This is a genomic window from Streptomyces sp. DH12, from assembly GCF_020873895.1.
In the GTDB taxonomy this organism is placed as follows: domain Bacteria; phylum Actinomycetota; class Actinomycetes; order Streptomycetales; family Streptomycetaceae; genus Streptomyces.
The window spans coordinates 114,641-170,875 of record NZ_JAHWGT010000007.1 but is presented as its reverse complement, the minus strand read 5'-3'; the positions used below and the strand labels follow the sequence as shown (position 1 = coordinate 170,875).

Sequence of the window (56,235 nt, the reverse complement as noted above, 5' to 3'; positions counted from 1 at the left end):
CCATCAGCACGGAACGGTTGGTGCTGCGCCCCTACGACGAGTCGGACGTGCCCGCGCACGTCGAGATGATGAACGACGAACTCGTCGTCGCCTGGACCGACGCCCCGCACCCCTACACCACCGCCCACGCCCGGCAGTGGGTGCGCAGGGCCGCCCCCGCCCAGCGCACGGCGGGCCGCGGACTCGTCCTCGCCGTCACCGAGTTCCTCACCCAGCGCCTCGTCGGGACCGTCCGCCTCGGCCGGACCGACTGGACCGTCCGCTCGGCGGAGATCGCCTACGTCACCGCGCCCTGGGCCCGCGGCGAGGGGTACGCCACCGAGTCGGTCCTCGCCGTCGCCCGGTGGCTCTTCAGCGAACAGCGCTTCGAGCGCCTGGAGATGCGCACCGCCGCCGGCAACAGCGCCGCCCAGCAGGTCGCCCAGAAGATCGGCTGCATCAGCGAGGGCGTCCTGCGCAACGCCTGGATAGCCCGCGCCCAGACGGAGGACGGCGGATGGACCGACATCAGGACCGACCTCATCGTCTGGAGCCTCCTCCCCGAGGACCTCGAAGGCGGCAACGGCCGCTACAGCGACGCGCGGTACCCCTCCTACACCGACTGGGACTGACCGCGCCGGCCCCCTGCCGCGCCCCGCGAACCGGTACGCTCGCCCCGGCCCCTGCCTGCATCGACACCCCAGGAGACAGACGAAGATGGCCGACCGGGTCACGGTGATCGGATGGGACGGCTCGCCCCTCACCGAGGCCGCGCGGGGCGCCCTCTCGGCCGCCACCCTCGTCGCCGGCGCCGCCCACCACCTCGCGCTCCCCGAGGTCCCCGCCCGGGCCGAGCGCATCCGCCTCGGCAGCGTCGACCTCGCCGCCCGCCGCATCGCCGGCCACCGCGGCACCGCCGTCGTCCTCGCCGACGGCGATCCCGGCTTCTTCGGCGTCGTACGCACCCTGCGCGCCCCCGAGCACGGCCTGGAGGTCGAGGTCGTGCCCGCCGTCTCCTCGGTCGCCGCCGCGTTCGCCCGCGCCGGCATGCCCTGGGACGACGCCCGCGTCGTCGTCGCCCACACCCGGACGCTGCGCCGCGCCGTCAACGTCTGCCGCGCCCACCCCAAGGTCGCCGTCCTGACCTCCCCGGGCGCCGGCCCCGCCGAACTCGCCCTGCTCCTCGAAGGGGTGCACCGGACCTTCGTCATCTGCGAGGCCCTCGGCACCGAACGCGAACAGGTCACCGTCCTCACCTCCGACAAGGCGGCCGACCACACCTGGCGCGACCCGAACGTCGTCATCTCCATCGGCGGCTCCGCCCCCACCGGCGGCGGCTGGCTCATGGGTCCCGACCCGGGCCCGGTCCGCGGCTGGGGCCTGCCCCCGCAGGAGTACGAGGACGACACCGCCCCCACCGCCGGCCGCACCCCCGAACTGCGCGCCGCCCAGCTCGCCCGGCTCGGCCCGCGCGTCGGCGACCTCGTGTGGGACATCGGCACCGGATCCGGCGCGTTCGCCGCCGAGGCCGCCAGGTTCGGCGCCGCCGTCATCGCCGTCGACGCCGACCCGGCCGCCTGTGCCCGGGCGGAGGCCGCCGCCCGCCGCTCCGGCGTCCAGCTCCAGGTCGTCGCCGGCCGCGCCCCCTATGTACTGGAGCGCCTGCCGGAGCCGGACGTCGTCCGCGTCGGCGGCGGGGGAGCGGACGTCGTCGCCGCCTGCGCCGACCGCCGCCCGGAGCGCATCGTCACGCACGCCGGCACCCGCGACGCCGCCGAGGCCGCCGCTGCGGCCCTGGCCGCCGGCGGGTACGCCGTCGAGTGCGTCCTGCTCCAGTCCGTCGACCTCGACCCCGCCACCTGGGCGGAACGCGCCAGGTCCACGGCCTTCCTCGTCGCCGGCCGCAGACCCGCCCCGTGATCTCCCCGCTACGGAAGGCCAGGTAGGCTGGCCGACCGTTCCACCGCAGCCGGACGTCCGGCGGCCCTCCGGTCACCGCCGGACGGCACCCGGACGACACCCGGGGACGCGGGCTCCCCGGCGGGGCCGCGGACGGTGGGACGTGGGAGGGGGACGCGCGACGTGGCGCAGTCCACAGCCGACCGTGGCGGAAGCCTCTGCCACGGGGCCCGAAGGCGGCGAGAATGCTGTGTGTCCGCACGCCGTTCGTGCCGCGCGGCGCGCACGCTCGTTCTTCACGGCGGGCGGAAGTCTGAAGGAGCAAAGCGATGGGCGAGGGGTACGCATGACTGACACCGGCCAGGTCCCGGGCGAGGGACTGCCGGAGAACGCAGGCATGGTGGAACAGCCGGGCATGCCCGCTCCGGGTGCGTACACCTTCCTCGACCCCTCCGAGCACACACCGGAAGACGACGACCTGCTGCTGATGCCGGGTGCCCAGGGCGCCTGGACCGAGCCGCAGCCCGGTGTCGTCCCCGCCCCTCCCGTGACCGTGCCGACGGCCGCCCCGGCGCCCGCGCCGGCCGAGCACCTCGGGTACCAGCCGCTCGCGCAGGAGGCCCCGGCCCCCGCGTACGAGCCGCACGAGACCGGCGCCCACGAGGCGGGCGGCCGGGACTCCGGCTCCGTCGACCTCGGCGCCGTACGGATCCCCGCGCCGGCCACCGCCCAGGGCCGGCAGCCCCAGCACCACAGCCCGCAGCCCCCGGGCCAGCAGCCCCGGCGCCCGCTCCACATGGGCCCGCCGACCCCGGACGGCACGGCCGGTGTCGTGCGCTCGCTCGCCGACCGGGGCCCCGCCCACGTGGCGCCCGCGCCGGTCCAGGCCCCGTCCGTCAGCGCGCCCGCCGGCGGCCTGGAGCACCCGGACGCGCCCCGGACGGCCCCGGCCGCCCCGGCGGCGCAGCCGGTCGACGTCCCGCAGCACGCCGACGCCCCGCCGCAGCACGCCGACGCCCCGCCGCAGGGCGCCGAGGCGTGGCCGCAGCAGCCGCAGGGGGCCGCTCCGGAGCCGCAGCAGGCACCCGAGCCACACGCGTCACAGCAGGCTCACGAGCCGCTTCCCGCCCCAGCAGAAACGGTCGTTCCCGAGCAGCCGGTGCTCCCGCACTCCGCCCCGACGGCCCCGGTCGACCCCGAGCCGGCCGTGCCGGGGGAGCCGGTCGTACTCGGAGAGCCGGCCGCCGAGCAGGCCGCGCCCGCCCCGCAGGCCGAGGAGCCGCCCGCCCCGCACCTCGTGGCGACGGTCCCCGCGCCGCGTGACGGGGCGGCGCCGGAGCAGCAGGCCGCCCCCGAACCGCAGGCCGCCGAGGCCCCGGTGCGGCACGAGGCCCCGACGCACGCCGAGGCCCCGCAGGCCCCCGCGCACCCCGAGCAGCCGGTCGTCGCAGCCCCGGTGCCCGTGGCGGCCGCCGCCCCGCAGGAAGCCCCCGCGGCTCCCGAGGCCGTTGCCGCCCCGGAGCCCGAGCAGGCGGCGCCGGTGGAGGCCGCCCCCGTCCAGGCCGTTCCCGTCCAGGTCGGTCCCGCCAAGGCGGCTCCGGCGGCGCCCGAGGAGCAGCCGGCGCAGCCCACCGTCCCCGCGGAGGCCGTCGCGCCGGAGCCCGGCGAGCCCGCGGATGCCGTCGCGCCGGAGCCCGGCGAGCCCGCGGATGCCGTCGTGCCGGAGGCCCCGGCGCCCGCGCCCGAGGAGCCGCAGGCCGCCGTGGAGCCGGTACCGGCCCCGCAGCCGGAGCAGCCGGAGCAGCCGGAGCAGCCGCCCGCGCCCGAGGCGTCGGCGCAGGAACCGGTGGCCCCGGCGCCCGAGCAGATCGCGCCGGAAGCCGCCGTACCGGCCGCCCCCGCCCCGGAGGCGGCCGCCCCGCCCGCGCGGGACGCGTCGGCCCCGCAGACGGTCGAGCCCGTACCGGTGGCGCCCGAGGCCCCGGAGGCTCCCGCCGCGCAGGCGGTCGCACCGGTGGAGCCCGTGGAGCCCGAGGCGGAGGCGTCCGCCCCGGCAGAGCCCCGCACGGACGTCGAGCCCGCCGAGCAACCCCCGGCCACCGCCGAGGAGCCCGCGCAGGAGGCCGCCGAGGAGCCGGCCGCCGCGCACGAGCCCGCCGAAGCGCCGGCTGCCGAAGCGCCGGCTGCCGAAGCGCCGGCCGCCGAGGAGCCGGCCGCCGAGGAGCGGACGCCCGCGGAGGACCCGGCCCCCGCCGGGCAGGAGGCACCGGAGCAGGTCGCGCCCGAGCACCAGGCGCCCGAGCCGGGGACGCCCGTACAGGAGGCGTCCGGGCAGGAGGCGTCCGGGCAGGAGGCGTCCGAGGCGGCGCTGCCCGTCGGCCCGCCGGCCCCCGGCTACGCCGACGACGAGCGCGAGGCGATCCTCCGCGTCATGCGGGAGCGCCGCGACATCCGCAACGGCTTCCGCAGCGACCCGATCCCGCACGAGGTGCTGCTCCGCGTCCTGGAGGCGGCCCACACCGCCCCGTCGGTGGGCCACTCGCAGCCCTGGGACTTCGTCGTCATCCGCTCGGCCGAGACGCGCCGCACGATGCACGAACTCGCCGAGCGCCAGCGCGAGGCGTACGCCGAGTCGCTGCCCAAGGGCCGGGCCAAGCAGTTCAAGGAACTGAAGATCGAGGCCATCCTCGACACCCCGGTCAACATCGTCGTCACCGCCGACCCCACCCGCGGCGGCCGCCACACCCTGGGCCGGCACACCCAGCCGCAGATGGCGCCGTACTCCTCCGCGCTCGCCGTGGAGAACCTCTGGCTCGCCGCCCGCGCCGAGGGCCTGGGCGTCGGCTGGGTCAGCTTCTTCGACGAGCGGGAGATGGTCCGCGCGCTCGGCCTCCCCGAACACCTGGAGGTCGTCGCCTACCTGTGCGTGGGGTACGTCGACGAGTTCCCCGAGGAGCCCGAGCTGATGCAGGCGGGCTGGGCCAAGCGCCGCCCGCTGTCCTGGGTCGTCCACGAGGAGACGTACGGCCGCCGTGCCCTGCCGGGCGAGCAGCCGCACGACCTGCTCCAGGAGACGATCGCCACCGTCCGCCCGCTGGACGCCAAGGCGCTCGGCGAGGCGTGGGAGCGGCAGAAGCGCATGACCAAGCCGGCCGGCGCGCTCGGCATGCTGGAGATCATCTCCGCGCAGCTGTGCGGCCTGTCCCGGACCTGCCCGCCGCCCATCCCGGAGCCCGCCGCCGTGGCGATCTTCGCGGGCGACCACGGGGTGCACGCCCAGGGCGTCACCGCCTGGCCGCAGGAGGTGACGGCCCAGATGGTCGCCAACTTCCTCGGCGGCGGCGCCGTGTGCAACGCCTTCGCCACCCAGGTCGGCGCTGAGGTGTGCGTCGTCGACGTCGGCGTCGCCGCCGACCTGCCCGCCACCCCGGGCCTGCTGCCCCGCAAGGTCCGCGCCGGCACGGCCGACTTCACCGCCGGACCCGCCCTCACCCGCGAGGAGGTGCTCGCCGCCCTGGAGGTCGGCATCGAGACCGCCCGCGACCTGGTCGCCGCCGGCAACAAGGCGATCCTCACCGGGGAGATGGGCATCGCCAACACCACCGCGTCCGCCGCCCTCATCTCCGTCTACACGGGCGCGGACCCGGCCGAGGTCACCGGCCGCGGCACCGGCATCAACGACGAGATGCACGCCCGCAAGGTCGACGTCGTACGCCGCGCCCTCGCGCTGCACCAGCCCGACCCGGCCGACCCGATCGGCGTCCTCGGGGCGGTCGGCGGCCTGGAGCACGCCGCCATGGTCGGCTTCATCCTCGGCGGCGCCTCGCTGCGGACGCCCGTCATCCTCGACGGCGTCAGCGCGGGCGCGGCGGCCCTCGTCGCCCGGGCGGTCGCGCCCGAGTCGCTCGCCGCCTGCATCGCCGGCCACCGCAGCGCCGAGCCCGGCCACATGGCGGCCCTCAACAAGCTGGGCCTGCGCCCCCTGGTGGACCTGGACCTCCGCCTCGGCGAGGGCACCGGCGCCCTGCTCGCCCTCCCGCTGGTGCAGAGCGCGGCCCGCGCCATGCACGAGGTCGCCACCTTCGACTCGGCGGGCGTCAGCGAGAAGTGACCCGGGCGCCGCCCCCGCGCGCCCGCCGTCCGCGCCCCGCGGCCGGACCCGTCCACCCGACGGGCCGGCCGCGGCGTGACGATCGCAACGCGCCCGGGCCCGCGGCGCCCGGGGCCCCGCCCCGTATCGTGGTCGCCAGCGCACGCCCCCCGCCCCACCAGCCACTTCACCGTCGCAGTGGCCCCCGCACCCGCACCATCCGCCGAGGAGACCACACCGCCATGGTCGAGCACGCCGAGCAGCCCGCCTACCCCGTCGGACTCCGCCTCTCCGGGCGCCGGGTCGTCGTCATCGGCGGCGGCCAGGTCGCCCAGCGCCGCCTGCCGGCCCTCGTCGCCGCGGGCGCCGACGTCACGCTCGTCTCGCCCTCCGCCACCGCGTCCGTGGAGGCCATGGCCGAGGCGGGCGAGATCCGCTGGGAGCGCCGCCGGTACGAGGACGGCGACATCGCCGACGCCTGGTACGCGCTCGTCGCCACGACCGACGCCGAGGCCAACGCCCGCGCCTCCGCCGAGGCGGAGCGGACGAAGACCTGGTGCGTACGGGCCGACGACGCCGAGGCGGCGACCGCCTGGACCCCCGCGACGGGCAGGGTCGAGGGCGTCACCGTGGCGGTCCTCACCGGCAACGACCCGCGGCGCTCCGCCGCCGTGCGCGACGCCGTCGTGGAGGGGCTGCGCGACGGCACCCTCGCCGCCCCCCAGCACCGCTCCCGGGAGCCGTTCGTGGCGCTGGTCGGCGGAGGGCCCGGCGACCCGGACCTGATCACCCTGCGCGGCCGCCGGCTCCTCGCGGAGGCCGACGTGGTGATCGCCGACCGGTTGGGCCCGCGCGACCTGCTGGACGAACTGCCGCCGCACGTCGAGGTGATCGACGCGGCGAAGATCCCGTACGGCCGGTTCATGGCCCAGGAGGCCATCAACAACGCGCTGATCGAGCACGCGAAGCGGGGCAGGTCGGTGGTCCGCCTCAAGGGCGGTGACCCGTTCGTCTTCGGCCGGGGCATGGAGGAGGCCCAGGCGCTCGCCGAGGCGGGCATCCCCTGCACGGTCGTCCCCGGCATCTCCAGCTCGATCTCCGTCCCCGGCGCCGCCGGCATCCCCGTCACGCACCGGGGCGTCGCCCACGAGTTCACCGTCGTCAGCGGGCACGTCGCCCCCGACGACCCGCGTTCCCTCGTCGACTGGGCGGCCCTGGCGCAGCTGCGCGGCACCCTCGTCATCCTCATGGGCGTCGACAAGATCGGCCGTATCGCCGAGGCGCTCGTCGCCCACGGCAAGGACCCGGCCACCCCGCTCGCCCTGGTCCAGGAGGGCACGACCGCCGCGCAGCGCCGCGTGGACGCCACGCTCGCCACCGTCGCCGAGACGGTACGGGCCGAGGACGTCCGTCCGCCCGCCGTGATCGTCATCGGCGACGTGGTCCACGAGGGCCCGGACAAGCCCGCGCGTTAGACCCCCGGGCCCACGGCCCCTCTCCGGGCCCGCCGCCGGCCCACCCGGGCCGCCGTCCGGGCTTCGACCCCCACCCCCAGTCCCGCCCTGGGCGCCGCCGCACGGCGCCCCCGGGCACCCCCACCGGCGAGGCAGCACCGTGGCAGAGATCATCACCATCGACGACCCGGGCGACCCGCGCCTGCACGACTACACGGGCCTCACCGACGTCGAGCTGCGCCGCCGCCGTGAACCGGCGGAGGGCCTGTTCATCGCCGAGGGCGAGAAGGTCATCCGCCGGGCGCGGCAGGCCGGCTACGCGATGCGCTCGATGCTCCTGTCGGCGAAGTGGGTCGACGCCATGCGGGACGTCATCGACGAGGACCCCGCCCCGGTCTACGTCGTCGACCCCGAGCTCGCCGAGCGGGTGACCGGCTACCACGTGCACCGGGGCGCGCTGGCGTCCATGCGGCGCGAACCGCTGCCGGAGGCGCCGCAGCTGCTGGCGGCGGCCCGGCGCGTGGTCGTCATGGAGTCGGTCAACGACCACACCAACATCGGTGCCATCTTCCGCAGCGCCGCCGCACTCGGCATGGACGCCGTCCTGCTCTCCCCGGACTGCGCCGACCCGCTGTACCGGCGTTCGGTGAAGGTCTCGATGGGCGCGGTCTTCTCCGTCCCGTACGCCCGGCTCGGCACCTGGCCGCACGGCCTGGAGGCGGTGCGCGAGGCCGGGTTCCGGCTGCTGGCGCTGACGCCCGGCGAGGGCGCAACCCCGATCGACGAGGCGGCACCGCACCGGCTGGACCGGGTGGCGCTCATGCTGGGCGCCGAGGGCGACGGCCTGACGGAGCGGGCGATGCGGGCGGCGCACGAGCGGGTCCGCATCCCGATGGCGCACGGCGTCGACTCGCTCAACGTCGGCGCGGCGGCGGCCGTGGCGTTCTACGCCGTGACGGCGGGCCGCCCCCAGCCCTGACCCCCCGGCCACCCGCAGCCCTGACCCACCCGCAGCCGTGCCCCACCGGCCCTGACCCGCAGCTGTGCCCCACCGGCCCTGACCCCCAGCCGTGCCCCACCGGCCCTGACCGCCGGACCGGCCCCGGCCCGCCGGACGACCGCCCGGCCCCGCACGGGGCGCGGGCGCCCGGCTCAGGTCGCCGGAGCGGCCTCAGCCCTGGAGGGCCTGCGCCCCGGCGATGCCCAGCAGCACGACCAGCGTCACGACCACGAAGACGAACAGGCGCTGCCGCAGCAGCCGCGGGTTCGCCGGCCTGCGCAGCCCCGACGAGGCTCCCGTCCCCGTGCCGGTCCCCGGACCCGTCCTGCGGGGACCCGTGCGCGGGCCGGTGCGCGGCCCCGGGTGTGACGTGTTCCGCCGGGGGCGCGAGGAGCCCCCGGTCCGCGACGCCTGCCCGCCCTGGCCACGCGGCGCGGGGGTGCGCTGCGGGGGCCGCTCCGGGTACCGCTCCGTGGCGCGCGGCTGCGGGCGGCCGCCGCGCGGACCGGTGGTGCGCTCGGCCCGTGCGAGGCGTTCCGCCCGTTCGGGCCGGGGCACCGCGGGGCGTCCGTCAGGCGGCGGGGGCGCCATGCCGAGCCCCTGCGCCTCCCGCGCGGCGATCTCCTTCAGCCGCAGGGAGAGCTGGAGCGTGCTGGGCCGCTCCTCGGGCTCCTTCGCGAGGCAGGCCCGCACCAGCGGCGCGAGGGCGTCGGGTACGCCCTGCAGGTGGGGCTCCTCGTGCACCACGCGGTACAGCAGCACCTCGGAGCTGCCGTGCCCGAACGGCGAGTCGCCCATCGCCGCGTACGCCAGGGTCGCGCCGAGGGCGAAGACGTCGGTCGCTGGGGTGACGGCGGCGCCCCGTACCTGCTCCGGCGCGAGGAAGCCGGGAGAGCCCACCGCCGTGCCGACGTGGGTGAGGGTGGAGGCGCCGGTCGCCCAGGCGATGCCGAAGTCGATGATCCGCGGGCCCTTGGGGGAGAGCAGGATGTTCGACGGTTTCAGGTCCCGGTGCACCACGCCGGCCTCGTGGACCGCGACGAGCCCCTCGGAGAGCGCGGCCCCGATCGCGGCGACGTCGGCCGCCGTCAGCGGACCCTCCTCGGTGATCTTGTCGTGCAGGGAGGGGCCGGGTACGTACTGCGTGGCGAACCAGGGGCGCTCGGCCTCCAGGTCGGCCGCGACCAGCCGGGCGGTGCACCCGCCGCGGATCCGCCGTGCGGCGGACACCTCGCGCGCGAAGCGCGAGCGGAACTCCTGGTCCTCGGCGAGGTCCGGCCTGATCACCTTCAGCGCGACCCGCTGCCCGCGCCGGTCCGAGCCGAGGTACACGACCCCCATGCCGCCCGCGCCGAGCCGCCGGTGCAGCCGGAACGAGCCGACGACACGCGGGTCCTCGCGCCGGAGCCGCATCATCGCCATGTCCGTCCCCTACCTGCCGTGGGGAGCTCCCCACCCCGCCGTCGCGGTCTTCTGACGCCGCCCAGCTTACGTACCCGGGCCCGGGTGCGCTCATAGGCCGCGCCCTCACGCCCCGATCGATTCTCCGTACCGCGTACGCCGCCTGAGGCCGGATCAGGGGGCCCCGGAAGGCGGGGCCCTGGCCGTCGGGGGTGATCAAGCTCCTTGATCGGCACGGGGGTTGGCGCACGGCCCCGGCCACCCGGCCGCCACCCGGCCGGCGGGCCGTCGAGGGGGCCGGCAGGGGAGGGGCGGGAGCCCCGGGGAGCACCCCGCGGGGACGTGAGTGATGTCACCCGTACGCCGGTCGGCGCCCCGGCGCCCCGTGTGCCCGCCCGTCCCCCGGCGGCCACCCTTCCGGGTGGACCCGCGGGTGCGGGGCCCCCGTCTCCACCCAGGGGAGTACACGACCCGGGGGGCCTCCTCCTGGAGGAGGCCCGGGAAGGGGTACGACGGCATGACGCCCGGGCTGTCCCGATTCCCTAGGGTTGTTGTCGAGCGGCGGGTGCAGCACTCGTCCCCCGAGGTCCGACACCCGCCGCCGCAGACAGACGGGAGAAGGCCATGGCGGACACGGCACCGCGGACGGTGGTCCGCGCGCTGGGGCGGAAGGCGTCGTACGCCTCGTCCGGCGGCCGGCCGTCGGGCCGTCGCCACCCCCTGGTGGCGACGGCGATGGTCCTCCCTCTCGCCGCCCTGCTGGTCGTCGTCTTCGGCGGCTGGGAAGCGGTGGTGACACAGGCGTCGTCCGTGGGCGTGATGCTGGGGCGCTGAGCGGCGCCCCGGGCCCGGGAGAGCGGCCCGGGCCGGGGACATCCGGCCATACAGCCCCGTGGGGACGGGGGTGCGGCGGACGGCAGTGGCGGTGGGTCGGCTGGGGAGCCGGTCCACCGCCACTTCTTCACGTCCGCCGGCGCCCGGCCGGTCCGCCCGCCGGCAACGCCGACCGCACGGCTCGTACCGGTCACCTCACCCGGGTCGCCCAGGCAACCGGGTCGCCCTACGACGGAACCCCCGTCCGCACGCGGCGGACGGGGGTTCCGGGATGTGGACGATACTGGGATTGAACCAGTGACCTCTTCCGTGTCAGGGAAGCGCTCTCCCGCTGAGCTAATCGTCCTCGGGACCGGGGCGCCGTAACCGATCGTACGGAGCCGCGGGCACTGCGTGCGCGATACTGGGATTGAACCAGTGACCTCTTCCGTGTCAGGGAAGCGCTCTCCCGCTGAGCTAATCGCGCGGGAACCGCTGCTACCAGCGGTTTCAGTGGACGATACTGGGATTGAACCAGTGACCTCTTCCGTGTCAGGGAAGCGCTCTCCCGCTGAGCTAATCGTCCTTGGAGGTGGAGACGGGATTTGAACCCGTGTAGACGGCTTTGCAGGCCGTTGCCTCGCCTCTCGGCCACTCCACCCGGAGTGTGCGGGGTCTCGGGAAGATCCCCCACGTCGAGCGGACGACGAGATTCGAACTCGCGACCCTCACCTTGGCAAGGTGATGCTCTACCAACTGAGCCACGTCCGCCTGTCTTTTCCGGTCCGCTTCCGCGTCCCGGCGACGTGTTGAACTCTAGCGGATTCCCGGGCCAGTACAAAAACGCGTTTCCGCAGCGTGCTGCCCCGCCGTCCGGCGCGGCCCGGTCGCGCGCCGCCGGCGGCCCCCGCGCCCACCTGCGCGCACGGCGCCCGGACGGCCCCGGCGCGCCCCCCGTCCTACACTCGCATCCGTGCACGACCTCCCTCCCCTGGCCCGCTTCGGCGGCCTCGTCGCAACCGACCTGCGGGACGTCACCAGCGACCCGGAGGCCCTCGACTCCTCCGGCTTCTGGGTCGTCGCCGCCGACTTCGAAGGCCGCCTCACCTGCGCGCGCTTCGGTGACGTCCGGCCCGAGCCGGTGCCCGCCCCCGTACCGGGCCGCTGGCGCGGCCCCGCCGCGGGCGACTGGACCTCCTCGCTCGACCGGGAGGCGTACACCGCGGGCGTACGCCGCGTCCGCGAGCACATCGCGGCCGGCGAGGTCTACCAGGCGAACCTCTGCCGGGTGCTCTCCGCGCCCCTGCCTCCCGGCACGGCGGACGGCGCCGACGTGGACGCCCTCACCGCGCTCCTCGCCCGCGGCAACCCCGCCCCCTTTGCGGGAACGATTCGTCTGCCCGCGCACGGCGTGGAGATCGCCACCGCCTCGCCCGAGCTGTACCTGCGGCGCGACGGCCGCACCGTCGAGTCCGGACCGATCAAGGGCACCGGGAGGACCGCGGAGGACCTGCTGGAGAAGGACCACGCCGAGAACGTGATGATCGTGGACCTGGTCCGCAACGACCTCGGCCGGGTCTGCGCCACCGGCAGCGTCACCGTCCCCCGGCTGTGCGCCGTCGAGCCCCACCCGGGCCTCGTCCACCTCGTCTCCACCGTCCGCGGCGAACTGGCCCCCGGCGAGGGGTGGGCCGGGCTCCTGGGCGCGACCTTCCCACCGGGCTCGGTCACCGGCGCCCCCAAGTCCAGCGCCCTGCGGATCATCGAGGAGCTGGAGACGGCGCCCCGGGGCCCGTACTGCGGCGGCGTCGGCTGGGTCGACGCCGACCGCCGCACCGGGGAGCTGGCCGTCGGCATCCGCACCTTCTGGATCGACCGGCGCGAGCGCGGCGGCGTCCTGCGCTTCGGGACCGGGGCGGGCATCACCTGGGGGTCCGACCCCGAGCGGGAGTGGCAGGAGACCGAGCTGAAGGCGGCGCGGCTGCTCGCGGTAGCGTCGGGCGACCACGAGGCGAGCGGAAGGACCATCTGACATGAAGGTGTGGGTCAACGACGGACTGCGGGACGCGGACAGCGCGACGATCTCCGTCCTCGACCACGGCCTGACCGTGGGCGACGGGGTCTTCGAGACGCTCAAGGCGGTCGACGGCAGGGCATTCGCCCTGGAACCCCACCTCGACCGGCTCGTGGTCTCCGCGCGCGGCCTCGGCCTGCCCGACCCGGACCTTGACGAGGTCCGCCGCGCCTGCGCCGCCGTCCTGGAGGCGAACCCGATGCCGCTCGGCCGGCTGCGCGTCACCTACACCGGCGGCCTCTCCCCGCTCGGCTCCGACCGCGGCGACGACGGCCCCAGCCTCATCGTCGCCATCGGCGGGGCCACGCGCCGCCCCGACAGCACGGCCGTCGTCACCGTCCCGTGGACCCGCAACGAGCGCGGCGCGCTCACCGGCCTCAAGACCACGTCGTACGCGGAGAACGTCGTCGCCCTCGCCCACGCCCACCGGGCCGGCGCCTCCGAGGCGCTCTTCGCCAACACCGTGGGGCAGCTCTGCGAGGGCACCGGCTCCAACGTCTTCGTCGTCCTCGACGGCCGCGTCCACACGCCGCCGCTCGCCTCCGGCTGCCTCGCCGGGATCACCCGCCGGCTGGTCGCCGAGTGGACCGACGCCGTCGAGACGGACCTGCCGATGGACGTGCTGCGCACCGCCGACGAGGTCTTCCTGACCTCCACGCTGCGGGACGTCCAGGCGGTCCACCGCGTCGACGACCGGGAACTGGCGCCGGCGCCCGGCCCGGTCACCGCCAAGGCCGCGCGGGTCTTCGCCGAGCGGTCCGCGCTTCTGTGACGGTGCGGCCGGGGTGATGGCCCGACCCCCCGCGCTGGGTAGGACAAGGGTGATGACCACCACCCTGCGGCCGGTCGGGCCGCTCCAGCAGGCCGGCGACGGCACCCGCTCGCGCACCTACGAGGTGTGCGTGAACAGCCGCCCCGTCGGCGGCGTGCGCGTCGCGACCGTACGCACCGCCGAGGGGACCGTCGGCACCATCGGCGACCTGCGCGTCGCCGAGGCGGACCGCGGCCGCGGCCGCGGAACGGTGGCCGCCCTCGCGGCCGAGGAGGTGCTGCGGGGCTGGGACTGCGACCGGATCCGCGTCTCGGTGCCGGCCGGGGCCGCGCCCGCCCGGCGTCTGGCGACCGCCCTCGGGTACACCGAACGCGGCCACGTCCTGCTCAAGGAGTTCGACCCGGCGGACCCCGGCCCGCCGGCCCCCGCGGCGCTGGAGATCCGGCCGATGACCGCCGCCGAGTTCACCCCCTGGTGCGGCGCCGTCCCCGGCCGCCGGGAGCTGCTCCCCGAGGGCCTGGACACCGAGGGGGCGCGCGTCGAGGTGGCCCTGCGCGGCGGCGTACGGGTGGGCCACCTGTGGACCGGGTGGCGGGAGCTGCCGACGGGGGAGCGGGTGCCGTACGTCTGGGAGGTGGAGGTCGCCGACGGCGAGCGGGGCAAGGGGTACGGCCGCGCCCTCATGCGCCGCGCCGAGACCGCCGTGCGCGAAGCGGGAGGCGGGCGCGTCGCCCTGCGGGTGGACCCGGCGAACGCCCCGGCCCGCGCCCTCTACGCCTCCCTCGGCTACCACCCGCTCCTCGTGGACTACGAGAAGCGCCTGTACTGAGCCGGTCGCCGAGCCGGTCGGGCGCGCTCAGCCCGCGAGGAGACGGTCGGCGATCTCCTCGACGCGCGCCCGCAGCCCGTCCTGGCTCTTGCCGCCGTCCAGCCGCTCCCCGCCGATCAGGTACGTGGGCGTGCCGGTGACGCCCAGCGCCTTGCCCTCGGCCTGGTCGGCGTCGACCGCCAGCAGGTGCCGGCCGTCGATCAGCGCGGTGTCGAACTCCTCGTCGTCCAAACCCAGGTCGCGCGCCACCTCCAGCAGGAACGCCTCGCCCTCGGCGTCCAGTCGCTCCACCTCGGCGAGGACCGCCTCGGCGTACGGCCACCCCCGGCCCTGCGCCAGGGCCTCCTCGGCGGCCTGCGCCGCGGCGTAGGCGTGCCGGTGCTTCTCCAGCGGGAAGTGGCGCAGCCGCACCTCCAGCCGGTCGCCGTAGCGGGCCCGCAGCGCGCGCAGGTCCTCCAGGGCGGTCCGGCAGTCCGTGCACTGCAGCTCGCACCAGACGTCCAGGACGACGGGCTGCGCGGTGGGATCGGTGGTCGAGTCGCTCATGGCCCCAGTCTTCCAGCCGCGCGCTCCGCGCCCCAACCGGCACCCGGGGTGGAGGGCGACCCGGAGATTCCCCGGAGATACCGCGCCGCGCCCGGCCGGACCGTGGCCGCGGCGCACCCGGCCGATGCAGGATGGAAGGGACGTGACACCCCCAGCCCTGGAGGCCCCGATGCTCGCCGAGACCATATGCACCGCCGTGGCCGCGGCCGGACTGGGCATCGCGGCCGTCACGGCGTACCGCAGGCGCTTCCGCGCCGCCGTGCGCGTCGCCGCCTACGCGCTCGTGCCGCTGGGGCTGGTGCTGACCGGCGTCGTGCGCTGGCTGGCCGGTACGGCGTTCAGCCCGGCCGCCTGGGTCGGGTTCGGCCTGCTCGGCGCGGCCTGGCTGCTGCTGGCCGGGACCCGCGTCGCCGAGCGCCGCGCGGGCGGCGGCCGGGGGCGCCGCGGTGCGGCGGCCGGAGAGGAGCCGGGGGCCGTGGCGCCGGGCGCGACCCGTTCGCCGCTGGACGCCGGGCCCCGGTCGGGGAAGGCGAAGGCGAAGGCCGCCCCGGGAGAGGACTTCGACGAGATCGAGGCGATCCTGCGGAAGCACGGCATCTGACGCGACACGCCCGCGCGGGGCCGCCCCGCGGGGCCGCCCGGGGCCCGGCCCCGGGCCCGGCGGGGGTGGTCCGGGGTGGCGCGGAGGGTGGCGGTGGGAGGCGCCGGCATGGCGCTCCGCAGTGGAATGACATGAACTGCCCTATTTGTGGGGCCTGTTGCGTCCGAGGTGGTCCGCCGGCTGCGCCATGATCTGGGCCGAGATGCTCGATACCTCGCGGGAGCAGACCCCCGCCACCTCAGAAGAACCGCGCGGCTGCCTGTTCGCGCTCTCCCAGCCACCGCTCATGATCTTCCTGGCGGTGATCGGCGTCCTGCTGCTGATGGCGTCCGTGCACGACCTGTTCCTGCTGTGAACCCGGTCCGGTGCGGAGCCGGCCCGCCCGCCGGTCAGCCGGAGGCCTCCTTGCGACGTGCCCGGTACGCCGCCACGTGCAGACGGTTGCCGCAGGTGCGGCTGTCGCAGTAGCGCCGCGACCGGTTGCGGGAGAGGTCGACGAAGGCCCGGCCGCAGTCCGGCGCCTCGCACCGCCGCAGCCGCTCACGCTCGCCCGCCACCAGGATGAAGGCGAGGGCCATGCCGCAGTCGGCGGCGAGGTGGTCGGCGACCGAGGCGCCGGGGGCGAAGTAGTGCACGTGCCAGTCGTAGCCGTCGTGGTCGGTGAGCTGCGGCGTGGTGCCGGCGGCCGCCACCAGCTGGTTGATCAGCCCGGCGGCGGCCCGCGCGTCGGGCGCCGCGAACACCTCGGCGAACCGGCCCCGTACGGCGCGCACCGCCCGCAGGTCCTGGGCGCCGAGCTCGCCGACGCCGCTGATCTTGTGGCCCTCCACGAACGCGTACAGCGACGGCACGTCCCCGAGCGCCTCGCCGCGGCCGCCCTCCGGCGCCGTGTTCATCAGGTCGACGACGGTGTCGAGGGCGATCCGGGTGTCGTGGGGGATCAGCACGCTTCCGCTCCCTGGCCTGCCGCGGGCGGGCGCCCGCGGGTTCCGCTGACTCTAGCGGCTCGTCCGCGCCGTCCCCGGGCGCGCCTGTGCGCCCCCGGACGGCGCGGGAGACGCGTCGGGGGTGGGCGCGGGCGCCGGCGGGGCGGGTGGGCGGCGCGGCGGGGCGTACGCGGCGAAGGGGAGGGCCGCCGTCACCGCGGCGGTACGTGCGGAAGGGCAGGGACGGGCACCACCGCGACGGTGCGCGGTGACGTCCGCCCCTGCCCTTCCGCACGCGCACCCGTCCCGCGGCCGGCCGCCGTGCGGAGGCCGCGGAGGGGTGTGCCGGCGCCGTCGCCCCGAGTCGGACGGCGCCGGGTGGCTCGTGGGTCGCTCAGTCGTTCAGCTCTCCGCCAGGATGTGGGAGAGCTCCGTGTCGAGGTCGAAGTGACGGTGTTCGGTACCGGGGGGTACCGCGGCGTCGGTCCGCTTCAGGAACGACTCCAGGGCCCGGGCCGGGGCCTCGAGCAGTGCCTCGCCCTCCGGGGAGCTCAGCGCGATGCAGACGACGCCTTGGCCGTGGCTGCGGGACGGCCAGACTCTGACGTCGCCGGTGCCGGTGGGCCGGTGCAGCCCTTCGGCGAGGAGATCGCGGGCGAAGACCCACTCGACCGTCTCCTCGGCGCCGGTGTGGAAGGTGGCGTGCACGGCATACGGATCGGCCGTGTCATACCGCAGGCCCGCGGGGACGGGCAGTGAGGACTCACTCGACACAACGAGGCGCAGGTGCAGCTCGCAGCTGACCGTGGTGTTCATAAGCGCCATGGCCTTTCGCTCAGTGTGCGCTCGGGGATTCGCACGTCGGCGAAATCGACATCCCACCTACCGTGCCGTTGTAAACCCCTCTGCCCGTTTTGGGTGGCCTTGGGTACCTCGTTCGGCGGTGTGTAACCGGTGGTTATAGGTCCATTTCGGTAAGCCGCGCGAACCCCGATCGTCAGGTAGGTTGGGCCTTATGCGCGCGGAGAGTGACGAGCGGGAGAGGGTCGCCGGATCGACGGCGACCGGTGCGCCCGCGGCGGGGGACGCCGACGGCGGGACGAGGACCGGCACGGCCGGCGGCACCGGGACGGCAGGCGGTGCCGCGACGGGCGGAGCGGAGACGGCCGCCGAGCGGCCGCTCGGCTCGCGCGCGCCCGCCTTCGTGAAGGCGCGGCGCACGCTGCACCTCAGCTGGCAGGTCGGCGTCTTCCTCATCGGCCTCGCGGTGGTCCTGGCCGGCGTGCTCATGCTCGTCCTGCCCGGACCCGGCTGGTTCGTGATCTTCGCGGGCATGGCGATCTGGGCGACCGAGTTCGTCTGGGCGCAGCTCGTGCTCCGCTGGACCAAGCGCAAGGTCACCGAGGCCGCGCAGCGCGCCCTCGACCCGCGGGTGCGGCGCCGCAACATGCTGCTCACCGCCGCCGGACTCGTCATCGCCGGCGCGCTCGCCGCGATCTACCTGTGGAAGTTCGGCCTCGTCATGCCGTGGAAGATCAGCCAGTGACCCGCGGCGCCCCGGAAACCGGTCGGCGCACCCGCTGACATGGGGTAATGTTCTCCGTGCGCCCGGGCGATTAGCTCAGCGGGAGAGCGCTTCGTTCACACCGAAGAGGTCACTGGTTCGATCCCAGTATCGCCCACCACCCGGACCGAAGGCCCCGAGGATCCACTGATCCCGGGGCCTTCGGCATATCCGCGCCCGGACGCGGAACACGCACCGCCATGGACTGGCACCGCTACCGCTTCCGCAGCCTCTGGACGCTCCCCGCCCCCGCCGCCACGGTCTACGCCGCCCTGGAGCGCCCCGAGGAGTACCCCCGCTGGTGGCCCCAGGTCCGTACCGCGCGCCGGATCGACCGCCGCTCCGGGACCGCCCGCATCCGCTCCGCCCTTCCCTACGCGCTCGCCGTCACCCTCACCGAGCGCCGCCGCGACCCCGCCGCCGGCGTCCTGGAGGTCACCCTCACCGGGGACGTCGAGGGGTGGGCCCGCTGGACCGTCACCCCGAGCGCCGCGGGCCGCAGCCGCGCCCTGTACGAGCAGGAGGTCCGCGTCCGCAAGCCGCTGCTGCGCCGCCTCGCCGTACCGGCCCGGCCGCTCTTCCGCGCCAACCACGCCCTGATGATGCGGGCCGGCCGCCGCGGGCTCGCCGCCCGCCTGCGAGCGGTTTGAACGAACCCCCGCGGGACCTGTATGGTTCAGTGCGTTCCCGGGCGATTAGCTCAGCGGGAGAGCGCTTCGTTCACACCGAAGAGGTCACTGGTTCGATCCCAGTATCGCCCACCGAGGAAGGCCGGTCCGCCCAGCGGACCGGCCTTCTCGCCTTCCCCGTCGCGGGCTCCGGACGCCGCCCGGGCGGCCACCGCTCAGGCCGCCGCCACCGACTGTCCGGGCCGCACCGGCCACGCCGGGTCGACCTCCTCCTCCGAGCCGTTGCGCGCGAACCACGCCTGCAGGCCCCGTGCCTGCGCCGCGTGCCACACCGCCTGCCGGGAGTGCAGCTCGGCCACCGTCAGCTCCTCCAGCCGCGCGGCGAACCGGCGCCCCACCGCGCGGACCACCCCCAGCGACGCCGCCGCGTCCGCCGCGGCGTCGTGCGCCCCGTCCAACGCCACCTCGTAGTGCGCGCACAGGTCGGTCAGCGTCCGCCGCCCCTTGCGGTACCGGTCCAGGTGCTTGTCCAGCACCCGCGGGTCCAGCACCCGCAGCGGAGCGTCGCGCAGGTACCGGCCCAGCGACGACGCCTGGTGCCGCCGCAACTCCCGGTCCAGCAGCGTCAGGTCGAACGGGGCGTTCATCACCACCAGCGGCCGCCCCGCCGCCGCCTGCTCGGACAGCGCCCGGGCTATCTCGTCCATCACCGGCGCGGGCCACCGCCCGAGCCGCTGGAGGTGATCGTCCGTCAGGCCGTGCACATCCGTCGCCTCCCGGGGCACCGGCACGCCCGGGTTCACCAGCCACCGCGTCGTCCGCACCCGGCCGCCCTCGGCGTCCTGCACCACCACCGCCGCCGAGACGATCCGGTCCCGCTCCACGTCGACGCCCGTGGTCTCCGTGTCGAACGCGGCCAGGGGTCCTTCAAACCAGCGCGCCATACCCCGAACTCCTCGTACATCACCGGCAGATGGTCCGATCCCCTGCCCGAATCGGTGATACCCGGACCGTTTGCCCCGTACGCCGCCCGGTGACAACACACGTAGAGAGCAACCCTCCTGACGCTCGAACAGCCCGGAAGGCACGAGGAGCCATGGCGCTCGCCGCGCAGCCCGACCCCGGCACCCACCCCGCACCGCCCCTCCGCGGCGACCTCGCGACCACCGCCTGCATGGAGACCCTCCAAGTCGGCTACCTCCACGCGGTCGTGGCAGCCGCCGGCTGCACGCTCTCCCAGCCGTTCCCCGACAACGGCGTCGACTGGCACGTCAGCCACAGCGCCCCCGGCCACGCCGTCGACGACGAGGTGACCATCAAGGTGCAGCTGAAGGCCACCTACCAGATCCCCCCGCGCCCGCCCGGCACCGCCTTCTCCTTCAGCCTCGACAACGACCACCTGGTGAAGCTCGCCCGCACCCCCGTGGCCGTCCACAAGATCCTCGTCGTGATGCTCGTCCCCCGGACCCGCGACGACTGGATCGGCGCCGGGCACGACCGGCTCGACCTGCGCCACTGCTGCTACTGGACCAACCTCGCCGGCCACCCCGTCACCGGCAGGCGCCGCACCACCGTCCGCGTACCGACGGCGCGGATCTTCGACGACCGGGCCCTGTGCGGGATCATGGCCCGGATAGGGGCGGGAGGCACACCGTGACGAACCGACCGACCGAAGGACCGGCCCACCCCGAACCGCGCCGCGTCGACCCCCACGTCCTCGGCGCGCTCCTCGACCGCCACGGCTGGCAGCGCAGGGGCGGCGCCGCCGGCCACTACACCCGCTGGACCCCGCCCGCCCCGGGCGCCACCCCCGCCAGCCTCCTCGTCCCCGACGGCCGCGCCTTCCCCGACGCGGACGACCTCCTCGCCGAAGCGCTCACCGCGCTCGCCCGCAGCACCGCGCCCTCCGCGCGCGACGTCCTCACCGCCCTCGCCGTACCCAGCGACGAGGTGCGCTGGTGGTGCGGGAGCGGCCACGACACCGGTCCGCCCGCCCCGCCCGGCGCCCCCGCCGAGGCGGTCCGCTGGACCGCCCAGGACCGGCTGCGCGCCGCCGCCCGCCAGGTCCTCGTCGCCGCCGCGCTCGCCGTGCACGGCCACGCCCGCCACCACGGCGCCCGCCACCGCGACCGCGCCCGCGCGCTCGTCGACGGCGTCCTCGTCGGTGCGCCGCCCGCCGCCGGCCGCGGGCTCACCGCCTTCGTCCCCGTCACGACCGGCCGCCCCGTCACCGAGCGCCTCCACCACGCGTTGCACGCGACCCGCGAGGCCGTCGACTACCAGCGGGCCACCGGCCGCCCGGACGCCTTCGACACCGCCGTAGCCGCCGGGGTCAGCCGCGAACTCACCGAAGCGCTCGTCGCCCTCGTCCACGGCACCGAGGGCGCCGCCGTCACCCTCGCCTGGGCCCCCGCCGCGGGCGCCCCCGCCGGGTGCGCCGCCCGCCCCGAACCGGTCGAGTTCACCCCCGGCGACCTGCCCGCCCTGCGCCGGGCCGGTGAGCGCTACCTGCGCGACGAGCCCTCCGTGCCCGCCCGCGTCACCGGCGCGGTCGTCCGCCTGTGCCGCTCCGGCCCCCGCGGCGCCGGCACGGTCAGGCTGCGCGTCCTGTCCGGCGCCGACGTCCCGCGCCTGCGGGTCACCCTCGACGAGGACGCCTACCGGACGGCCGTCCACGCCCACCTCGCCGGCCTTCCGCTGCGCCTCGCGGGCCACCTGGACAGCGGCGCCGGCTTCCGCCGGCTGACCGGCGCGCACGACGTGGAGCCCGTCCCCGTGGACGACGCCGAGCGCGACCGGCTGCTGAAGGGGCTCGACGAGGAGTACTGACCCGGGCAAACCGTTTCGCGGCGGGGGACGCTCGCTCGGTACCATGCGGTACTAATGCGCGCGCCCCCCTTTCTGGGGCGCTCCCCCTTCAGTCAGGAGAGACCGGTGTCAGACGTCCGTGTGATCATCCAACGCGATTCCGAGCGGGAAGAGCGCGTGGTGACGACGGGCACTACGGCCGCCGACCTCTTCGCCGGCGAGCGCACCGTCATCGCGGCCCGCGTGGACGGCGAGCTGAAGGACCTCGCGTACGCGCCCCGGGACGGCGAGACCGTCGAGGGCGTGGAGATCTCCTCCGAGGACGGCCTGAACATCCTGCGCCACTCCACCGCGCACGTCATGGCGCAGGCCGTGCAGGAGCTGTTCCCCGAGGCCAAGCTGGGCATCGGCCCGCCCATCCGGGACGGCTTCTACTACGACTTCGACGTCAAGGAGCCCTTCACCCCCGAGGACCTCAAGCGCATCGAGAAGAAGATGCAGGAGATCCAGAAGCGGGGCCAGCGCTTCTCGCGCCGCGTCACCACCGACGAGGACGCCCGCGTCGAGCTCGCCGACGAGCCGTACAAGCTGGAGCTCATCGGCCTCAAGGGCAACGCCGCACAGGCCGCCGACGGCGCCGACGCCGAGGTCGGCGCGGGCGAGCTGACCATCTACGACAACCTCGACGCGAAGACCGGCGAGCTGTGCTGGAAGGACCTCTGCCGCGGCCCGCACCTGCCGACCACCCGGAACGTCCCGGCGTTCAAGCTGATGCGCTCCGCCGCCGCCTACTGGCGCGGCAGTGAGAAGAACCCGCAGCTCCAGCGCATCTACGGCACCGCGTGGCCGTCCAAGGACGAGCTCAAGGCGCACCTGGAGTTCCTCGCCGAGGCCGAGAAGCGCGACCACCGCAAGCTCGGCGCGGAGCTGGACCTGTTCTCCTTCCCCGAGGAGCTGGGCCCGGGCCTCGCCGTCTTCCACCCCAAGGGCGGCGTGATCCGCAAGGTGATGGAGGACTACTCCCGCAAGCGGCACGAGGACTCCGGCTACGAGTTCGTCAACACGCCGCACATCTCGAAGGAGAAGCTCTTCGAGACCTCGGGCCACCTGCCGCACTACGCGGAGGGCATGTTCCCCGCGATCGAGTTCGACGAGCAGAACTACCGCCTCAAGGCGATGAACTGCCCGATGCACAACCTGATCTTCAAGTCGCGCGGCCGCTCGTACCGCGAACTGCCCCTGCGCCTCTTCGAGTTCGGCACGGTCTACCGCTACGAGAAGTCGGGCGTCGTCCACGGCCTGACCCGCTCGCGCGGCTTCACGCAGGACGACTCGCACATCTACTGCACCAAGGAGCAGATGGCCGAGGAGCTGGACAAGCTCCTCACCTTCGTCCTGGACCTGCTGCGCGACTACGGCCTGAACGAGTTCGAGCTGGAGCTGTCCACCCGGGACGACTCCGACAAGTTCATCGGCTCGGACGAGGACTGGGCGGAGGCCACGGAGGCGCTGCGCCAGGCAGCCGAGAAGCAGGGCCTGCCGCTGGTGCCCGACCCGGGCGGCGCTGCCTACTACGGGCCGAAGATCTCCGTCCAGGCGCGGGACGCGATCGGCCGGTCCTGGCAGATGTCGACCCTCCAGGTGGACTTCAACCAGCCCAAGCGGTTCGGCCTGGAGTACACCGCGGCGGACGGCTCCAAGCAGCAGCCGGTCATGCTGCACCGGGCGCTGTTCGGCAGCATCGAGCGGTTCTTCGGCGTGCTCCTGGAGCACTACGCCGGCGCGTTCCCCGCCTGGCTCGCCCCCGTGCAGGCGGTCGGGATCCCGGTCGGCGACGCGCACGTGCCGTACCTGCGCGAGTTCGCGGAGGCGGCGCGGGAGCGCGGGCTGCGGATCGAGGTGGACGCCTCCTCGGACCGCATGCAGAAGAAGATCAGGAACGCGCAGAAGTCGAAGGTCCCGTTCATGGTCATCGTCGGCGACGACGACATGAACGCGGGCACGGTGTCCTTCCGCTACCGCGACGGCTCGCAGGAGAACGGCATCGCCCGCGACGAGGCCATCGCCAAGATCGTCGACGTGGTGGAGCGCCGCGTCCAGGTGTGACCCCGAGCCGAGGGGCGGTCCCGGTCACCGGGGCCGCCCCTCGGCGCTTCCGCCGTCACGTCCAGCGAATATGCTGGCCCGCATGACGACTGAGCCGGAGCAGCAGATCGGAGTCGGGACGCCTGACGCGTTCCAGCGCCTGTGGACGCCCCACCGGATGGCGTACATCCAGGGGGAGAACAAGCCGACCGGCCCCGGCGCCGACGACGGCTGTCCGTTCTGCACCATCCCGGCCAAGTCCGACGCGGACGGCCTGGTCGTCGCCCGCGGCACGTCGGTGTACGCCGTGCTCAACCTCTACCCGTACAACGGCGGGCACCTCATGGTCGTGCCGTTCCGGCACGTCGCCGACTACACGGAGCTGGACGACGCCGAGACCGCCGAGCTGGCGCTGCTGACCAAGCAGGCCATGACGGCGCTGCGCACGGCCTCCGGCGCGCACGGCTTCAACATCGGCATGAACCAGGGCGGCGCGGCCGGCGCCGGGATCGCCGCCCACCTGCACCAGCACATCGTGCCCCGCTGGGGCGGCGACACCAATTTCATGCCCGCCATCGCCGGTACCAAGGTGCTGCCGCAGCTGCTCGGCGACACCCGCCGGATGCTCGCCGAGGCGTGGCCCCGGGCCTGAGCCGGGGCCGCCCGGTCGTCACGCGTCGTACACGTCCGCCTTCCGCGGTGTGGGGTCGGCGGTGAAGTTGCTGCCGGCGAGCGAGCTGGTGTCCACGCCGTGCTCGTCGAGCATCCGGACCGTCGCCGCGTGGACGGCGCGCATCACGGGCGTGGACGCGCGGATGACGTCGTCCGCCATGAAGCGGTGCTTCCACGGCGGCTCCGCCCAGGCGTGCCGCAGGCCGAAGGGCTCGGGCAGGACCAGCTTGCCCCCGAGGAAGTCCAGCACCGGCGGGAACCACGTGAGCGGGGCGCGGACGGCCAGCCGGACCACCTCGTTCGTCTCCACGAGGGGCAGCTTGATCTCGCGGGTCTCCCAGAAGCGGACGGTCTTGGAGACCTCCCGGGTCTTCGCGGCGGGCTTGCTCGTGAAGAGGGAGTGGACGGGGCCGAGCGCGTGCCCCGACACCTCGATGCGCAGCGTGTGGAGGAGGGCGGTGACCGTGACGAGCATCGTCAGGACGAGCTGGCCGTCCCACAGGACGAACTGCACGCCCAGGTAGTGCCGGTTCCCCTTGCCGAACTGGTTCTCGTTGCAGATGCGCTGGATCTCGTGCGGCTTGACCTGGTACAGCACCACGTCCTCGCCGGCGGGGCGGGCGACCTCCTTGGCGCCGTCGCCGACGGGCACCACCACCCAGTGGTGGACGGACGGGCTGGGGAAGCCCGTCTTCAGCGAGCCGCGTTCGAGCAGCTTCAGCTGGTCGTGGATGGGCCGTATGACGTCCCAGGTGCGGAAGGCGTGGATCTCCTTGCCGTCGCGGGGCTTCAGCTCCTCCGCGAGGTGCCAGCCGCCCCAGCGCGTGCCCATGCCGAGTATGCCGCGCGGGCCCGCGTAGAAGACGATGTTGGACCGCTGCTCCGCGGTGAGCTTCGCCAGGGACTGGCGCAGCTCCTCGGCGGCGGTCTCGCCGGGGCTCTGCGGGACGGCCTCGGGGATCTTCGCCGCGACGCCGCCCCCGCTCAGCAGCGCCTCCCAGCGGGCCCTCAGGTCCTGGGCGGTGGTCTCGCAGACGTGCTTGGCCAGGTACCAGCCGACGACCGGCGCGATGATCGCGGCCCGGACGTACAGCGGCCAGAAACCGTCCAGCGGCAGCTTCCACAGGGCCAGCGCGGCGAGGATGCCGACGCCGAGGAGGAGGGTGGTGCCGGCGGCGCCGGCCCGCTTGTTGGCGGCGCCGGCCAGTGAGCGGCGGATCTGGAAGACGACCAGCCACAGGAGCAGGCCGGGGAGGAACACCACGCCGCACAGCAGGGTGATGAGCGTCAGGCGCAGGTCCCGCTCCTTGCGGATGCGGTTGGCGGCGAGGCAGTGTTCGACGACCGGCTGCGGGTCGGTGCCGAAGGACTGGATGACCGGCTTGCGGGCGCCGCCGAGCATGCGCGCCACGACGGCCCGGGAGAACGCCTCGCCCAGGTTCGGTTCGAAGAGGGAGAACTTCCCCTTCTTGACGGTCGACTCGTACCCGGCGTTGTTCGCCTTGAGGATGTCGTCGACCGGGCTGTCGCGGTACGCGGCGGAGGCCAGGGCGTTCGTGGCCACCGTCTGCCCGGCCGAGCCCTGGAGCGGGACCTGGGCCCCGGGACCGAAACTGTCCATTGTCGCCTTCGCCCCCATCGACGCACGTGCCGCATCCCTGACCCCGCACTGCGGCCCTTCCCAACTCGGCCGGGTCGCACACCTGCTGAGCTGGGCGCTCCAGCCTATCGGGGAGTCGGCCCGCGCGTCAGTCGGAACCGGGACAGCCGAAGGCCGCCCGCCGGGAGGGGAGTCGGCGGGCGGCCCGCGTTCGGCGGCGCTCGGCGCGGTCAGCGGGCGGAGTGCTCGGGCTCCTGCGCGCGGAGCCGGTCGGCGACGTGCGGCGGCACCGCCTCGTGGCGTGCGTAGCAGCGGCTGAAGCGGCCGGTGCCGTGGGCGAGGGAGCGGAGGTCGACGGCGTACCGGCCGATCTCGAGCTCGGGTACGTCGGCGCGGACCAGGGTGCGTCCCGGGCCGGCCTGCTCGGTGCCGACGACGCGGCCGCGGCGGCCGGACAGGTCGCTCATGACGGGGCCGACGAACTCGTCGGGGACGAGGACGCGGACCTCGGCGACGGGCTCCAGCAGGCTGACGGGGCTGCCCGCGGCGGCCTCGCGCAGGGCCAGGGCGCCGGCCGTCTGGAACGCGGCGTCGGAGGAGTCCACCGAGTGCGCCTTGCCGTCGACCAGTGTGACGCGGACGTCGACGAGGGGGTACCCGGCGGCGACGCCGCGGGCGGCCTGGGCGCGTACGCCCTTCTCCACCGAGGGGATGAACTGGCGCGGCACGGCGCCGCCGACGACCTTGTCGACGAACTCGATGCCGGAGCCGGGCGGCAGCGGCTCCACCTCGATGTCGCAGATGGCGAACTGGCCGTGCCCGCCGGACTGCTTGACGTGGCGTCCGCGGGCGGCGGCGGGGGCGCCGAACGTCTCGCGCAGCGCGACCCGGTGGGGGACGGCGTCGACCTGGACGCCGTAGCGGCCCCGCAGCCGTTCGAGGGCGACGTCCACATGGGCCTCGCCGAGGCACCACAGGACGACCTGGTGGGTGTCGGGGTTCTGCTCCAGCCGCATGGTGGGGTCCTCGGCGGCCAGCCGGGCGAGGCCCTGGGAGAGCTTGTCCTCGTCGGCCTTGCTGCGGGCCCGGATGGCCAGGGGCAGCAGCGGGTCGGGCATGGTCCAGGGCTCCATGAGGAGCGGGTCGTCCTTGGCCGACAGGGTGTCGCCCGTCTCGGCGCGCGACAGCTTGGCGACGCAGGCGAGGTCGCCCGCGACGCAGTGGGCCATCGGGCGCTGCTGCCTGCCGAACGGGGCGAAGAGGGAGCCGACGCGCTCGTCGACGTCGTGGTCCTCGTGCCCCCGGTCGGCGAGCCCGTGGCCCGAGACGTGGACCGTCTCGTCGGGGCGGAGCGTTCCGGAGAAGACGCGGACGAGGGAGATGCGGCCGACGTACGGGTCGGACGTCGTCTTGACGACCTCCGCAGCGAGCGGGCCGTCCGGGTCGCAGGACAGGGCGGGGCGGGGCTCGCCGTGGGGGGTGGTGACCTCGGGGGCGGGCCGCTCCGACGGCGTGGGGAAGCCGCGGGTGATCAGGTCGAGGAGTTCGACGGTGCCCAGGCCCTGCCGGCCGCCCGGGGGCGCGGGCGCGGCGGCGAGCACCGGGTGGAAGGTGCCGCGGGCGACGGCCTTCTCCAGGTCCTCGACGAGCGTCTTGAGGTCGATGTCCTCGCCGGCGAGGTAGCGGTCCATGAGGGTCTCGTCCTCGCTCTCCGCGATGATGCCCTCGATGAGCCGGTTGCGGGCCTCCTCGATCAGGGGGAGCTGCGCGTCGTCCGGCGGGTCCTCGCGCCGCTCACCGGTGGAGTAGTCGAGGATCCGGCGGGTGAGGAGGCCGACCAGGCCGGTGGCCGGGGCGTGCCCGTCGGGGGCCTCGGGGCCGAGGACGGGGAGGTACAGCGGGAGGACGGCGTCGGGGTCGTCGCCGCCGAACAGCTCCCCGCACACGCGGGTGAGCCGCGCGTAGTCGGTGCGGGCCGTGTCGAGGTGGGTGACGACGATGGCGCGCGGCATGCCGACGGCCGCGCACTCCTCCCAGATCAGCCGGGTCGAGCCGGCGACGGCGCCCTCCTCCTGGGCGGCCGAGACGACGAAGAGCGCGGCGTCGGCGGCGCGCAGTCCGGCGCGGAGCTCGCCGACGAAGTCCGCGTAGCCGGGGGCGTCGAGGAGGTTGATCTTGCAACCGCCCCACTCGACGGGGACGAGGGAGAGCTGCACCGACCGCTGCCTGCGGTGTTCGATCTCGTCGTGGTCGGAGAGCGTGGAGCCGTCCTCCACGCGCCCCGCCCGGTTGACGGCGCCCGCGGTGAGCGCGAGGGCCTCGACGAGGGTGGTCTTGCCGGATCCGCTGTGGCCGACCAGCACCACGTTCCTGATGGATGAGGGCTGGTCGGCCGTAGCCGCCCTGCCGGCGGCCCCGAGGTGGGTGTGCGCCTTGTCGCCCATGTTCTTCCTCCCGATCGCTGGTGGACGGTGAGGTGGGGGGCGCGGGCTCGTCACGGGGAGCGGGGTGGGGGCGCGGGGCCCCGGCCCGGGCGGGTCGGCTCCTGCGGTGCCCGCGGTCGTCCTTCGAGCTTTCCACCCCGCCGGGGCTGCGTCCATACGTCGGACATCGACCGACGTCGGAGGGGTGCCGCGGGTGCCCGGGGGTCGGCCGCCACCGTCCGTGGCTACGATGGGCCAGCCGGTGGCCGAAGGGGCCGCCCGGCCACCTACCCCTCGGGAAGGCCATGCTGAACAAGTACGCGCGTGCGTTCTTCACGCGTGTTCTCACACCGTTCGCCGCGTTTCTCCTCCGCCGCGGGGTGACCCCCGACGCGGTGACGCTCGTGGGCACCGCGGGCGTCGTGGCGGGAGCGCTGGTCTTCTTCCCGCGCGGGGAGTTCTTCTGGGGCACGATCGTGATCACGCTCTTCGTGTTCTCCGACCTCGTCGACGGCAACATGGCACGTCAGGCCGGCGTCTCCAGCCGTTGGGGGGCGTTCCTCGACTCCACGCTGGACCGCGTCGCCGACGGGGCGATCTTCGGCGGCTTCGCGCTCTGGTACGCCGGCGGCGGTGACGACGACGTGCTGTGCGCGGTGTCCATCTTCTGCCTGGCCAGCGGGCAGGTCGTGTCGTACACGAAGGCGCGCGGCGAGGCGATCGGGCTGCCCGTCGCGGTGAACGGCCTGGTCGAACGGGCCGAGCGGCTCGTCGTCTCGCTCGTCGCCGCGGGACTGGCCGGCCTGCACGGCTTCGGCGTGCCGGGCGTGCAGATCCTGCTGCCCGTCGCCCTGTGGGCGGTGGCCGTCGGCAGCGCGGTGACCCTCGGGCAGCGGGTCGTCACGGTCCGCCGCGAGGCCGCGGAGGCCGACGCCGGCGGCGGTACCCCCAGGGGCAGCGAGGCCACGTCATGAGCGGCGCCAGGGACCGGCTGACCGACGCCCTGTACGGGGCGGGCTGGAGCACGGTGAAGAAGCTCCCCGCGCCCGTCGCCGCCGCGCTCGGCCGGCGCATCGCCGACACGGCGTGGAAGCGGCGCGGCCGGGGCGTGCTCCAGCTGGAGGCGAACCTGGCCCGGGTCGTGCCCGACGCCGACCCCCGGCGGCTCGCGGAGCTGTCCCGGGCCGGGATGCGCTCGTACATGCGGTACTGGATGGAGTCCTTCCGGCTGCCGGCCTGGAGCGAGGAGCAGGTGCGGCGGTCCGTAGGCATCGAGGACATCGACCGCCTGACCGACACCCTCGCGGCCGGCCGGGGCGTCGTCCTGGCGCTCCCGCACCTGGCCAACTGGGACCTCGCCGGCGTGTGGGCGACCCGGGCGCTCGGCGTGCCGTTCACGACGGTCGCCGAACGGCTGAAGCCCGAGTCGCTGTACGACCGCTTCGTGGCGTACCGCGAGTCGCTGGGCATGGAGGTGATCCCGCACACCGGCGGCAGCGCCTTCGGCGCGCTCGCCCGGCGGCTGCGCTCCGGCGGGCTGGTGTGCCTGGTCGCCGACCGCGACCTGTCGGCGTCCGGCGTCGAGGTCGACTTCTTCGGCGAGCGGGCGCGGATGCCCGCCGGGCCCGCGCTGCTCGCCCAGCAGACGGGCGCGCTGCTGCTGCCCGCCACGCTCTGGTACGAGGACGCGACGACGATGCGGGGTCGGATCCACCAGCCCGTGGACGTGCCCGCGTCGGGAACGCGCGCCGAGAAGACGGCCGTGATGACCCAGGCGCTGGCCGACGCCTTCGCGGGCGGCATCGCCGAGCACCCGGAGGACTGGCACATGCTGCAGCGGCTGTGGTCCGCCGACCTGGAGACCCCCGGGGGGCCCGCGTGAGGATCGGCATCGTCTGCCCCTACTCGTGGGACGTCCCCGGCGGCGTCCAGTTCCACATCCGCGACCTGGCCGAGCACCTGATCCGCCTCGGCCACCACGTCTCGGTGCTGGCCCCCGCCGACGACGGGACGCCGCTGCCGCCTTACGTCGTCTCGGCCGGCCGGGCCGTCCCCGTGCCGTACAACGGCTCCGTGGCCCGGCTGAACTTCGGCTTCCTGTCGGCGGCGCGGGTACGGCGGTGGCTGCACGAGGGCACCTTCGACGTGATCCACATCCACGAGCCGACGTCGCCGTCGCTGGGCCTGCTCGCCTGCTGGGCAGCGCAGGGGCCGATCGTGGCCACGTTCCACACCTCGAACCCGCGCTCCCGGGCGATGATCGCCGCGTACCCGATCCTCCAGCCCGCGCTGGAGAAGATCAGCGCGCGGATCGCGGTGAGCGAGTACGCCCGGCGCACGCTGGTGGAACACCTCGGCGGGGACGCCGTCGTCATCCCCAACGGCGTGGACGTGGACTTCTTCGCCCGCGCCGAGCCGAAGGCCGCCTGGCAGGGCGGCACGCTCGGGTTCATCGGCCGCATCGACGAGCCCCGCAAGGGACTCCCCGTGCTGATGAAGGCGCTCCCGCGCATCCTCGACGCCCTCCCCGACACCCGGCTGCTGGTCGCCGGCCGGGGAGACGAGGAGGAGGCGGTGGCGTCCCTCCCGGCCGGGATGCGCCGGCGCGTGGAGTTCCTCGGCATGGTCAGCGACGAGGACAAGGCGCGGCTGCTGCGCAGCGTCGACGTGTACGTGGCGCCCAACACCGGCGGTGAGAGCTTCGGCATCATCCTCGTCGAGGCGCTGTCGGCGGGCGCGCCCGTGCTCGCCAGCGACCTCGACGCGTTCGCCCAGGTCCTGGACCGGGGCGCGGCCGGCGAGCTCTTCGCCAACGAGGACGCCGACGCCCTCGCCGACGCGGCCGTCCGCCTCCTCGGCGACGCGCCCCGCCGCGCCGAGCTCAGCGCCCGGGGCAGCGCGCACGTGCGGCGCTTCGACTGGTCGACGGTCGGGGCGGACATCCTGGCGGTGTACGAGACGGTCACCGACGGCGCGGCCTCCGTCGCCACCGACGAGCGGGCCACGGGGCTGCTGGCGCGCTGGGGGCTGGCGCGCGACTAGGTACTGTCCGGAACGCGGCGCCGTCCGCCCGGAGGGGGCGCGCGGCAGGAGGGGGGGGAGGGCCGATGGCCGGGAGCGCGGTGGTCCGCAGACTCGACCTGGGGTACTTCGTGCGGCCCGCGGTGGAGACCGGCACCGGCCTGCCGCGGGTCGAGCCGGTCCTGGCGTACCTCGTGCGCCACGCGGCCGGTCTGCTGCTGTTCGACACCGGCATCGGCACGGGCGACCCGGAGGCCGAGGCGCACTACCGGCCCCGGCGCCGGGACCTGCGGGCCGCGCTCGCCGACGCGGGCGCCGCGCCCGAGGACGTCCGGCTCGTGGTCAACTGCCACCTCCACTTCGACCACTGCGGCGGCAACCCGGCGTTCGCCGGCCGGCCGGTGCTCGTCCAGCGCGCGGAACTCGCCGCCGCCCGGGCGGGCGGCCACACCATCGACGCCCTGGTGGACCACCCCGGCGCCCGGTACGAGGAGCTCGACGGCGAGGCGGAGGTGTGGCCCGGCGTGACGGTCGTCCCCACCCCCGGGCACACCGACGGCCACCAGTCGCTGGTGGTGTCCGGGCCGGCGGGGACGACCGTCCTCGCCGGGCAGGCCCGGGACTTCGCGTCGGAGTTCGCCTCCGACGAGATGGCCCGCCGGGCCGGGCTCCACACCCCCGGCACCGACCGGCCGCCCCACCCGGCCTGGCTCGACCGGCTGGCCGACTTCGCCCCCGGGCGGGTGCTCTTCGCCCACGACCGGTCCGTGTGGGAGGGCGCCATGCCGCCGGGCGGGGGCGCCCCGCGGACGGGGGAGGGGCCGGCGCGGCGGCCCCGGTAGCCTTTCGGCCCGTGACCGTAACGCTGATCTGGATCGCCGTCGCCCTCGTCGCGATCGGCCTGTACCTGAGCTGGACCGCGGGGCGGCTCGACCGGCTGCACGCCCGTATCGACGCCGCACGCGCCGCGCTCGACGCGCAGTTGCTGCGCCGCGCCTCGGTCGCCCAGGAGCTGGCCACCGCCGGGGTCCTCGACCCGGCGGCGTCGATCGTCCTCTACCAGGCCGCCCACGCGGCGCGGCAGGCCGAGGAGGAGCAGCGGGAGGTCGCGGAGAGCGAGTTGAGCCAGGCGCTGCGCGCGGTGTTCGGCGAGCCGGAGCAGATGGCGGCCGTACGGGAGGTGCCCGGCGGCGACGAGGCGGCCGGCGAACTGGCCGCGGCGGTGCGACGGGTGCCGATGGCCCGGCGGTTCCACAACGACTCCGTGCGCGCGGCCCGGGCGCTGCGGCGGCACCGCGCGGTGCGGTGGTTCCGGCTGGCGGGGCACGCGCCGTTCCCGATGGCGTTCGAGATGGACGACGAGCCGCCGGTGGCCCTGGCGGACCGGGCGGCCTGAGGCGGCGCGCACCAGCGCCCCGGGTACGGTGCCGGGTGCGGACTGCGGTGCGGGCTGTCGGCTGTCGGCTGTCGGGCGTCCGGGCCGCACCGCCGTACCCCCGAGTCCCGGCCCGGATGCCGCGGGGTGGGCAAAACGAGCCACCACCTCACCATTGGCCCTTGCTGTGGACTGGGCGGGCCGTGTTTCCTCGCCTGTGTTGTCCCCGGGTCGTCGTACCCGCCCCGTATGCCCGAGTGAGGTCTTCGTGTCCACCACGCCCACCACCACCCCGCAGTCCCCCGAGACCGGCACCGCGCGCGTGAAGCGCGGCATGGCCGAGCAGCTCAAGGGCGGCGTGATCATGGACGTCGTCAACGCCGAGCAGGCGAAGATCGCCGAGGACGCGGGCGCCGTGGCCGTCATGGCGCTGGAGCGCGTGCCCGCCGACATCCGCAAGGACGGCGGCGTGGCCCGCATGTCGGACCCCAACATGATCGAGGAGATCATCGAGGCCGTCTCGATCCCCGTCATGGCCAAGTCCCGCATCGGCCACTTCGTCGAGGCCCAGGTCCTGCAGTCCCTCGGCGTCGACTACATCGACGAGTCCGAGGTCCTGACCCCGGCCGACGAGGTCAACCACTCCGACAAGTGGGCCTTCACCACCCCCTTCGTCTGCGGCGCCACCAACCTCGGCGAGGCCCTGCGCCGCATCGCCGAGGGCGCGGCCATGATCCGCTCCAAGGGCGAGGCCGGCACCGGCAACGTCGTCGAGGCCGTCCGCCACCTGCGCCAGATCAAGAACGAGATCGCCAAGCTGCGCGGCTTCGACAACAACGAGCTGTTCGCCGCCGCCAAGGAGCTGCGCGCCCCGTACGAGCTGGTCAAGGAGGTCTCCGAGCTCGGCAAGCTGCCGGTCGTGCTCTTCTCCGCCGGTGGCGTCGCCACCCCGGCCGACGCCGCGCTCATGCGCCAGCTCGGCGCCGAGGGCGTGTTCGTCGGCTCCGGCATCTTCAAGTCCGGTGACCCGGCCAAGCGCGCCGCCGCCATCGTGAAGGCCACCACCTTCTACGACGACCCGAAGATCATCGCCGACGCCTCCCGCAACCTGGGCGAGGCCATGGTCGGCATCAACTGCGACACCCTGCCCGAGGCCGAGCGCTACGCGAACCGGGGCTGGTAACACCCATGGGCAACACCCCCGTCGTCGGCGTCCTGGCCCTCCAGGGCGACGTCCGGGAGCACCTGATCGCCCTGGCCGCGGCGGACGCCGTGGCCAGGCCGGTCCGGCGCCCCGAAGAACTCGCCGAGGTCGACGGAGTGGTCATCCCGGGCGGCGAGTCCACGACCATCTCCAAACTGGCGCACCTCTTCGGCATGATGGAGCCGCTGCGCGAGCGCGTCGCGGCCGGCATGCCGGTCTACGGCACCTGCGCCGGACTCATCATGCTCGCCGACAAGATCCTCGACCCGCGCTCGGGCCAGGAGACGCTCGGCGGCATCGACATGATCGTCCGCCGCAACGCCTTCGGGCGGCAGAACGAGTCCTTCGAGGCGCGCGTCGACGTCGCCGGCGTCGAGGGCGGCCCCGTGGAGGGCGTCTTCATCCGCGCCCCGTGGGTCGAGTCCGTCGGGGCCTCCACGGAGGTCCTCGCCCGTCACGACGACCACATCGTCGCGGTGCGCCAGGGCAACGCGCTCGCCACCTCCTTCCACCCCGAGCTCACCGGTGACCACCGGCTGCACGCCCTGTTCGTCGACATGGTGCGCGCCGCGCTCGGATGAGATCCCGGTAGGATCGCCGGTGGTTCGTTCTGAATTGGGTTACGCGAAGGAGACAGGCAGATGTCCGGCCACTCTAAATGGGCTACGACGAAGCACAAGAAGGCCGTGATCGACGCCAAGCGCGGCAAGCTCTTCGCGAAGCTGATCAAGAACATCGAGGTCGCGGCCCGCACCGGCGGCGCCGACCCCGACGGCAACCCGACCCTCTTCGACGCCATCCAGAAGGCCAAGAAGAGCTCGGTGCCGAACAAGAACATCGACTCCGCGGTCAAGCGCGGCGCCGGCCTGGAGGCCGGCGGCGCCGACTACGAGACGATCATGTACGAGGGCTACGGCCCGAACGGCGTCGCCGTGCTGATCGAGTGCCTCACCGACAACCGCAACCGCGCCGCCTCCGACGTGCGCGTCGCCATGACCCGCAACGGCGGCTCGATGGCCGACCCGGGCTCGGTGTCGTACCTCTTCAACCGCAAGGGCGTGGTGATCGTCCCCAAGGGCGAGCTGACCGAGGACGACGTGCTCGGCGCGGTCCTCGACGCCGGCGCGGAGGAGGTCAACGACCTCGGCGACACCTTCGAGGTGATCAGCGAGGCCACCGACCTGGTCGCGGTCCGCACCGCCCTGCAGGAGGCCGGCATCGACTACGACTCGGCCGACGCCAACTTCGTCCCGACCATGCAGGTCGAGCTGGACGAGGAGGGCGCGCGCAAGATCTTCAAGCTGATCGACGCGCTGGAGGACAGCGACGACGTGCAGAACGTCTTCGCCAACTTCGACGTCTCGGACGACGTGATGGCCAAGGTCGACGCCTGATCCACGGCGCGACGGCGCCCGACGCGACGGGCCGACGGGACACACCCCGTCGGCCCGTCGCGTCGTTGTCGGAGGCAGCGGCTACCCTGGCCAACCGCGGCCATCGTCCCGAAGGCGAGGGCGCCGACCAGCCGTTTCGCGACCGACACGGAGGCCGGCCGCCGGCCGCCGTGTCGCCGCCCGCCGGGATCGGCGGACGGATGAGGCCACCGAGAAGGGGGAGGGACCACGTGCGTGTCCTGGGGGTGGACCCGGGCCTGACCCGCTGCGGCGTCGGCGTCGTCGAAGGGGTCGCCGGCAGGCCCCTCACCATGCTCGGCGTCGGCGTCGTCCGCACGCCCGCCGACGCCGACATCGGCCACCGGCTCGTCGCCATCGAGCGCGGCATCGAGGAGTGGCTCGACGCCCACCGGCCCGAACTGGTCGCCGTCGAACGGGTCTTCAGCCAGCACAACGTCCGTACCGTCATGGGCACCGCCCAGGCCAGCGCCGTCGCCATGCTCTGCGCCTCCCGGCGCGGCATCCCCGTCGCCCTGCACACGCCCAGCGAGGTCAAGGCCGCCGTCACCGGCAGCGGCCGCGCCGACAAGGCGCAGGTCGGCGCCATGGTCACCCGGCTGCTGCGGCTCGCGGCGCCACCGAAGCCCGCCGACGCCGCCGACGCCCTCGCCCTCGCCATCTGCCACATCTGGCGCGCCCCCGCCCAAAACCGCCTCCAGCAGGCGGTGGCCGCACAGCTCGCGTCGAAAGGCCGTACCCCATGATCGCCTTCGTGACCGGCCCGGTCGCCGCCCTCGCCCCGACCACCGCCGTCGTCGAGGTCGGCGGCGTCGGCATGGCCGTCCAGTGCACGCCGAACACCCTCTCCACTCTGAGGATCGGTCAGGAGGCCCGGCTCCACACGTCGTTGGTCGTCCGGGAGGACTCCCTCACCCTGTACGGCTTCGCCGACGACGACGAGCGGCAGGTCTTCGAACTCCTCCAGACCGCCAGCGGCGTAGGCCCCCGGCTCGCCCAGGCCATGCTCGCCGTGCACACCCCGGACGCCCTTCGCACGGCCGTCGCCTCCGGGGACGAGAAAGCGCTGACGGCCGTGCCCGGCATCGGCAAGAAGGGCGCCCAGAAGCTCCTGCTGGAGCTGAAGGACCGGCTCGGCGCACCCCTCGGCACGGTCCGGCCCGGCACCGCCCCGGCCGGCGGGTCCGGCTGGCGCGACCAGCTCCACGCGGCCCTCGTCGGCCTCGGGTACGCCGCCCGCGAGGCCGACGAGGCCGTCACGGCCGTCACCCCGCAGGCCGAGGCCGACGGCGACCCGCAGGTCGGCCGGCTGCTCAAGGCCGCCCTGCAGACCCTGAACCGGGCCCGCTGACCCCGCAGCCCCACCACCACACCGCGAGGCACACCACATGAACTGGGACGACACGACCGACGCCACCGCCGCCGAGCGGCTCGTCGGCGCGTCCGCCGACGGCGACGACCAGGCCGTCGAGGCGGCGCTGCGCCCCAAGGACCTGGAGGAGTTCATCGGCCAGGAGAAGGTGCGCGAGCAGCTCGACCTGGTCCTCAAAGCCGCCCGTGCCCGCGGCGCCACCGCCGACCACGTCCTGCTCTCCGGCGCCCCCGGCCTCGGCAAGACGACCCTCTCCATGATCATCGCGGCGGAGATGGGCGCCCCGATCCGCATCACCTCCGGCCCGGCCATCCAGCACGCCGGCGACCTCGCGGCGATCCTCTCCTCCCTCCAGGAGGGCGAGGTCCTCTTCCTCGACGAGATCCACCGCATGTCCCGGCCCGCCGAGGAGATGCTCTACATGGCCATGGAGGACTTCCGCGTCGACGTGATCGTCGGCAAGGGCCCCGGCGCCACGGCCATCCCGCTCGAACTGCCGCCCTTCACCCTGGTCGGCGCGACGACCAGGGCCGGGCTCCTCCCGCCGCCCCTGCGCGACCGCTTCGGCTTCACCGGGCACATGGAGTTCTACGCCCCCGCCGAACTGGAGCGCGTCGTCCACCGCTCCGCCCTCCTCCTCGACGTCGAGATCGACGCGGAGGGCGCCGCCGAGATCGCCGGCCGCTCCCGCGGCACGCCCCGCATCGCCAACCGCCTGCTGCGCCGCGTCCGCGACTACGCCCAGGTCAGGGCCGACGGCGTGGTCACCCGCGAGATCGCGGCGACCGCGCTCGCCGTGTACGAGGTGGACGAGCGCGGCCTGGACCGGCTGGACCGCGCCGTGCTGCGGGCCCTGCTGAAGCTCTTCGGCGGCGGGCCCGTCGGCCTGTCGACCCTCGCCGTCGCCGTGGGGGAGGAGCGCGAGACCGTCGAGGAGGTCGCCGAGCCCTTCCTCGTACGGGAGGGACTGCTCGCCCGCACCCCCCGGGGCCGGGTCGCGACCCCCGCCGCGTGGGCCCACCTCGGGCTCGTACCACCGCAGGCGGCGGGCCCGGCGACCGGGCAGGCGGGGCTCTTCGAGACGTGACGGCGCGGAGACTCGCACCGCCAGGAACCCCGGTGCGATGCTGGGCGTTGTTCCATCGATGCGGACTCGCCTAGACTCCGCCGATGCCGCCCTTTCGGGTCGGCGTGCCCACCCCCGTAGATCAGGCCGCTCACCAGCGCGGTCGTGCGAAGGAATTCCGTCCCGTGGATATTCTGACCCTCCTCCCCTTCATTGTGCTGATCGGGGCCATGTTCCTGATGACCCGCTCTGCGAAGAAGAAGCAGCAGCAGGCCGCGGAGATGCGCAACCAGATGCAGCCCGGCACCGGCGTGCGCACGATCGGGGGGATGTACGCCACCGTCAAGGAGGTCGGTGACGACACCGTCCTCCTCGAAGTCGCGCCGGGCGTGCACGCCGTCTACGCGAAGAACGCCATCGGCGCCGTCCTCGACGACGACGAGTACAACCGCATCGTCCACGGCGACACGGGCGCGGACGCCGGCGACGGCGACCTGCCGGTCGTGCCGGACGACGCCTCCTCGCTCGTCCCGCCCGCCGACGCCGGCGACACCGCCGCCGCCTCCGGTGACACCGACGACACCGCCAAGCCGGACCTCACGAAGAAGACCGACGCGGACGACACCGCGCGGGGGGACGTCAAGGACGGCAAGACCGACGGCGAGGGCGACGCGAAGTAGCCACGCACGGGGACCGACGGCGCCGACGCGTCCGGCAGGTCCCCGGGCCGCACGGCCACATCGCGTATCTGCGGGGGCAGGTCCCCACACACACATCGTGGCCGCCCCGCGCACACCCGGCGCGGGGCGGTTGGACAGGGAGAAACGACAAGGTGGCAGCACCGAAGAAGGGCAGAAGGCCGTCGGGGGGCCAGGGGAGGCCTGGGCGTGCCCTGGCACTCATCCTGATCGCGATGGCCGCGCTCACCGGCGGGATGTTCTGGTCCGGTCACACCACGCCGCGCCTCGGCATCGACCTGGCGGGTGGCACGACCATCACGCTGAAGGCCGAGGCCGAGCCCGGCAAGGAAGGCGCCGTCAACGAGACCAACATGAACACGGCGATCGGCATCATCGAGCGCCGTGTCAACGGTCTGGGCGTCCAGGAGGCCGAGGTCCAGAAGCAGGGCACGGACAACATCATCGTCAACATCCCCAAGGGGACCGACGAGGAGCAGGCCCGCCAGCAGGTGGGCACCACCGCCCAGCTGTACTTCCGCCCGGTCGTGGCCGTCGCGGCCAGCGAGCCGGCCGCACCGGAGCCCTCCACCTCCACCGGCCCGTCCGGCAGCCCCAGCCCCTCCGCCTCCCCGTCCGGCAAGGGCGGGGACGAGGGCGACAAGGCCACCGCGCCCGGGTCGTCCCCCTCGCCGAGCGCCACCACGCAGGGCCGTGCCGTCACCGACGCGCTGAAGAAGGCCCCGAGCCCCTCCGGCAGCCCCTCCGCCGCGCCGAGCCCGAGCGGTTCCACGCTGCCCGCCCCGGCCGTCTCGCCGTCGGCCGACCCGGCCACCGACCCCGGCCTCCAGGCGAAGTTCGCCGCTCTCAACTGCGCCGACCCCAAGCAGCGCGCCTCCGCCGGCAAGGCCGCCAAGCCGACCGAGCCCACCGTCGCCTGCGGGCGCAACGGCCTCGGCCAGTGGGAGAAGTACCTCCTCGGCCCGTCCGAGCTGGACGGCAAGGACGTCGACGACGCCAAGGGCGTGCTCGACTCCCAGCGCGGCATCTGGATCGTGCAGCTGGAGTTCAACGGCAAGGGCTCCAAGGAGTTCGCCCAGATCACGGGCCGCCTCGCCGGGCAGGCCGAGCCGCAGAACCGCTTCGCCATCGTCCTCGACGGCGAGGTCGTCTCCGCGCCGTCCGTCGACGCCGCCATCCCCGGCGGCCGGGCGGAGATCTCCGGCAGCTTCAACCAGGAGTCCGCCCAGGACCTCGGCAACATCCTGTCGTACGGCGCGCTGCCGCTCTCCTTCGAGGAGCAGTCCGTCACCACCGTCACCGCCGCCCTCGGCGGCGAGCAGCTGCGGGCCGGCCTGATCGCCGGCGCGATCGGCCTCGCGCTCGTCATCATCTACCTGGTGGTGTACTACCGCGGTCTGTCGCTGATCGCGATCCTGTCGCTCGGCGCCTCCGCCGTCCTCACCTACACGATCATGTCGCTGCTCGGCCCGGCCATCGGCTTCGCGCTGAACCTGCCCGCCGTCTGCGGCGCGATCGTGGCGATCGGCATCACCGCCGACTCCTTCATCGTGTACTTCGAGCGCATCCGCGACGAGATCCGCGAGGGCCGCACGCTGCGCCCGGCCGTCGAGCGCGCCTGGCCGCGCGCCCGCCGCACCATCCTGGTCTCCGACTTCGTATCCTTCCTCGCCGCCGCGGTGCTCTTCATCGTCACCGTCGGCAAGGTCCAGGGCTTCGCGTTCACGCTCGGCCTGACCACGCTCCTCGACGTCGTCGTGGTGTTCCTCTTCACCAAGCCGCTGATGACGATCCTGGCCCGCGGCAAGTTCTTCGGCGGTCAGCACCCCTGGTCCGGCCTGGACCCCAAGCGGCTGGGCGCCCAGCCGCCGCTGCGCCGCACCCGCCGCGTAGCCGCCACGACCGAACCGAAGGAGGCGTGAGATGTCGCGACTCGGAAATCTCGGCGCCCGTCTCTACCGCGGTGAGGTCGGGTACGACTTCGTCGCCAAGCGCAAGCTCTGGTACGCGGTCTCCATCCTGATCACGATCACCGCCATCGTCGGTCTGGCGGTGCGCGGCCTGAACATGGGCATCGAGTTCAAGGGCGGCGCCGTCTACACGACGCCGCAGACCACCGTCTCCGCCTCCAAGGCGGAGGAGATCGCCGAGGAGACCGCGGGGCACGACGCGATCGTCCAGGAACTCGGCACCGGCGGGCTGCGCATCCAGGTCTCCGGCATGGACACCCAGCAGGCCAACGCCCTGAAGGACGAGATCGCCGCCGGCATCGACGTCCCCGCGAAGGACATCACCGCCGAGCTGGTCGGCCCCAGTTGGGGTGAGCAGATCGCCAACAAGGCGTGGACCGGCCTCGGCGTCTTCATGATCCTGGTCGTCATCTACCTGGCCTTCGCCTTCGAGTGGCGAATGGCGGTCGCCGCGCTCATCGCGCTCATCCACGACCTCACGATCACCGTCGGCGTGTACGCGCTCGTCGGCTTCGAAGTCACGCCGGGCACCGTGATCGGTCTGCTCACCATCCTCGGCTACTCCCTCTACGACACCGTCGTCGTCTTCGACGGTCTGAAGGAGGGGGCGAAGGACATCACCAAGCAGACCCGCTACACCTACAGCGAGATCGCCAACCGCAGCCTCAACGGCACGCTGGTCCGCTCGATCAACACCACCGTCGTGGCGCTCCTGCCCGTCGCCGGCCTGCTCTTCATCGGCGGCGGCTTCCTGGGCGCGGGCATGCTCAACGACATCTCGCTGTCGCTGTTCGTCGGCCTCGCCGCCGGTGCCTACTCGTCCATCTTCATCGCCACCCCGCTCGTCGCGGACCTCAAGGAGCGCGACCCGCAGATGCAGGCGCTGAAGAAGCGCGTCCTGGCCAAGCGCGCCGCGGCGGCGGCGAAGGGCGAGACGCAGGACGGCGACGCCCTCGCCGAGGTGCCGGAGGGCGCCGCGGCCGCGGGCGTGGTCGGCCCGCGCGGCCGCCGCGGCCGGCCCACGGAGAAGCGCTGATGACGACCACGACCGCGGTCCGGGAGCTGCTGCTCAGCCGCATCCGGGACGTCGCCGACCACCCCGAGCCCGGTGTGGTGTTCAAGGACATCACGCCGCTGCTCGCGGACCCCGAGGCGTTCGCCGCCCTGACCGGCGTCTTCGCCGAGCAGTGCGTGCGCCACGGCGCCACGAGGATCGTCGGGCTGGAGGCGCGCGGGTTCATCCTCGCCGCCCCCGTCGCGGTCGCCACCGGGGTCGGCTTCATCCCGGTCCGCAAGGCGGGCAAGCTCCCCGGCGCCACGCTCCGGCAGGCGTACGAGCTGGAGTACGGTACGGCCGAGATCGAGGTCCACGCCGAGGACCTCGCCGCGGGCGACCGCGTCCTGGTCATCGACGACGTGCTCGCCACCGGCGGCACGGCCGAGGCGTCGCTGGACCTCGTCCGGCGGGCCGGGGCCGAGGTCGTCGGGGTCTCGGTGCTGATGGAGCTCGGCTTCCTCGGCGGCCGCGCCCGCCTGGAGCCGGCGCTGCGCGGTGCCCCGCTGGAGGCGGTCATCCGGCTCTGACGTGACGAGCAGCGCCGTGGGGGCGTCCGGGCCGAGGGCCGGGGCGCCCCCGCGGCGTACCCGGCCCCACGGCGTACCCGGCCTCCCGGCGTACCCGGCCCCACGGCGTACCCGGCCTCCCGGCGTACCCGGTCCAGCGGGGGCCCCGGCGCCCCCGGGCCGCCGGATGTCGGCCGGGCGGCCGAAAACGTACCGAGGGGCATCCGGGAACGCCGGGTCCCGTTGCGCGGGCCCCGCGCTCCCGCCCGGGGCGAGCGGGGCGCCCGGGGTGGATACCATGGGATTTCCGGGGCTCACCGGGGGACCCGGACCCGCACGAGGAGCGCCCTTGCCAGACGAGGCCCAGCCACTCTCCGCCGCGACCCCCGACCAGCGGGCCGACCAGGCCGCGGCAACCTCCGCCACGCCGCCGACCAGGCAGGACGCCCCGGGCAAGGGCACCGGGGCCAAGCCCGCCCCCGCGGACCCGCCCCGAGCCGAGCGCCCGGTCCCGGTCTCGGCCCCCAAGCCGGCGTCCGCCGCCCCCGCCCGCGCCGCCGGCTCCTCCAACCGCGTGCGGGCCCGGCTCGCCCGGCTCGGCGTCCAGCGCTCCTCGCCGTACAACCCGGTCCTCGAACCGCTCCTGCGCATAGTGCGGAGCAACGACCCGAAGATCGAAACGGCTACTCTGCGCCAGATCGAGTTCGCCTACCAGGTGGCCGAACGCTGGCACCGCGGGCAGAAGCGCAAGAGCGGCGACCCGTACATCACCCACCCGCTCGCCGTCACCACCATCCTCGCCGAGCTGGGCATGGACCCCGCGACGCTGATGGCCGGCCTCCTGCACGACACCGTGGAGGACACCGAGTACGGCCTGGAGGACCTGCGCCGCGACTTCGGCGACCAGGTCGCCCTCCTCGTCGACGGCGTCACCAAGCTGGACAAGGTCAAGTTCGGCGAGGCCGCGCAGGCCGAGACGGTCCGCAAGATGGTCGTCGCCATGGCGAAGGACCCCCGTGTCCTCGTCATCAAGCTCGCCGACCGCCTGCACAACATGCGCACCATGCGCTACCTGAAGCGGGAGAAGCAGGAGAAGAAGGCGCGCGAGACGCTGGAGATCTACGCGCCGCTCGCCCACCGCCTCGGCATGAACACCATCAAGTGGGAGCTGGAGGACCTCGCCTTCGCGATCCTCTACCCCAAGATGTACGACGAGATCGTCCGCCTCGTCGCCGAGCGCGCCCCCAAGCGGGACGAGTACCTCGCCATAGTGACCGACGAGGTCCAGGCCGACCTGCGCTCCGCCCGCATCAAGGCGACCGTCACCGGCCGCCCCAAGCACTACTACAGCGTCTACCAGAAGATGATCGTCCGCGGCCGTGACTTCGCGGAGATCTACGACCTGGTGGGCATCCGCGTCCTCGTCGACACGGTCCGCGACTGCTACGCGGCCCTCGGCACCGTCCACGCGCGGTGGAACCCGGTCCCCGGCCGGTTCAAGGACTACATCGCGATGCCGAAGTTCAACATGTACCAGTCGCTCCACACGACGGTCATCGGACCCAACGGCAAGCCCGTCGAACTGCAGATCCGCACCTTCGACATGCACCGCCGGGCCGAGTACGGCATCGCCGCGCACTGGAAGTACAAGCAGGAGGCCGTCGCCGGCGCCTCCAAGGTGCGCACCGACGTGCCGAAGAAGGCCGGCAAGGACGACCACATCAACGACATGGCGTGGCTGCGCCAGCTGCTCGACTGGCAGAAGGAGACGGAGGACCCCAGCGAGTTCCTGGAGTCCCTGCGCTTCGACCTGTCGCGCAACGAGGTCTTCGTCTTCACCCCCAAGGGCGACGTCATAGCGCTCCCGGCGGGCGCCACCCCCGTCGACTTCGCGTACGCGGTGCACACCGAGGTCGGCCACCGCACCATAGGGGCCCGGGTCAACGGGCGGCTCGTCCCGCTCGAGTCGACCCTCGACAACGGCGACCTGGTGGAGGTCTTCACCTCCAAGGCGGCCGGCGCGGGCCCGTCCCGCGACTGGCTCGGTTTCGTCAAGTCGCCCCGCGCCCGCAACAAGATCCGCGCCTGGTTCTCCAAGGAGCGCCGCGAGGAGGCGATCGAGCACGGCAAGGACGCCATCGCCCGCGCCATGCGCAAGCAGAACCTGCCGATCCAGCGGATCCTCACCGGCGACTCCTTGGTCACGCTCGCCCACGAGATGCGCTACAGCGACATCTCCTCGCTGTACGCGGCGATCGGCGAGGGCCACGTCACGGCCCAGTCCATCGTCCAGAAGCTCGTGCAGGCCCTCGGCGGCGAGGAGGCGGCCACCGAGGACATCGCCGAGTCGGCGCCCCCGGCGCGCGGCCGCGGCAAGCGCCGCGCCAAGGCCGACCCGGGCGTCGTCGTCAAGGGCGTCGAGGACGTGTGGGTGAAGCTGGCGCGCTGCTGCACGCCCGTGCCCGGCGACCCGATCATCGGCTTCGTCACCCGGGGCAGTGGAGTATCGGTTCACCGTGCCGACTGCGTGAACGTCGACTCCCTGTCGCAGCAGCCCGAGCGGATGCTCGACGTCGAGTGGGCGCCCACCCAGTCGTCGGTGTTCCTCGTCGCCATCCAGGTCGAGGCGCTGGACCGCTCCCGGCTCCTGTCGGACGTCACCCGCGTCCTGTCCGACCAGCACGTCAACATCCTGTCGGCGGCCGTCCAGACCTCCCGGGACCGGGTGGCGACGTCCCGCTTCACCTTCGAGATGGGCGACCCCAAGCACCTGGGGCACGTGCTGAAGGCCGTCCGGGGCGTGGAGGGCGTGTACGACGTGTACCGCGTGACCTCGGCCCGCCGCCCGTAGCACCCCGCGGGCCCGGCACACAGCGAGGAGGGCCTCCCCGGCGCCGGGGAGGCCCTCTCGTCACGCGCGGCGGCGGGCGGGACCCGCCGGCTCACCGGCCGGGCGTCGTCAGCCGCCGAACTCCTGGAGCCCCTTGAGCGCCTGGTCGAGCAGCGCCTGGCGGCCCTCCAGCTCACGCGCGAGCTTCTCGGCCTTGGCGTCGTTGCCCGCGGCGCGTGCCGCGTCGATCTGCTTGCGGAGCTTGTCGACCGCGTCCTGGAGCTGGCCGGTCAGCCCCGCGGCGCGGGCCCGCGCCTCGGGGTTCGTCCGGCGCCACTCGGCCTCCTCGGCCTCCTGGATCGCCCGCTCCACCGCGTGCATACGGGCCTCGATCTTCGGCCGGGCGTCCCGCGGCACGTGACCGATGGCCTCCCAGCGCTCGTTGACGGCGCGGAACGCCGCCCGCGCCGCCTTCAGGTCCGTCACCGGGACCAGCTTCTCGGCCTCGGTGACGAGCTCCTCCTTCAGCTTGAGGTTCTCGCCCTGCTCGGCGTCACGCTCGGCGAACACCGCGCCGCGCGCCGCGAAGAACACGTCCTGCGCGCCGCGGAAACGGTTCCACAGGTCGTCCTCGTGCTCGCGCTGCGCCCGCCCCGCGGCCTTCCACTCCGTCATCAGCTCGCGGTACCGGGCGGCCGTCGTGCCCCAGTCCGTGGAGCCCGACAGCGACTCGGCCTCCGCGACCAGCCGCTCCTTCGTCCGGCGGGCCTCCTCGCGCTGCGCGTCGAGCGCCGCGAAGTGCGCCTTGCGCCGCTTCGAGAACGCCGACCGGGCGTGCGAGAAGCGGTGCCACAGCTCGTCGTCGGACTTCCGGTCGAGCCGCGGCAGGCCCTTCCACGTGTCCACCAGGGCCCGCAGCCGCTCACCGGCCGACCGCCACTGCTCGCTCTGCGCCAGCTCCTCGGCCTCCGCGACCAACTGCTCCTTGGCGCGGCGCGCCTCGTCGGTCTGCTTCGCCTTCTGGACCTTGCGCTCCTCGCGGCGCGACTCGACCGTCTCCACCAGCTTGTCGAGCCGCTCGCCGAGCGCCGCGAGGTCGCCGACCGCGTGGTGCTCGTCCACCTGCGTGCGCAGGTGGTCGATCGCGGTCATCGCGTCCTTCGCGGACAGGTCGGTGGTCTTCACCCGCCGTTCGAGGAGGCCGATCTCGACCACCAGGCCCTCGTACTTGCGCTCGAAGTAGGCCAGTGCCTCCTCGGGGGAACCGGCCTGCCACGAGCCGACGACCTTCTCGCCGTCGGCAGTACGCACGTACACGGTGCCCGTCTCGTCGACGCGGCCCCACGGGTCGCTGCTCACAGCGCCTCCTCCACATGATGCCGCTGACGGGGAGTCTTCCCCCCGGGCATCGTCCACAGTTTCCCGGACGGGCCTCGCCCGCCCCTCACAGCGCGCATCCAGTCCGCGCTGCACAACGCCAATCTAGGCGACCGGCCGCCCGGCTGTCCGCTCCCAGCACGACCGAAATCGAGCGGTTCACCTCTTGCCGACCGTGGCCTTTTCGATCGTGACGGGCTTCTTCGGCGCACCGTCCCCGGTCCGGCCCTCGGCACCGCCCTCGGCGATCTTCCGGACCACCTTCAGCCCGGTGGCGTCCATCGTGCCGAACGGGGTGTACGAGGGGGGCAGTTCGCTGTCCCGGTAGACGAGGAAGAACTGGCTGCCGCCGGTGCCGGGCGTGCCGGTGTTGGCCATGGCGACCGTGCCCGCCTTGAAGGGCACCTTGCCGTTCGGGCCGGGCTTGCCGAGGGAGGCAAGGTTCTCGTCCGGGAGGTGGTAGCCCGGCCCGCCGGTGCCCTCGCCCGTCGGATCGCCGCACTGCAGCACGTAGATGCCCTGCGTGGTCAGCCGGTGGCACTTCGTGCCGTCGAAGTACCCGCGCTCCGCGAGATGGCGGAAGGAGTTCACCGTGCGCGGCGTCTTCGCGGCGTCCATCGTGACCGTGACGTCGCCGTGGGTCGTCCTGAGCGCCATGGTGTACGTCGCCTTCGTGTCCACCGACATCGGCGGCTCCGGCGACGTCGACGGCGAGGGCGCGCTCGGCGTGGGGCCGGCCTCGGTGCCGGGAGCGGCGTCCACCTCGTCGCGGTCGCCGCCGGTCAGCTGCACCGAGGCGTACACCGCACCGCCCGCCGCGAGCACCACGGCGAGCACCGCGGCGACGACGGTGTTGCGCCGCTTCGCCTTCCTGCGCGACTCCTCGCGGCGCCGCTGCTGCCGCTCGAACTTCTCCCGCGCGAGCTGCCGCCGCCGCTGATCGTTGCTGACCACCGGGTCCTCTCCTCCTCCGTCGTCGCTGTCCCGTCCGGGGCTGGTGTGCCCGTACGGTATACGGGTTGGCTGTGGAAAGAGCAGCGCCGGTAGGCTCTGATCTGCTGCATTCTTCCGCCGGACGACTATCTGAGGACGATCGTGCTTATTGCCGGGTTCCCGGCCGGGGCCTGGGGGACCAACTGCTACCTGGTCGCCCCCGCCGCGGGCGAGGAGTGCGTGATCATCGACCCCGGCCACCAGGCCGCCGCCGGCGTCGAGGAGACGCTGAGGAAGCATCGGCTCAAGCCCGTGGCGGTCGTGCTCACCCACGGGCACATCGACCACGTCGCGTCCGTCGTCCCCGTCTGCGGTGCCCACGACGTGCCCGCGTGGATCCACCCGGCCGACCGGTACATGATGAGCGACCCGGAGAAGGCCCTCGGCCGCTCGATCGGCATGCCCCTCATGGGGGAGCTGACCGTGGGGGAGCCGGACGACGTCCACGAGCTCACCGACGGCGCCCGCCTGGAGCTGGCCGGACTGGAGCTCACCGTCGCGCACGCGCCCGGCCATACCAAGGGGTCGGTGACCTTCGGGATGCCCGAGGCCGCGGACGTCCCGCCGGTCTTCTTCTCGGGCGACCTGCTCTTCGCCGGCTCCATCGGACGCACCGACCTGCCCGGTGGTGACATGGACGAGATGCTCGCGTCGCTGGCACGCGTGTGCCTGCCGCTCGACGACTCGACCGTGGTGCTGTCCGGCCACGGCCCCCAGACGACCATCGGCCGCGAGCGCGCCACCAACCCGTACCTGCGGCAGGTGGCGGACGGCCACGGGAGCCCCTCGGCTCCCCGACGAGGAATGTGACGAGAGAGTCCCGTGAGTACTTTCCAGGCCCCCAAGGGCACCTACGACCTGCTGCCGCCCGACTCGGCGACCTACCTGGCGGTCCGCGAGGCGATCGCCGCGCCGCTGCGCGCCTCCGGCTACGGCTACGTCGAGACGCCCGGCTTCGAGAACGTCGAGCTGTTCGCACGCGGCGTCGGTGAGTCCACCGACATCGTGACCAAGGAGATGTACGCCTTCGAGACCAAGGGCGGCGACCGGCTCGCCCTGCGCCCCGAAGGCACCGCCTCCGTCCTGCGCGCCGCCCTGGAGGCCAACCTCCACAAGGCCGGCAACCTCCCGGTCAAGCTCTGGTACTCCGGCTCGTACTACCGCTACGAGCGTCCGCAGAAGGGCCGCTACCGCCACTTCTCGCAGGTCGGCGCCGAGGCGATCGGCGCCGAGGACCCGGCGCTGGACGCCGAGCTGATCATCCTGGCCGACCAGGCGTACCGCTCGCTCGGCCTGCGCGACTTCCGCATCCTGCTCAACTCGCTGGGCGACAAGGAGTGCCGCCCGATCTACCGCGAGGCGCTCCAGGGCTTCCTGCGCGGCCTGGACCTCGACGAGGACACCCGCCGCCGCATCGAGATCAACCCGCTGCGGGTCCTCGACGACAAGCGCGCGGACGTCCAGGCGCAGCTGGCCGGGGCGCCGCTGCTGCGCGACCACCTCTGCGAGGCGTGCAAGGCGTACCACCAGGAGGTGCGCGAGCTGCTGACCGCGGCGGGCGTCGCCTTCGAGGACGACGAGCGGCTGGTGCGCGGGCTCGACTACTACACCCGCACCACCTTCGAGTTCGTCCACGACGGGCTCGGCGCGCAGTCCGCGGTGGGTGGCGGCGGCCGCTACGACGGCCTGTCCGAGATGATCGGCGGCCCGGCGCTGCCGTCCGTCGGCTGGGCCCTCGGCGTCGACCGCACGGTCCTGGCGCTGGAGGCCGAGGGCGTCGCGCTCGACGTCCCCGGGGCGACGGACGTCTTCGCCGTGGCGGTGGGCGAGGACGCCAAGCGGCGCCTGTTCGCGCTGGTCACGGAGCTCCGCAAGGCCGGTGTCGCCACGGACATGGCGTACGGCGGCAAGAGCATGAAGGCGGGCATGAAGGCGGCGAACCGCTCGGGAGCCCGCTACGCGCTCGTCGCGGGTGAGCGCGACCTCGCGGAGGGCGTGGTCCAGCTCAAGGACATGGGGAGCGGCGAGCAGGAGCCGGTCGCGCTGGACGCCGTCGTGGCGACCCTGCGGGGAAAGACGGCCTGACCGGGCAGGGCGGGACGCGGCGGCCCGGCCGGGCCGCGGGACGGGAGGAGGAGGGCGGGGCACCGCAGGCGGGTGCCCCGCCCTCCTTATGTCCATCGAACGGCGGACACGGGCCCTCGTCCGGCACAATGACCACGGTCCCGACCAGGGCCCACCACCCCATCCCCTACTGACGGAACGGCTGGTATGACGACGAAAGCGGCGGTTGACGAGAGGTCCCCGGACTCCCGCTCCCTCGGTGCGAGCCGGGCGTTCGCCTGGATGCTGGTCGTCACCGGTGCGGCCGGGGTGCTCGCCGCGTGGGTGATCACCCTCGACAAGTTCAAGCTCCTGGAGGACCCCACCTACGTCCCCGGCTGCAGCTTCAACCCGATCGTGGCCTGCGGCAGCATCATGAAGAGCGACCAGGCGTCCGTCTTCGGCTTCCCCAACCCCATGCTCGGCCTGGTCACGTACGGCATGGTCGTCGCGATCGGCGCCGGCCTCCTCGCGGGCGCCCGGTACCGCCGCTGGTACTGGCTCGGCCTCAACACCGGCACCTTCCTCGGCGTCGCCTTCTGCACCTGGCTGATGGTGCAGTCCCTGTACGTCATCAACGCCCTGTGCCTGTGGTGCTGCCTCGCCTGGGTCGCGACCATCGTCATGTTCTGGTACGTGACCTCGCACAACCTCCGCAACGGCGTCCTGCCCGCGCCCGCCGGGCTGCGGCGCTTCCTCGACGAGTTCACCTGGGTGCTGCCGGTGCTGCACATCGGCATCATCGGGATGCTCATCCTGACGCGCTGGTGGGACCTCTGGTTCAGGTGACGGGCCCCCGGGGCCCTGTCAGTGGGCTGACATAGGCTTCATGGCGTGGAGCCCGACCTCTTTACCGCCGCAGCCGAGGACCGCCAGGAGAAGGACCCGTCCAGCACCCCGCTGGCGGTCCGGATGCGCCCGCGCACCCTGGACGAGGTGGTGGGCCAGCGGCACCTGCTGAAGCCGGGGTCACCGCTGCGCCGCCTCGTCGGGGACGGCGCGGGCGGCCCCGCCGGCGCCTCCTCCGTGATCCTTTGGGGGCCGCCGGGCATCGGCAAGACCACCCTCGCCTACGTCGTCTCCAAGGCGACCAACAAGCGGTTCACGGAGCTGTCCGCGATCACCGCGGGCGTCAAGGAGGTCCGCGCGGTCATCGACGGCGCCCGCCGCGCGGCGGGCGGCTTCGGCAAGGAGACCGTGCTGTTCCTGGACGAGATCCACCGGTTCAGCAAGGCGCAGCAGGACTCGCTGCTGCCGGCCGTGGAGAACCGCTGGGTCACGCTGATCGCGGCGACCACGGAGAACCCGTACTTCTCGGTGATCTCCCCGCTGCTCTCCCGCTCCCTGCTGCTCACGCTGGAGCCGCTCACCGACGACGACCTGCGCGGGCTGCTGGCGCGGGCGCTCACCGAGGAGCGCGGCCTGGGCGGGGCGGTCACGCTCCCCGAGGACGCGGAGGCGCACCTGCTGCGCATCGCGGGGGGTGACGCGCGGCGCGCGCTGACGGCGCTGGAGGCCGCGGCCGGAGCCGCCCTCGCCAAGGGCGAGCCGGAGATCACCCTGGCGACGGTGGAGGAGACCGTCGACCGCGCCGCGGTGGCCTACGACCGGGACGGCGACCAGCACTACGACGTGGCGAGCGCCCTGATCAAGTCGATCCGGGGCTCGGACGTGGACGCGGCCCTGCACTACCTGGCCCGGATGATCGAGGCGGGGGAGGACCCCCGGTTCATCGCCCGCCGCCTGATGATCTCCGCGAGCGAGGACATCGGCCTCGCCGACCCCACCGCCCTGCCCACGGCGGTCGCGGCGGCCCAGGCGGTGGCGATGATCGGCTTCCCGGAGGCCGCGCTGACGCTCAGCCACGCCACCATCGCGCTCGCCCTCGCGCCGAAGTCCAACGCGGCGACGCTCGCCATCCAGGCGGCGCAGGCCGACGTGCGGGCCGGGCTGGCCGGCCCCGTCCCGTCCCACCTGCGCGACGGCCACTACAAGGGCGCCGCCAAGCTGGGGCACGCGAAGGGGTACGTCTACCCGCACGACGTCCCCGGCGGCATCGCCGCCCAGCAGTACGCCCCGGACACGGTCGAGGGCCGCCAGTACTACCGCCCCACGCGGTACGGCGCCGAGGCGCGGTACGCGGACGTGGTGGAGAGGGTGCGCGGGCGCCTGCGCGGCGACCCGTCCGGACCGGCGCAGTCATAGGGGAGGCCCGGGGCGTGACAGCCGGTCGCGTGCCTCTCGTACCCCTCGCCTCCGGCCCGCTCCGGCGCCGCGGGGCGCCTCCGGGCGGCTCAGTCCTCCCGGGCCGCCGCCTCGAAGAGGGCGTGCATGGCGCGCCGCAGGCCGTGCACGTCCCGGACGGGTTCGGGGAAGTCGAAGCGCGCGTCGAAGGTGCGGCGGTCGGCGTTGCGGCAGCGCACCCGCAGCCCGAACCGGTCGAGGGCGAGCGGCGCCACCCCGCGCACGGCCGAGGGGCCCGCGCCGGCGCGCTCGCCGAGCAGCGAGGTGAGGGCGAGCATCTGCCCGTCGTGGGCGGCGGCCAGGTGCTGGAGCAGCTCGGTCTCGTACGCGCGCAGCGGATCGGGGGCCGCCCGGGCGAACTCCTCCGGGTCGACGGCGTCGGCGCCCCACAGGTCGTCCACGTACAGGTCGCCGACCTCCAGGCGGAGCATCGTGTGGCCGGGCTCGTCGGCGGCGCCGGGCAAGGCGGTGAGCCACCCCGAGGCCCACGCGCGGCCGCGGACCCGGTCGGGCACGGCGACGGGGGCCACGTCGGTGAGCTCCAGCACGGCCGGCAGCTCGTCGTCCTGCGCGTGTGTGGCGGCCCGTACGGCCGGGGAGTCGGCGGGGTAGAGCAGCAGGACCGCCCCGTCCGGGTCGACGGCCCGGGCGTCGGGGGCGAGCTGGTCGAGGAGGGGCGCGCTCGCCCCCGGGATCAGCAGCACCGCGGAGCATGTACCCTGTACGAGAGTTCGTGTGCGCTCGGCTGCTGACGGCATCCGGGCGATCTCAAGCCCGCTGGGACGCGGCTGACCATGAGCTGATCGGACCTCCGTCACATCGGTGCCCTTCTGAGAGGCATCGTTCTTTGTGCTGCTGTCTGTGATGCGCGTGGTGTTCCCAGGGCGAGACATGCGATCTCCTTGAGTAAGGTGAGCCTAACCTAACCTATTTCGGAGGTCTGGAGAACGTGCCTAACCAGTCGCGTCCCAAGGTCAAGAAGTCCCGTGCGCTCGGCATCGCCCTGACGCCGAAGGCCGTCAAGTACTTCGAGGCCCGCCCGTACCCGCCGGGTGAGCACGGCCGGGGTCGCAAGCAGAACTCGGACTACAAGGTCCGTCTGCTCGAGAAGCAGCGTCTGCGCGCCCAGTACGACATCAGCGAGCGCCAGATGGCCCGCGCCTACGACCGCGCCAAGAAGGCCGAGGGCAAGACGGGCGAGGCGCTGGTCGTCGAGCTCGAGCGCCGCCTCGACGCCCTGGTCCTGCGCTCGGGCATCGCCCGCACCATCTACCAGGCCCGCCAGATGGTCGTCCACGGCCACATCGAGGTCAACGGCGGCAAGGTCGACAAGCCGTCCTTCCGCGTCCGCCCCGACGACGTCGTGATGGTCCGCGAGCGCTCGCGCAGCAAGACGCTCTTCCAGGTCGCCCGTGAGGGTGGCTTCGCCCCCGACGGCGAGACCCCGCGCTACCTGCAGGTCAACCTGAAGGCCCTGGCCTTCCGCCTCGACCGCGAGCCGAACCGCAAGGAGATCCCGGTCATCTGCGACGAGCAGCTGGTCGTCGAGTACTACGCCCGCTGACCCGGGCGCGGTACCACTCCACCGCAGCGGTCTCAGCCCGCCGCCTCCCCTCCCTTCCGGGTGGGGGAGCCGGCGGGCTTCCGCGTACCCGGCACCCGCAGCCCCCCGCGCCGGGCCCGCCCGCCCGCCGGATCCCCGGCCCCCCGCCGCCCCCTTCCCGCCAGCGCCCGCGCCACCGCCTCGTCGAGCGACAGCCGTCCGCCCTCCGCCAGGTGCCTCGCGAAGCGCTCCGCGCCCAGCAGCTCGACGGCCCGCTGCTCGCACAGGGTCCGCGGGGCGCCGAAGTACGCCGAACCGAACAGCGGCGGCCCCACCCTCTCCCACATTGCGCCCGCCGCCCCCTGGAGCACCGCGGCCTCCGCCGGGTCGCCCTCGCTCGCCGTCACCAGCGCCAGCAGCTCCACCGCCAGCACCAGCCCCACCAGGTCGTGGAAGGCGTGGTCGATCGCCACGCACTCGTCGAGCAGCCCCCGCGCCGCCACGTGGTCCCCGCGCGTCCAGGCCGCGTACGCCAGCACGTACAGCGCGTACGCCCGCGTCCACCGCTCGCCGCGCTCCTCGCACACCTCCCGCACGTCCTCGCACAGGGCCACCGCCGACTCGAGGTCCCCCTGGAACACCCGGGCGATCGCCAGCTCCACCTGCCCCATCAGCACCTGGCTGTTCACCTCGCCGAGCTCCCGGTACGCCCCCAGGGCCCGGCTCAGCAGCTCCTCGGCGCGCGGCATGTCGTCCGACAGCAGCGCCAGGCACCCCGTGCGGTGCGTCGTGTACGCCGCGGCCAGCGCGTTGCCGCTCAGCGCCGCCCGCTCGCCGCACTCGTGCAGCGCCCGCAGCGCCGCCGTCTGGTCCCCCTGGAGGATCGCCACGTACCCCAGCACCCACAGTGCCTTCAGCCGCGCCTCCTCGTGGTCCGAGGCCGACGACAGCGCCCGGTCCAACCAGTGCCGCCCCTCCGCGAGCCGCCCGCACCCCACCCAGTAGAACCAGAGCGTGCCCGCCAGGTGCTGCGCCAGATGCGCCTCGCCCGGCGTCTCCAGGCACACCTCCAGCGCCGCCCGCAGGTTCGGCAGCGCGCTCTCCGCGCACGCCGCGACCTCCGCCTGCCGGGGCCCGTACCAGTCCAGCTCGCACCAGGTCGCCAGCCCCGTGTACCAGTCGCGGTGCCGCCGCCGCACCCGCCGCGCGTCCCCCAGCGCCTCCAGCCACTCCGCCCCGTACTCCGCGACCGTGTCCAGCAGGCGGAAGCGCGGCCCCGCCGGGTCCGCCTCCCGCGCCACCACCGACTGGGCCACCAACTCGCCCAGCACGTCCAGCACCCGGTCCGCCGGCAGGTCGGGCCCACCGCACACGTACTCCGCCGCCTCCAGGTCGAAGGGGCCGGCGAACACCGACAGCCGCGCCCACAGCAGCCGCTCCTGCGGCGTGCAGAGCTCGTGGCTCCAGCCGATCGCCGTCCGCAGCGCCCGGTGCCGGGCCGGCGCGCCCCGCGTGCCCCCGGTCAGCAGCCGGAACCGGTCGTCCAGGCGCCTCAGCACCTGCTCCACCGTCAGCGCCGGCAACCGCCCCGCGGCCAGCTCCAGCGCCAGCGGGATCCCGTCCAACCGCCGGCACAGCTCCCGCACCGGAGCGCCGACCTCCGCCCGGAACGCGGGGTACGCCGCCACCGCCCGCTCCGTGAACAGCCGCACCGCGTCCCCGTCGGACATCGGCGCCAGCGGCAGCACCGCCTCGCCGTCCAGCCGCAGCGGCCGTCGGCCGGCCGCCAGCACCACCAGCCCCGGCGCACTCCGCAGCAGCCGCCGCACCAGCTCCGCGCACGCCTCCACCAGGTGCTCGAAACCGTCCAGGACCAGCAGCAGCCGCCGGTCGGCCAGGTGGTCGGCGAGCACGTCCCGCGGCGGCCTGCTCGTCCCGTCCGCCGGTCCCAGCGCCTCCACCAGGGCGTGCTCCACCAGGCCGGGGTCGCGCAGGTGCGCCAGCTCCACCAGCCACACCCCGTCGCAGTAGCGATTCTGCGCCGCGCGCGCGGCCGCCAGGACCAGCCGTGACTTGCCGACCCCGCCCATGCCCACCACCGTGACGAGCCGGAACTCCGCCATCAGTCCGTCGAGTTCCGCCCGTTCGGCCGCGCGGCCCACGAACCCGTTGAGCTCCGCCGGGAGATTGCTCCGTCGCATGGGACACGGAGCGTACCCACGAGGGTGCTCTCCGTACAATCGGCCTTGTCGCGGCGGCCCGGTGGCCGCGGATCCGGTTCGGGGAGCGACCACGGGCGCGATAGGCTCGGAGGACGACTTTTCAGCTGCCGAACAATCAACGGGCTTCGACGAGCAGAGAGCGGTGCACAGTGACCGGTGGAGAGGTTGCCGGGATCCTGGTGGCCGTCTTCTGGGCGATCCTGGTGTCCTTCCTGGCCGTGGTGCTGGTGAGGCTGGCCCAGACGCTCAGGGCGACCACCCGGCTCGTGGCGGACGTGACCGAGCAGGCGGTTCCCCTGCTGGCCGACGCCTCGGCGACCGTGCGCTCCGCGCAGACCCAACTCGACCGGGTCGACGCGATCGCCTCGGACGTGCAGGAGGTCACCTCCAACGCCTCCGCGCTCTCCTCCACCGTGGCCTCGACCTTCGGCGGCCCCCTCGTCAAGGTCGCCGCGTTCGGCTACGGCGTGCGCCGGGCACTCGGCCGTGACAAGGCCGAGCGCCCCGCCGAGCGCGAGCGCGGACGGACCAGGCGCACCGTCATCATCGGCCGTACGGTGCCCAAGGCGCGCGGCGGCCGGAACCGGAAGGGCTGACCCGACACATGTTCCGCCGGGCATTCTGGTTCACCGCCGGCGCGGCCGCCGGCGCGTGGGCCACCACCAAGGTCAACCGCAAGCTCAGGCAGCTCACCCCCGAGAGCCTGGCCGCGCAGGCCGCCGACAAGGCGATCGAGACCGGCCACCGGCTCAAGGAGTTCGCACTCGACGTCCGCGCGGGAATGCTCCAGCGCGAGACGGAGCTGGAAGAGGCACTGGGACTGGACGCACCGGTCGACCCGGCCCTCCCCGCCCCCCGACGCACGGCCCTCGGCCCGGGCGGTGACGCCCCCGGCCGCCGGGGGCACCCGTACCCCACCCACTCGTACAACCGGAATGAGGACCACTGATGGAGTCGGCTGAAATCCGCCGCCGCTGGCTGAGCTTCTTCGAGGAGCGCGGGCACACCGTCGTGCCTTCGGCGTCGCTCATCGCGGACGACCCGACTCTGCTCCTCGTCCCCGCCGGCATGGTCCCC

Annotated in this window: 52 protein-coding genes and 7 tRNA genes (2 of these 59 only partly in view); 43 read left to right on the top strand and 16 right to left on the bottom strand. The window is 74.2% G+C overall.

Going from position 1 to position 56,235, the window contains the following annotated elements; genetic code table 11:
• From LPA54_RS08770 to LPA54_RS08750, 5 genes are all read left to right on the top strand, one after another.
• Window positions 1–611 carry the 3' portion of a GNAT family N-acetyltransferase gene (locus LPA54_RS08770; protein ID WP_228975468.1) on the top strand. 25 nt of this gene lie to the left of the window's left edge, so 611 of the gene's 636 nt are visible here — the last part of the coding sequence; the start codon falls outside the window, past its left edge; the stop codon is at window positions 609–611.
• Between the two features lie 85 nt (window positions 612–696).
• Window positions 697–1,899, top strand: coding sequence for a precorrin-6y C5,15-methyltransferase (decarboxylating) subunit CbiE (gene cbiE / locus LPA54_RS08765; RefSeq protein ID WP_228975467.1), 1,203 nt, complete (start codon window positions 697–699; stop codon window positions 1,897–1,899).
• 325 nt (window positions 1,900–2,224) lie between these two features.
• Window positions 2,225–5,989, top strand: a complete 3,765-nt coding sequence (gene cobT / locus LPA54_RS08760) for a nicotinate-nucleotide--dimethylbenzimidazole phosphoribosyltransferase (RefSeq protein WP_228975465.1) — start codon at window positions 2,225–2,227, stop codon at window positions 5,987–5,989.
• 221 nt (window positions 5,990–6,210) lie between these two features.
• Window positions 6,211–7,443, top strand: a complete 1,233-nt coding sequence (gene cobA / locus LPA54_RS08755) for a uroporphyrinogen-III C-methyltransferase (RefSeq protein WP_228975463.1) — start codon at window positions 6,211–6,213, stop codon at window positions 7,441–7,443.
• Between the two features lie 139 nt (window positions 7,444–7,582).
• Entirely contained in the window at window positions 7,583–8,401 is an 819-nt protein-coding gene (locus LPA54_RS08750) for an RNA methyltransferase (protein WP_228975461.1), read from the top strand.
• A 192-nt stretch (window positions 8,402–8,593) separates the two neighbouring features.
• Here the strand turns inward: LPA54_RS08750 and LPA54_RS08745 are convergent, their stop codons facing one another.
• On the bottom strand, window positions 8,594–9,844 hold the full coding sequence (locus LPA54_RS08745) for a serine/threonine-protein kinase (RefSeq protein ID WP_228975459.1): 1,251 nt from the start codon (window positions 9,842–9,844) through the stop codon (window positions 8,594–8,596).
• Between the two features lie 603 nt (window positions 9,845–10,447).
• On the opposite strand from LPA54_RS08745, the gene LPA54_RS08740 reads away from it, so the two are divergent.
• Window positions 10,448–10,657, top strand: a complete 210-nt coding sequence (locus LPA54_RS08740; protein WP_228975457.1) for a hypothetical protein — start codon at window positions 10,448–10,450, stop codon at window positions 10,655–10,657.
• A 274-nt stretch (window positions 10,658–10,931) separates the two neighbouring features.
• On the opposite strand, the gene LPA54_RS08735 is transcribed toward LPA54_RS08740, so the two are convergent.
• From LPA54_RS08735 to LPA54_RS08715, 5 genes are all read right to left on the bottom strand, one after another.
• A tRNA-Val gene (locus LPA54_RS08735) sits at window positions 10,932–11,003 on the bottom strand.
• 48 nt (window positions 11,004–11,051) lie between these two features.
• Window positions 11,052–11,123, bottom strand: a tRNA-Val gene (locus LPA54_RS08730).
• A gap of 27 nt (window positions 11,124–11,150) precedes the next feature.
• Window positions 11,151–11,222, bottom strand: a tRNA-Val gene (locus LPA54_RS08725).
• Window position 11,223: 1 nt separating this feature from the next.
• Window positions 11,224–11,297 (bottom strand) — tRNA-Cys (locus tag LPA54_RS08720).
• Window positions 11,298–11,334: 37 nt separating this feature from the next.
• A tRNA-Gly gene (locus LPA54_RS08715) sits at window positions 11,335–11,407 on the bottom strand.
• Between the two features lie 202 nt (window positions 11,408–11,609).
• Here LPA54_RS08715 and LPA54_RS08710 point away from each other — a divergent pair.
• Genes LPA54_RS08710 through LPA54_RS08700 form a run of 3 tightly spaced genes read left to right on the top strand, consistent with a single transcriptional unit; the run spans window position 11,610 to window position 14,311 of the window.
• Entirely contained in the window at window positions 11,610–12,668 is a 1,059-nt protein-coding gene (locus LPA54_RS08710) for a chorismate-binding protein (protein ID WP_228975455.1), read from the top strand.
• Window position 12,669: 1 nt separating this feature from the next.
• A complete protein-coding gene (locus LPA54_RS08705) occupies window positions 12,670–13,482 on the top strand; it encodes an aminotransferase class IV (RefSeq protein WP_228975453.1) in 813 nt (270 codons plus the stop codon).
• Window positions 13,483–13,534: 52 nt separating this feature from the next.
• Window positions 13,535–14,311 carry a GNAT family N-acetyltransferase gene (locus LPA54_RS08700; protein ID WP_228975452.1) on the top strand — a complete coding sequence of 259 codons (777 nt, stop codon included), beginning with the start codon at window positions 13,535–13,537 and terminating at the stop codon, window positions 14,309–14,311.
• A 27-nt stretch (window positions 14,312–14,338) separates the two neighbouring features.
• Here the strand turns inward: LPA54_RS08700 and LPA54_RS08695 are convergent, their stop codons facing one another.
• Window positions 14,339–14,857 (bottom strand): DsbA family protein, encoded by a 519-nt coding sequence (locus LPA54_RS08695; RefSeq protein ID WP_228975449.1) that lies wholly within the window; start codon window positions 14,855–14,857, stop codon window positions 14,339–14,341.
• A 169-nt stretch (window positions 14,858–15,026) separates the two neighbouring features.
• On the opposite strand from LPA54_RS08695, the gene LPA54_RS08690 reads away from it, so the two are divergent.
• Complete coding sequence (locus tag LPA54_RS08690; protein ID WP_228975608.1) at window positions 15,027–15,458, top strand: hypothetical protein; 432 nt, start codon at window positions 15,027–15,029, stop codon at window positions 15,456–15,458.
• Window positions 15,459–15,660: 202 nt separating this feature from the next.
• Window positions 15,661–15,813, top strand: coding sequence for a hypothetical protein (locus LPA54_RS08685; RefSeq protein ID WP_198549370.1), 153 nt, complete (start codon window positions 15,661–15,663; stop codon window positions 15,811–15,813).
• 34 nt (window positions 15,814–15,847) lie between these two features.
• Here LPA54_RS08685 and LPA54_RS08680 read toward each other — a convergent pair whose 3' ends face one another.
• Window positions 15,848–16,405 (bottom strand): CGNR zinc finger domain-containing protein, encoded by a 558-nt coding sequence (locus LPA54_RS08680; RefSeq protein ID WP_228975447.1) that lies wholly within the window; start codon window positions 16,403–16,405, stop codon window positions 15,848–15,850.
• Window positions 16,406–16,786: 381 nt separating this feature from the next.
• On the bottom strand, window positions 16,787–17,200 hold the full coding sequence (locus LPA54_RS08675) for an SsgA family sporulation/cell division regulator (RefSeq protein ID WP_003959770.1): 414 nt from the start codon (window positions 17,198–17,200) through the stop codon (window positions 16,787–16,789).
• 199 nt (window positions 17,201–17,399) lie between these two features.
• Between LPA54_RS08675 and LPA54_RS08670 the strand changes: the two genes are divergently transcribed.
• The 4 genes from LPA54_RS08670 to LPA54_RS08655 all read left to right on the top strand — a co-directional run bounded on the left by LPA54_RS08670 (window position 17,400) and on the right by LPA54_RS08655 (window position 18,709).
• Window positions 17,400–17,930: a TIGR02611 family protein gene (locus LPA54_RS08670; protein WP_228975445.1), complete on the top strand. Its 531-nt coding sequence runs from the start codon at window positions 17,400–17,402 to the stop codon at window positions 17,928–17,930.
• 64 nt (window positions 17,931–17,994) lie between these two features.
• Window positions 17,995–18,069: transfer RNA gene (locus tag LPA54_RS08665), tRNA-Val, on the top strand.
• A 79-nt stretch (window positions 18,070–18,148) separates the two neighbouring features.
• Window positions 18,149–18,598, top strand: a complete 450-nt coding sequence (locus LPA54_RS08660) for an SRPBCC family protein (protein WP_228975443.1) — start codon at window positions 18,149–18,151, stop codon at window positions 18,596–18,598.
• A 39-nt stretch (window positions 18,599–18,637) separates the two neighbouring features.
• Window positions 18,638–18,709, top strand: a tRNA-Val gene (locus tag LPA54_RS08655).
• An 83-nt stretch (window positions 18,710–18,792) separates the two neighbouring features.
• Here the strand turns inward: LPA54_RS08655 and LPA54_RS08650 are convergent.
• Complete coding sequence (locus LPA54_RS08650; RefSeq protein ID WP_228975441.1) at window positions 18,793–19,521, bottom strand: exonuclease domain-containing protein; 729 nt, start codon at window positions 19,519–19,521, stop codon at window positions 18,793–18,795.
• A 152-nt stretch (window positions 19,522–19,673) separates the two neighbouring features.
• Here LPA54_RS08650 and LPA54_RS08645 point away from each other — a divergent pair, with 152 nt between their 5' ends.
• From LPA54_RS08645 to LPA54_RS08630, 4 genes are all read left to right on the top strand, one after another.
• Window positions 19,674–20,234, top strand: coding sequence for a DUF4365 domain-containing protein (locus LPA54_RS08645; RefSeq protein WP_228975439.1), 561 nt, complete (start codon window positions 19,674–19,676; stop codon window positions 20,232–20,234).
• A complete protein-coding gene (locus LPA54_RS08640) occupies window positions 20,231–21,406 on the top strand; it encodes a hypothetical protein (RefSeq protein WP_228975437.1) in 1,176 nt (391 codons plus the stop codon). Before LPA54_RS08645 ends, LPA54_RS08640 begins: the two co-directional genes overlap by 4 nt.
• Before the next feature lie 105 nt (window positions 21,407–21,511).
• Window positions 21,512–23,491 carry a threonine--tRNA ligase gene (gene thrS / locus LPA54_RS08635; protein ID WP_228975435.1) on the top strand — a complete coding sequence of 660 codons (1,980 nt, stop codon included), beginning with the start codon at window positions 21,512–21,514 and terminating at the stop codon, window positions 23,489–23,491.
• Window positions 23,492–23,561: 70 nt separating this feature from the next.
• Complete coding sequence (locus LPA54_RS08630; RefSeq protein ID WP_228975434.1) at window positions 23,562–24,122, top strand: HIT domain-containing protein; 561 nt, start codon at window positions 23,562–23,564, stop codon at window positions 24,120–24,122.
• A gap of 18 nt (window positions 24,123–24,140) precedes the next feature.
• On the opposite strand, the gene LPA54_RS08625 is transcribed toward LPA54_RS08630, so the two are convergent.
• Both LPA54_RS08625 and LPA54_RS08620 read right to left on the bottom strand, forming a co-directional pair.
• The gene (locus LPA54_RS08625; protein WP_228975430.1) at window positions 24,141–25,763 is read right to left on the bottom strand and encodes a hypothetical protein; all 1,623 of its coding nucleotides are present in this window, start codon (window positions 25,761–25,763) and stop codon (window positions 24,141–24,143) included.
• Window positions 25,764–25,972: 209 nt separating this feature from the next.
• Window positions 25,973–28,186: an elongation factor G-like protein EF-G2 gene (locus LPA54_RS08620; protein WP_228975429.1), complete on the bottom strand. Its 2,214-nt coding sequence runs from the start codon at window positions 28,184–28,186 to the stop codon at window positions 25,973–25,975.
• A 284-nt stretch (window positions 28,187–28,470) separates the two neighbouring features.
• On the opposite strand from LPA54_RS08620, the gene pgsA reads away from it, so the two are divergent.
• The 16 genes from pgsA (at window position 28,471) to LPA54_RS08540 (ending at window position 44,697) form a co-directional block, all read left to right on the top strand.
• Entirely contained in the window at window positions 28,471–29,139 is a 669-nt protein-coding gene (gene pgsA / locus LPA54_RS08615; RefSeq protein WP_228975427.1) for a phosphatidylinositol phosphate synthase, read from the top strand.
• A complete protein-coding gene (locus LPA54_RS08610; protein WP_228975425.1) occupies window positions 29,136–30,047 on the top strand; it encodes a phosphatidylinositol mannoside acyltransferase in 912 nt (303 codons plus the stop codon). The genes pgsA and LPA54_RS08610 overlap by 4 nt, the downstream gene beginning before the upstream one ends.
• The gene (locus LPA54_RS08605) at window positions 30,044–31,207 is read left to right on the top strand and encodes a glycosyltransferase family 4 protein (protein ID WP_228975424.1); all 1,164 of its coding nucleotides are present in this window, start codon (window positions 30,044–30,046) and stop codon (window positions 31,205–31,207) included. Before LPA54_RS08610 ends, LPA54_RS08605 begins: the two co-directional genes overlap by 4 nt.
• Before the next feature lie 65 nt (window positions 31,208–31,272).
• The gene (locus tag LPA54_RS08600; RefSeq protein ID WP_228975421.1) at window positions 31,273–32,028 is read left to right on the top strand and encodes an N-acyl homoserine lactonase family protein; all 756 of its coding nucleotides are present in this window, start codon (window positions 31,273–31,275) and stop codon (window positions 32,026–32,028) included.
• Between the two features lie 11 nt (window positions 32,029–32,039).
• On the top strand, window positions 32,040–32,582 hold the full coding sequence (locus tag LPA54_RS08595) for a hypothetical protein (protein WP_228975419.1): 543 nt from the start codon (window positions 32,040–32,042) through the stop codon (window positions 32,580–32,582).
• A 247-nt stretch (window positions 32,583–32,829) separates the two neighbouring features.
• Entirely contained in the window at window positions 32,830–33,744 is a 915-nt protein-coding gene (pdxS, locus tag LPA54_RS08590) for a pyridoxal 5'-phosphate synthase lyase subunit PdxS (RefSeq protein WP_308112821.1), read from the top strand.
• A 5-nt stretch (window positions 33,745–33,749) separates the two neighbouring features.
• Window positions 33,750–34,346 (top strand): pyridoxal 5'-phosphate synthase glutaminase subunit PdxT, encoded by a 597-nt coding sequence (pdxT, locus tag LPA54_RS08585; protein ID WP_228975417.1) that lies wholly within the window; start codon window positions 33,750–33,752, stop codon window positions 34,344–34,346.
• Between the two features lie 60 nt (window positions 34,347–34,406).
• Window positions 34,407–35,159: a YebC/PmpR family DNA-binding transcriptional regulator gene (locus LPA54_RS08580; RefSeq protein WP_228975415.1), complete on the top strand. Its 753-nt coding sequence runs from the start codon at window positions 34,407–34,409 to the stop codon at window positions 35,157–35,159.
• Between the two features lie 230 nt (window positions 35,160–35,389).
• Window positions 35,390–35,923 (top strand): crossover junction endodeoxyribonuclease RuvC, encoded by a 534-nt coding sequence (ruvC, locus tag LPA54_RS08575; protein WP_228975413.1) that lies wholly within the window; start codon window positions 35,390–35,392, stop codon window positions 35,921–35,923.
• Window positions 35,920–36,528, top strand: coding sequence for a Holliday junction branch migration protein RuvA (ruvA, locus tag LPA54_RS08570; RefSeq protein ID WP_228975411.1), 609 nt, complete (start codon window positions 35,920–35,922; stop codon window positions 36,526–36,528). Before ruvC ends, ruvA begins: the two co-directional genes overlap by 4 nt.
• A 37-nt stretch (window positions 36,529–36,565) precedes the next feature.
• Complete coding sequence (gene ruvB, locus LPA54_RS08565; protein WP_228975409.1) at window positions 36,566–37,636, top strand: Holliday junction branch migration DNA helicase RuvB; 1,071 nt, start codon at window positions 36,566–36,568, stop codon at window positions 37,634–37,636.
• Window positions 37,637–37,800: 164 nt separating this feature from the next.
• On the top strand, window positions 37,801–38,295 hold the full coding sequence (gene yajC, locus LPA54_RS08560; protein ID WP_228975407.1) for a preprotein translocase subunit YajC: 495 nt from the start codon (window positions 37,801–37,803) through the stop codon (window positions 38,293–38,295).
• A 152-nt stretch (window positions 38,296–38,447) separates the two neighbouring features.
• Window positions 38,448–40,235 carry a protein translocase subunit SecD gene (gene secD / locus LPA54_RS08555; protein ID WP_228975404.1) on the top strand — a complete coding sequence of 596 codons (1,788 nt, stop codon included), beginning with the start codon at window positions 38,448–38,450 and terminating at the stop codon, window positions 40,233–40,235.
• Window position 40,236: 1 nt separating this feature from the next.
• Window positions 40,237–41,319 (top strand): protein translocase subunit SecF, encoded by a 1,083-nt coding sequence (gene secF, locus LPA54_RS08550; RefSeq protein WP_228975403.1) that lies wholly within the window; start codon window positions 40,237–40,239, stop codon window positions 41,317–41,319.
• Complete coding sequence (locus tag LPA54_RS08545) at window positions 41,319–41,867, top strand: adenine phosphoribosyltransferase (protein ID WP_228975401.1); 549 nt, start codon at window positions 41,319–41,321, stop codon at window positions 41,865–41,867. Before secF ends, LPA54_RS08545 begins: the two co-directional genes overlap by 1 nt.
• 328 nt (window positions 41,868–42,195) lie before the next feature.
• Entirely contained in the window at window positions 42,196–44,697 is a 2,502-nt protein-coding gene (locus tag LPA54_RS08540) for a RelA/SpoT family protein (protein WP_228975399.1), read from the top strand.
• A gap of 108 nt (window positions 44,698–44,805) precedes the next feature.
• Here LPA54_RS08540 and LPA54_RS08535 read toward each other — a convergent pair whose 3' ends face one another.
• Both LPA54_RS08535 and LPA54_RS08530 read right to left on the bottom strand, forming a co-directional pair.
• Window positions 44,806–46,035 (bottom strand): DUF349 domain-containing protein, encoded by a 1,230-nt coding sequence (locus LPA54_RS08535; RefSeq protein ID WP_228975397.1) that lies wholly within the window; start codon window positions 46,033–46,035, stop codon window positions 44,806–44,808.
• 177 nt (window positions 46,036–46,212) lie between these two features.
• Window positions 46,213–47,007: a peptidylprolyl isomerase gene (locus tag LPA54_RS08530; RefSeq protein ID WP_228975394.1), complete on the bottom strand. Its 795-nt coding sequence runs from the start codon at window positions 47,005–47,007 to the stop codon at window positions 46,213–46,215.
• A 141-nt stretch (window positions 47,008–47,148) separates the two neighbouring features.
• Between LPA54_RS08530 and LPA54_RS08525 the strand changes: the two genes are divergently transcribed.
• The 4 genes from LPA54_RS08525 to LPA54_RS08510 all read left to right on the top strand — a co-directional run bounded on the left by LPA54_RS08525 (window position 47,149) and on the right by LPA54_RS08510 (window position 51,354).
• A complete protein-coding gene (locus LPA54_RS08525) occupies window positions 47,149–47,856 on the top strand; it encodes an MBL fold metallo-hydrolase (RefSeq protein ID WP_228975392.1) in 708 nt (235 codons plus the stop codon).
• 12 nt (window positions 47,857–47,868) lie between these two features.
• Window positions 47,869–49,131 (top strand): histidine--tRNA ligase, encoded by a 1,263-nt coding sequence (hisS, locus tag LPA54_RS08520; RefSeq protein WP_228975391.1) that lies wholly within the window; start codon window positions 47,869–47,871, stop codon window positions 49,129–49,131.
• 186 nt (window positions 49,132–49,317) lie between these two features.
• On the top strand, window positions 49,318–49,938 hold the full coding sequence (locus LPA54_RS08515) for a vitamin K epoxide reductase family protein (RefSeq protein WP_228975389.1): 621 nt from the start codon (window positions 49,318–49,320) through the stop codon (window positions 49,936–49,938).
• 45 nt (window positions 49,939–49,983) lie between these two features.
• Window positions 49,984–51,354 carry a replication-associated recombination protein A gene (locus LPA54_RS08510; protein ID WP_228975387.1) on the top strand — a complete coding sequence of 457 codons (1,371 nt, stop codon included), beginning with the start codon at window positions 49,984–49,986 and terminating at the stop codon, window positions 51,352–51,354.
• An 89-nt stretch (window positions 51,355–51,443) separates the two neighbouring features.
• Here the strand turns inward: LPA54_RS08510 and LPA54_RS08505 are convergent, their stop codons facing one another.
• Complete coding sequence (locus LPA54_RS08505; protein WP_228975385.1) at window positions 51,444–52,151, bottom strand: DUF2470 domain-containing protein; 708 nt, start codon at window positions 52,149–52,151, stop codon at window positions 51,444–51,446.
• Window positions 52,152–52,342: 191 nt separating this feature from the next.
• Between LPA54_RS08505 and rpsD the strand changes: the two genes are divergently transcribed.
• Window positions 52,343–52,957: a 30S ribosomal protein S4 gene (gene rpsD / locus LPA54_RS08500; RefSeq protein WP_064068039.1), complete on the top strand. Its 615-nt coding sequence runs from the start codon at window positions 52,343–52,345 to the stop codon at window positions 52,955–52,957.
• A gap of 32 nt (window positions 52,958–52,989) precedes the next feature.
• On the opposite strand, the gene LPA54_RS08495 is transcribed toward rpsD, so the two are convergent.
• Window positions 52,990–55,137, bottom strand: a complete 2,148-nt coding sequence (locus LPA54_RS08495; protein ID WP_228975383.1) for an AAA family ATPase — start codon at window positions 55,135–55,137, stop codon at window positions 52,990–52,992.
• 170 nt (window positions 55,138–55,307) lie between these two features.
• Between LPA54_RS08495 and LPA54_RS08490 the strand changes: the two genes are divergently transcribed.
• The 3 genes in view from LPA54_RS08490 to alaS are tightly spaced (at most 8 nt apart) and all read left to right on the top strand, a layout consistent with a single transcriptional unit that may run on beyond the window.
• The gene (locus tag LPA54_RS08490; RefSeq protein ID WP_228975381.1) at window positions 55,308–55,754 is read left to right on the top strand and encodes a DUF948 domain-containing protein; all 447 of its coding nucleotides are present in this window, start codon (window positions 55,308–55,310) and stop codon (window positions 55,752–55,754) included.
• Window positions 55,755–55,762: 8 nt separating this feature from the next.
• Window positions 55,763–56,107, top strand: coding sequence for a DUF6167 family protein (locus LPA54_RS08485; protein ID WP_228975380.1), 345 nt, complete (start codon window positions 55,763–55,765; stop codon window positions 56,105–56,107).
• Window positions 56,107–56,235: the start of an alanine--tRNA ligase gene (alaS, locus tag LPA54_RS08480; RefSeq protein WP_228975378.1), read on the top strand. Its footprint extends 2,541 nt past the window's final position; the window shows 129 of its 2,670 coding nt (coding positions 1–129); it begins with the start codon at window positions 56,107–56,109; the stop codon falls past the right edge of the window. Before LPA54_RS08485 ends, alaS begins: the two co-directional genes overlap by 1 nt.

Coding starts and splice junctions, on each gene's coding strand:
- LPA54_RS08610 (WP_228975425.1), top strand. CDS start 29,136: ATGAGCGGCGCCAGGGACCGGCTGACCGACGCCCTGTACGGGGCGGGC.
- secF (WP_228975403.1), top strand. CDS start 40,237: ATGTCGCGACTCGGAAATCTCGGCGCCCGTCTCTACCGCGGTGAGGTC.
- LPA54_RS08600 (WP_228975421.1), top strand. CDS start 31,273: ATGGCCGGGAGCGCGGTGGTCCGCAGACTCGACCTGGGGTACTTCGTG.
- LPA54_RS08485 (WP_228975380.1), top strand. CDS start 55,763: ATGTTCCGCCGGGCATTCTGGTTCACCGCCGGCGCGGCCGCCGGCGCG.
- pgsA (WP_228975427.1), top strand. CDS start 28,471: ATGCTGAACAAGTACGCGCGTGCGTTCTTCACGCGTGTTCTCACACCG.
- LPA54_RS08670 (WP_228975445.1), top strand. CDS start 17,400: ATGCGCGCGGAGAGTGACGAGCGGGAGAGGGTCGCCGGATCGACGGCG.
- LPA54_RS08700 (WP_228975452.1), top strand. CDS start 13,535: ATGACCACCACCCTGCGGCCGGTCGGGCCGCTCCAGCAGGCCGGCGAC.
- LPA54_RS08745 (WP_228975459.1), bottom strand. CDS start 9,844: ATGGCGATGATGCGGCTCCGGCGCGAGGACCCGCGTGTCGTCGGCTCG.
- LPA54_RS08580 (WP_228975415.1), top strand. CDS start 34,407: ATGTCCGGCCACTCTAAATGGGCTACGACGAAGCACAAGAAGGCCGTG.
- LPA54_RS08660 (WP_228975443.1), top strand. CDS start 18,149: ATGGACTGGCACCGCTACCGCTTCCGCAGCCTCTGGACGCTCCCCGCC.
- LPA54_RS08630 (WP_228975434.1), top strand. CDS start 23,562: ATGCTGGCCCGCATGACGACTGAGCCGGAGCAGCAGATCGGAGTCGGG.
- LPA54_RS08495 (WP_228975383.1), bottom strand. CDS start 55,137: ATGCGACGGAGCAATCTCCCGGCGGAGCTCAACGGGTTCGTGGGCCGC.
- LPA54_RS08685 (WP_198549370.1), top strand. CDS start 15,661: ATGCTCGATACCTCGCGGGAGCAGACCCCCGCCACCTCAGAAGAACCG.
- ruvA (WP_228975411.1), top strand. CDS start 35,920: ATGATCGCCTTCGTGACCGGCCCGGTCGCCGCCCTCGCCCCGACCACC.
- LPA54_RS08505 (WP_228975385.1), bottom strand. CDS start 52,151: ATGCCGTCAGCAGCCGAGCGCACACGAACTCTCGTACAGGGTACATGC.
- cbiE (WP_228975467.1), top strand. CDS start 697: ATGGCCGACCGGGTCACGGTGATCGGATGGGACGGCTCGCCCCTCACC.
- LPA54_RS08645 (WP_228975439.1), top strand. CDS start 19,674: ATGGCGCTCGCCGCGCAGCCCGACCCCGGCACCCACCCCGCACCGCCC.
- pdxT (WP_228975417.1), top strand. CDS start 33,750: ATGGGCAACACCCCCGTCGTCGGCGTCCTGGCCCTCCAGGGCGACGTC.
- LPA54_RS08675 (WP_003959770.1), bottom strand. CDS start 17,200: ATGAACACCACGGTCAGCTGCGAGCTGCACCTGCGCCTCGTTGTGTCG.
- LPA54_RS08650 (WP_228975441.1), bottom strand. CDS start 19,521: ATGGCGCGCTGGTTTGAAGGACCCCTGGCCGCGTTCGACACGGAGACC.
- LPA54_RS08545 (WP_228975401.1), top strand. CDS start 41,319: ATGACGACCACGACCGCGGTCCGGGAGCTGCTGCTCAGCCGCATCCGG.
- LPA54_RS08695 (WP_228975449.1), bottom strand. CDS start 14,857: ATGAGCGACTCGACCACCGATCCCACCGCGCAGCCCGTCGTCCTGGAC.
- LPA54_RS08515 (WP_228975389.1), top strand. CDS start 49,318: ATGACGACGAAAGCGGCGGTTGACGAGAGGTCCCCGGACTCCCGCTCC.
- LPA54_RS08705 (WP_228975453.1), top strand. CDS start 12,670: ATGAAGGTGTGGGTCAACGACGGACTGCGGGACGCGGACAGCGCGACG.
- LPA54_RS08625 (WP_228975430.1), bottom strand. CDS start 25,763: ATGGACAGTTTCGGTCCCGGGGCCCAGGTCCCGCTCCAGGGCTCGGCC.
- ruvB (WP_228975409.1), top strand. CDS start 36,566: ATGAACTGGGACGACACGACCGACGCCACCGCCGCCGAGCGGCTCGTC.
- LPA54_RS08690 (WP_228975608.1), top strand. CDS start 15,027: ATGCTCGCCGAGACCATATGCACCGCCGTGGCCGCGGCCGGACTGGGC.
- LPA54_RS08740 (WP_228975457.1), top strand. CDS start 10,448: ATGGCGGACACGGCACCGCGGACGGTGGTCCGCGCGCTGGGGCGGAAG.
- cobA (WP_228975463.1), top strand. CDS start 6,211: ATGGTCGAGCACGCCGAGCAGCCCGCCTACCCCGTCGGACTCCGCCTC.
- LPA54_RS08620 (WP_228975429.1), bottom strand. CDS start 28,186: ATGGGCGACAAGGCGCACACCCACCTCGGGGCCGCCGGCAGGGCGGCT.
- cobT (WP_228975465.1), top strand. CDS start 2,225: ATGACTGACACCGGCCAGGTCCCGGGCGAGGGACTGCCGGAGAACGCA.